Raw genomic sequence first — 55,875 nt, forward strand, 5'->3', positions numbered from 1 at the left:
TGACCCTCTCTGGAGATATCGGAAGTGCGAATGCTGACATGAGTAGCGACAAACAGTGCGAGAAACACTGTCGCCGAAAGTCCAAGGGTTCCTGCGCAAGGTTAATCCGCGCAGGGTGAGCCGGCCCCTAAGGCGAGGGCGAAAGCCGTAGTCGATGGAAACCGGGCAAATATTCCCGGGCCTGCCAGAAGTGACGAATGCAATATGTTGTCGGGTCTTAACGGATTGATCCGGCTTTTGGCGCATTCCAGGAAATAGCTCTGGCATATAGACCGTACCCGAAACCGACACAGGTGGACTGGTAGAGAATACCAAGGCGCTTGAGAGAACGATGCTGAAGGAACTAGGCAAATTACTTGCGTAACTTCGGGATAAGCAAGACCCATCAGTGGGCAACCATTGGTGGGTGGCACAGACCAGGGGGTAGCGACTGTTTAGTAAAAACACAGGGCTGTGCGAAGTCGAGAGACGACGTATACGGCCTGACGCCTGCCCGGTGCCGGAAGGTTAAGAGGAGGTGTGCAAGCACCGAATTGAAGCCCCGGTAAACGGCGGCCGTAACTATAACGGTCCTAAGGTAGCGAAATTCCTTGTCGGGTAAGTTCCGACCTGCACGAATGGCGTAACGACTTCCCCGCTGTCTCCAGCATCGGCTCAGCGAAATTGAATTCCCCGTGAAGATGCGGGGTACCCGCGGTCAGACGGAAAGACCCTATGAACCTTTACTGCAGCTTTGCAGTGGCATCAGAGACATTCTGTGTAGGATAGGTGGGAGGCTTTGAAACCGGGGCGCCAGTTCCGGTGGAGCCATCCTTGAAATACCACCCTGACTGTTTCTGATGTCTAACCGAGGCCTGTTAGCCAGGTCCGGGACCCTGCATGGTGGGCAGTTTGACTGGGGCGGTCGCCTCCCAAAGTGTAACGGAGGCGCGCGATGGTGGGCTCAGGCCGGTCGGAAACCGGCTGTCGAGTGCAATGGCATAAGCCCGCCTGACTGTGAGAGTGACAGCTCGATCAGAGACGAAAGTCGGCCATAGTGATCCGGTGGTCCCGCGTGGAAGGGCCATCGCTCAACGGATAAAAGGTACTCTAGGGATAACAGGCTGATCTCCCCCAAGAGTCCACATCGACGGGGAGGTTTGGCACCTCGATGTCGGCTCATCACATCCTGGGGCTGGAGCAGGTCCCAAGGGTTCGGCTGTTCGCCGATTAAAGTGGTACGTGAGCTGGGTTTAGAACGTCGTGAGACAGTTCGGTCCCTATCTGCCGTGGGTGTTGGAGACTTGAGAGGATTTGTCCCTAGTACGAGAGGACCGGGATGAACATACCTCTGGTGCACCGGTTGTCGCGCCAGCGGCACAGCCGGGTAGCTAAGTGTGGACGGGATAACCGCTGAAAGCATCTAAGCGGGAAACCCACCTCAAAACAAGGTCTCCCCAAGGGCCGTGATAGACCATCACGTCAATAGGCCAGGTGTGGAAGCGCAGTAATGCGTGCAGCTAACTGGTCCTAATCGCCCAATAGGCTCATTCCATCGCCACAATCGTGGCAACATACATGCACAGCAGTCATCCACTCTCAACACTCATACAAAACACACCAACCCATCCACATCCTCTCCCCTCAATCAGGGGGACTGGATGACCTGGTGGCCATGGCGGGGAATGATCCACCCGATCCCATCCCGAACTCGGCCGTGAAATACCCCAGCGCCCATGATACTGTGCCTTAAGGCACGGGAAAGTCGGTCGCCGCCAGGTCTTCCAATCCCCCTCACAATCGCGGGGTGGAGCAGCCCGGTAGCTCGTCAGGCTCATAACCTGAAGGCCGCAGGTTCAAATCCTGCCCCCGCAACCAAAACTTATTCAATATAATCAGCATGTTAAGCCGTCCGTAAGGGCGGCTTTCTGCGTTTCAGATACACCTGCAGGATGCGTATAGGATGCAAATGGGAGTGAAACTCCAGCGTAGTTTGGACTCATAACAAGGCTTTTCACGATGGCGTGAGCTTTATCGGCAGCCTTATTGATTAGTGGAAAGTGCGCGATCTGACGACGATACGCTCACCGGCGGAATCGCTGTCATGGGCGCTCTCAGCAGAGGTGCGATTACCAACGTCTGCGAGCAGGCCGGAGAAATCGATAATCTCCTTTGCCACTAGATGCACGACCTCGCCTTCCTTCTGCAGCATGCCTGTCGCCGCCAGCATCTGGCCGCCAAGCACCACGCGCCGATTTGCGTCGAACATATCGGACCAGATGATGACGTTCATGTTGGCCGTCTCGTCCTCCAGCGTCCATGAACACCATGCCTTCGGCAGAGCCGGGCCGCTGCCGGACCAGCACCAGCCCTGCCACGCTGAGACGCTTCCCATCCTTCGCTGCCAATGCGTGCCGACAGGATATGATGTCCCTGGCCTGAAGATCCTCGCGCAGAAAGATCAAGAGATGATCCCGCAGGGTCAGGCCAAGCCCCGGTTATAGTCCCGCACAACCTCAGCCCCGTCGCGCATGGGCTGCAGCAGCACATGCGGCTCCTCTGCTTCCCGTGTCACCTGCGCTGCAGCGAACAGCGGCAGCGGTTCGTCCCGTAGCGCCTTGATCGCCCACAGCGCCTCCCGGCGTGCCAGCCCGCAGCGACGGAGAACCGCTCGCTTTCTTTCGGGATCTGGTGCCGATGCACCTCAGTGCGGAAACTGGCGGAAGGCGAGACGACGGACGACCTGTTCGGGTTCCTGACCACAGAGGCCAACCGGGAAGTGGGCGCGATCCATCCGAAGGCTATGCCTGTGATCCGGACGCAGCCGGATGAGCTGGACGTATGGATGAACGCCCGGTCGCAGAAGCTCTGCGCCTTCAGCGGCCTATCCCTATGGTCTTCAAGGCGGACATTTTTGGGAGATCCAATTCAAGATCAGAAAAGGTCCGGCCAACCAGTCGGGTGATGCGTAAAAATCCTCTGACACAAACCATCATTGGCATAAAGGCGTTTATCCTTACTAAAACCGCAGGGTAACTCCACATCAAATTCTTAGCTCCCGCTCCCATGCCCGAGCCGATGGCCGGGTCGAAACCCATGGGACCGGGCCTGGCATGCGATCAGGAAGCCGACCGCGACAAGCCCCATCACGGCCCAGGGGAATGAGGCCGCGCCCCATGTGTCGAGCAGCACGCCGCCCAGAAGGCCCCCGCCGGCTATGGCACTGTTCCACGCCACCACATTCATCGACAGCGCGACGTCCGCGCCGTCGCCGGCCGCATCGGCCAGCGCCGTCTGGAGCAACGTCGCGGCCCCGCCGAATGTCAGCCCCCATATCGTCACCCCGATCATGATCACCGCAGGCGACGCTGATCCAAGGGCAAAAGCCACTGCCACGACCGCGAATATGGCCAGACTGAGCAGGACGGACAGGCGCAGGGCGTGATCGACCGTGCGGCTGGTCAGCCAGATACCAACCAGAGCGGCGATCCCGAAGAGCAGCAGGATGCGATCCGCCTGCCCCGCCAGCCCGGCCGGTGTCACGAACGGCACGATGTAGGTGTAGAGCACGTTATGTGCGAGCATCCACGCCATCACGACACCCAGAACGGACCGCACGCCCGGCATGTCCAGAACATGCCGGAACGGCAGACGCTCGTGATGCGCGGCCCCCGGAAAATCAGGAACCTTCGCCAGAACCCATGCGATCAGCAGCACGGTCAGGCCCGACATGATCCAGAAAGCCAGGCGCCAGCCGACGGCAGCGCCCAGCCATGTCCCGGCGGGAACCCCCAGCGAGAGCGCGATCGGCGTGCCGACCATGGCAATCGCCAAAGCCCGCCCCTGCTGGGCGCGCGTCACCATCCGGCGCGCATAACCGGCCAGCAACGCCCAGGCGAGACCCGCCGCCGCACCTGCGCCGTACCGGGCGATGAGGGTCGCGCCGTAATGTGTTGAAAAAGCGGTGATGGAATTGAACACCACGAAGCCAATGATCGCCAGCAGCAGGACCTTTCTGCGCCGCCATCGCTGCGTGGCGAGCGTCAACGGGATCGCGGCACTCAGCGAGCCTATGGCATAGGCCGTCACCATCTGCCCTGCCAGCGCAGCGGAAACATGCAGGCCGGTCCCGATCTCAGGCAACAGACCCGCCGGCAGGGTTTCGGTCATGATGCAGATGAAGCCGGTCATGGCCAGCGCGAGCAGGCCGGCGACCGGCAGGCGCTCGTCGGTTTTGTTCTTGGACACTGTGATGGTCGGGGTCATGGGCTGCTCACATATGGATCGTTCGGTACACATATAAGGAGGCAGCCGCCTTGGCAATCACTTCTGGATCACTTAATATGGAAGTCTTTCGGAAGGAACGAGGCCATGGCGCGGACAGGGCGTCCCCGTGAGTTTGACCGCGACAAGGCGATTGACGCCGCCACGGCGCTCTTCTGGGCGCAGGGCTACGAACCGACCTCCCTGACCCAGCTCAAGGCCAGCATGGGCCATATCTCGCCTGCGAGCTTCTATGCCGCATTCGGCTCGAAGGAAGCCCTGTTCAGGGAAGTCGTGCAGCATTATCTGGCGACCTATGGACAGGTCATGGCGCCCTTATGGGACGAAAGCCTGCCGCCGCGCGAGGCCATCGAGCGGACGTTACGCGGTTCGGCGCGCATGCAGGCGGCCCGGACGCATCCGACCGGCTGTCTGGTCGTGTCCGGCGCCAGCAATTGCTCGCCCGAAAACGAACCCGTCCGCGCCCTTCTCACCGCAGAACGACAGCGCACGCGGGCAGGCCTCAGGGCCTGTGTGGAGCGCGCCATCGCCAGAGGCGACTTGCAGGCGTGCCCGGCGACCGCTGTCCTGCCCGATATTCTCGCGACTTTTTTCCACGGCATGACATGCGAAGCCCGGGACGGGATGACCGCAGACACTCTGGATGCGGCCATCACGTCTCTCCTGACCTTGTGGGATGTCAACGCAGTGAAGCCGGAAACAGAAAAGCGGCCCAAAAAACGCTGACGGGCTGAAGGAGGCGAGGCCAGCCGGTCGCAGCACGATTCTTCCGTATCGTTCGGTCCATAATTTCTTGACCTCGCCCCACGCTCCTTTTATGGATCGGTCGGTATGGAAATGGTGCCTTCGGAACACGACGCCATGCCTCCTCAAGGAATCCGATCATGACCCCATCAAAAATCGCCCTCGTCACGGGTGCCAATCGCGGCATCGGCTACAGCATCGCGAAGCATCTGATGGCCGCCGGCATCAGCGTGATCGGCACCTATCATGCCAATGAAGACGAGGCGAAGGCTGCTGAAACCGCCCTCAGCCAGAAGGACGCAAAGCTGCGCATGCTGCAGCTAGACATCGCAGATCATACGTCGTTCACGAATTTTGCAGAGGAGGTCAAAACCCTTCTCGCAAACGAGTTCGAGCAACAGGCACTGAATTACGTTGTCCAGAACGCTGGCAACATCATTCACACACGCTTCGATGCCGCGACATCCGAACAGGTCGACAATCAGTATAACATTCACTTCAAGGGCCCTTGTCTGCTGACGGTAGCCCTTCTTCCACTGATCCGTGATGGTGGCCGCATTCTCAACATCACCTCTGCCGCGACGCGCTTCTACCTGCCGGATCACGGTCCTTACGCGGCCATGAAAGCCGCGACCGAAGTCATCTCGCTCTATATGGCGAAGGAACTGGGCGCGCGGGGCATTACTGTCAATGCGGTCGCACCTGGCGCGGTCGCATCAGATTTCGGTGGCGGTCTGGTCCGTGATGATGCCACGGTCAACAAAAGTCTCGCGGAGATCACGCCGCTGGGGCGTGTCGGCCAACCCGACGACATCGGGGCCGCGGTGCGTGGCCTTCTGTCTGACGACATGCATTGGGTAAATGGCCAGCGCATCGAAGTGACGGGCGGCCAGTCACTTTGATCCCACACAGAAAAGGGCAGGGGGTATCCGTATGATCCACGTTATGGCCAGCAGCGTCATCAATGCACCCGTTTCGTCCGTATGGAGGCTGATCCGTGATTTCGGCACCCTTGGTCGCTGGTTGCCGGGCGTGAAAAGCTGCGTGATCGAAGGCGATGATCCCGGTGATCGTGTCGGCGCGATCCGCCGTGTTGAAATGGGTGATGTCGGTGTGATCCGTGAACAGCTTCTGGCGCTGTCCGACGTGGAGCATGCAGTGACGTTCTCGATCATTGAATCGGCCCTGCCGATCCGGAACTACCGCTCGACCATCACGCTTCTGCCCATAACAGATGGCGATCGCACGTTTATCCGCTGGCGCGGCCAGTTCGAAGCATCGGCCGAACATGCTGCCAGCATGGAGACCCGGATGCCGACACACATCTACCAGCCAGCGTTCGACAGGCTGACAGAAATTCTGGCGTTGAGGGAAACGCGGTCATGACCAGCTTTCATGGTAAATCCGTTCTCGTGCTGGGGGGCAGTCGCGGGATTGGGGCCGCCATCGTGCGTCGCTTCGCAACGGATGGCGCCAAAGTCATTTTCACGTATCTGTCCTCCCCTGACGATGCCCAGGCCCTGGCGGCCGAGACCGGAAGCAGGGCCATGCGCGCCGACAGTGGCGACCGGGACGCTCTCATCGCGCTGATCGCCTCGCTCGGCCCTCTCGACGTGCTGGTCGTCAATTCCGGAATTCTGGGCGCGGGTGACCCGCTGGACATGCCGCCAGATGCCATCGATCGGCTTTTCCGCATCAATACCCTCGCGCCTTATCACGCGGCGGTTGCCGCCGCACGGAATATACCTGACGGCGGCCGCATCATCCTGATCGGCTCCGCCAATGCCGACCGGATGCCGATGACTGGCCTTGCCGCCTACAGCGCCAGCAAGGCGGCACTGAAAGGCATGGTCAAGGGACTGGCGCGCGATTTCGGGGCGCGCGGCATCACCGTCAATGTTGTCCAGCCCGGCCCCACCGATACCGACATGAACCCTGCCGATGGGCCATTGAAGGACGTCATGCACGACTTCATGGCGATCAAGCGCCATGCCACGGGCGCGGAGATCGCGGGGCTGGTCGCGTATCTTGCCGGGCCAGAGGCCGGCATCATCACGGGGGCTGCATACAATATCGATGGTGGCTTCGCGGCCTGACGGAATTATTGACCTCCATTCACCCGCTGGAAAAAGGAACGAGGGCCATGACCCATTCATCCGCTAATGCCGCCAACGCGGGCACTTTCACGATCGGTGGCGATCTCAGCGTTCATCGGCTTGGCTTCGGCGCGATGCGCATCACAGGCCCGGGCATATGGGGACCGCCCGCCGATCATGATGAGGCCATCCGCACGCTGAGGCGCCTTCCGGAGATCGGCGTCAACTTCATCGACACCGCCGATTCCTACGGTCCCGATGTCTCGGAATGGTTGATCAGGGAAGCGCTGTACCCGTACCGCAAGGGCCTCGTGATCGCGACCAAGGGTGGTTTGACCCGGTCGGGACCGGATATCTGGAAGCCGGTCGGGCGGCCGGAATACCTGCTGCAGCAGGTACACAAGAGCCTGCGCAATCTCGGCGTCGAGCAGATTGATCTGTGGCAGTTGCACCGGATCGATCCCAAGGTCCCGGCCGATGAGCAGTTCGATGCGGTCAGGTCCTTCATCGACCAGAAACTGATCCGTCATGCGGGGCTGAGCGAGGTGTCCGTCGCAGACATCAAGGCTGCGTCAAAGTTCTTTGACGTAGCCACCGTCCAGAACCGCTATAATCTCGTTGATCGCATCAGCGAGGACGTGCTCGATTATTGCACGGCGCAGAACATCGGGTTCATCCCCTGGTTTCCGCTCGCCGCCGGTGATCTCGCGAAGCCGGGCTCAATTCTGGACACCATGGCAGGAAAATACGGCGCGCACCCGAGCCAGATCGCACTGGCATGGGTCCTGAAACGCAGTCCGGTAATGCTGCCAATTCCCGGCACCTCGAAGGTCGCGCATCTGGAGCAGAATGTCGCTGCTGCTGACATCAGCCTCTCTGACGAGGACTTCGTGGCACTGGATTCAGAAGGCCGCAAGGCATTTCAGTCAACGCCGTAGGGAAGGATCCCGGACAGTCACAGTTCCAGTCCCGAGAGGCCGGGGTGATTGTCCGGACGACCCCTGACATTTTCGCTTTCGGTGCCAATAAGGCTGCTCCAATGAAAATTTACGACTGGCCCACAGGACCTTATCCAGCCCGTGTCCGGATTGCCTTGGCAGAAAAGAATCTCCAGTCCGACGTCGAATTCGTGCCGGTTAACCTGTGGAAAGGGGAACACAAGAGCTCTGCTTTCCTCGCCAAGAATTATTCCGGAACGTTGCCAGTTCTTGAACTGGACAACGGAATTTGCCTCGCTGAATGTACGGCGATCACGGTCTATCTTGATGCGCTTGTCGGGGAACCCACGCTGACCGGTCGAACGCTGCTTGAGAAAGGCGTGATCCAGATGATGACAAAACGTGCCGAGATCGAGATGCTGGACGCCATCAGCGTCTATTTTCATCATGCCACACCGGGTCTTGGTCCAGATGTGGAACTCTACCAGAACCGGGAGTGGGGCCTCCGCCAGCGTGACAAGGCTTTGCGCGGAATGCATTACTTCGATGCGGTACTGAGGAAACAGTCCTTCATAGCTGGTGAGGCTTTCTCGATGGCGGATATTGCAGTCATCGGGGGCTTTATATTTGCAGCAGCCGTAAAATTGCCGATCCCGCAGGAATGCGAAGCACTTTTAGACTGGTTCGCGAGGATGCAGGAGCGTCCGAGTGTCCGCGAACAACTGGCAATTGTTCCGCCAAAGCGCTGAAGCGCAAAGCAGTTCCGAGCGGATCGGCAGCGTTCGCCCTCATGTCTGGCATTTGCCCTTTTGAGCTGAATAGCCCTGTCCCGGACAGGATTCTGTCCGGGACAGGGAACGGCATCATGCCTGTCAGGCGACGCGGATCAGTTTACGGTTGATGAACTCCTCAATGCCCAGGAAGGACAGTTCGCGGCCAAAGCCAGAGTTCTTGATCCCGCCAAAGGGCAGTTCCGGGGCTGCGGCCGTCGCCGTGTTGATGAACATCATGCCGGTTTCGACTGCTTCGGCCACCCGTTCCGCCCGGCCAAGGTCACGCGAGAACACGAACCCGCCAAGGCCATAGGGTGAGTCATTGGCCAGTTCGATGGCCTCATGCTCGCCCGCGACCTTGTGCACGACGGCAACGGGGCCGAAAATCTCCTGATAGAAGACCGGGTTGTCCTTTGACACATTGGTCAGGATGGTCGGTTCCATGAAGAAGCCTGTCCGCTCCATCCGCTTGCCCCCGGCCACCAGCGTCGCTCCTGCCCTGACCGCTTCGTCGGTCTGCGCCAGTGCGGTGTCGAGTGCCTTCCTGCTGCTCATCGGGCCATGGGTGGTGCCCTCGGCCAGCGGATCACCAATGCGGAACTGCGTGATCGCCTTTTTCAGGCCCGCGAGGAAGGCGTCATAGACCTTCTCATGCACGATCATGCGCTTGGCCGCCGTGCAGACCTGCCCGTTATTGGCAAACCGGCCCCACGTCGCCCACTTGACCGCCAGTTCAAGGTCCGCGTCATCCAGCACGATGAACGCGTCGCTGCCGCCAAGTTCCATCGTGTCCTTCTTCAGCGCCGCCCCCGCTTCGGCCGCGACCGTCTGGCCCGCGCGTTCGCTGCCGGTCAGGGCGACGCCACGGATGCGGACATCCCTGATCAGTTCGGCCGACTGATCGTTGTCGAGGAAGATATTGGTATAGACGCCAGCAGGCGCGCCCGCGTTATGAAACAGCTTTTCAAAGGCCAGCGCGCATTGCGGCACGTTGGGCGCGTGCTTGGCGATGACCACGTTGCCCGCCATCAGGTTCGGCCCCGCCACGCGGGCAAGCTGGTAATAGGGGAAATTCCATGGCTCGATACAGTAGATCAGGCCCAGAGGCTGGTTGATGATCTTCGCATGGCCTTCCTTAACCTTCAGATGCGTGGGGGCAAGGAATTCTGCCGCACCATCGGCATAGAAGGACAGGATATCAGCGGTGATGTCGATTTCTTCCAGCGCGTCAGGCAGGGCCTTGCCCATTTCGGTCGCGATCAGGCGCGCATGGGCCACCCGGTCGCGGCGCAGCAGGTCGGCGGCCTTCGACATGATGACCTTGCGAGCGGCGATATCGCGCTTCTTCCAGTCGGTCTTCCACACATGGTCCGCGCGATCGACAATCGCCTTCATCTGCGCGGCGGTGTGCAGTTCGAACGTGCGTTCCACGGTTTCCGTGGTCGGGTTGAGGGTCTGGTAAAAACTCATTGGTCCGTTTCCCTGTTTATTGGTTATGGAAAGGGTAGTCGGTGTAGCCATGCGCGCTGCCGCCATACATCGTCGCCGGGTCCAGCGGATTGAGCGGCCAGTTATGTTCCAGCCGCGCGGGCAGGTCCGGATTGGCGATGAACTTCCGGCCAAAGCCGATCATGTCCGCCCATCCATGGCCCAGCACATGCTGCGCCTTGTGCAGGTCGTACCGACCCGCGCACAGGATGCGGCCGCCAAAGATGTCGCGCACGCTGGCGCGGAAGGCGTCCGGCATTTCGGGTGCGTTGTCCCAATCAGCCTCGGCCAGCGAGACATAGGCGATGCCTGCCTCGGCCAGCACGCGTACGGCCTGCGTGTAGGTCTCCGCCGGATTGTCCTCCAGCAGGCCGAGATAGACGCGCTCTTGTGTGGTCGTGCCAAACAGCGGGGAAAACCGCACGCCCATCCTGTCAGGCGTAACCACGGCGGAGACGGCTTCCACCACCTCGCGCAGGAAGCGCAGGCGGTTGGACAGGCTGCCGCCATAAGCATCGGTGCGGAAATTGGCGCGTTCGGATAGGAACTGGTTGATCAGATACCCATTGGCGGCGTGGATCTCCACGCCATCGAAGCCTGCGGACAGCGCATTACGCGCCGCCTGCGCATACATCTCCACCAGTTCATGGATTTCGGGGACGGAAAGTGTGCGCGGCATGTCGGGTGGGACCAGCTTTCCCGTGCCCGGTCCCGTGGGGATGAACACGTTTACGCCTGTTGCCGCGACGGCGGCCGGGGCGATCGGTGCCTCATGACCGGGCTGCAATGCGCGGTGGGAGACGCGGCCGACATGCCACAATTGTGCAAAGATGGGCCGCCGCGTTGCGTGCACCGCGTCGGTGACGAGTTTCCAGCCTGCGATCTGTTCGGGGGAGTAAATGCCCGGCGTCCACGCATAACCCTGTCCGCGGGGTTCGATCTGCGTGCCTTCGGTAATCAGGCAACCCGCCCGAGTGCGCTGCGCGTAATATTCGGCCATCAACGCGTTGGCGATGTCTCCGGGCTGGGTACTGCGGCAGCGTGTCAGTGGCGGCAGGAAGATCCGGTTTTCAAGGGGAAGGTCGCCCAGTCGCACGGGACCGAATAACGAAGATGAAGATATAATCAACCTTGTTCACAAATACAGGCCATCTGTCCGGCCCGCATGTAAACATTGACCCAGCCTGCGGTGTGCGCAAGAACGCGCATAAACCGCCACTAGTGTCAGGAATGATACCATGCCCCGCATCCGTCACACCACGCTGGCCTGCAGCCCCGGCTGCACGGTGGAGGCCACGCTCGAACTGTTCGGGGGCAAGTGGAAGGCGCTGATCCTGTATCACCTGTTCGAGGACAGGGTGCTGCGGTTCGGCGAACTGCGCCGCCGCCTGCCGAATGTCACGCAGCGGATGCTGACCAACCAGTTGCGCGAACTCGAGGCCGACGGACTGGTGTCACGCACCGTTTTCCCCGAAGTGCCGCCGCATGTGGAATACGCCCTGACCGATCTGGGAAAGACGCTGAAGCCGGTCATTCAGGCGCTCAAGACATGGGGCGATCGGTATGCCCATTCTGTCCAGCGGAACACATCTGTTGATTGAGATTGGCCGAGAATATTTACAGAAACCAAAGAGGCGGCTGGCTTCACTTTCCTCGCAATGGAATAATCCGTCATCAGACAGCCCGAGATTCCGGGAAATACGATATTTGGTGATTATCTGTCGCAGAGGATTTGAGTAACTTCAGGACGTGAGCAGGCAGAGGCTGGACATTGCCGGTTCATTATTCCGGAAAAAGCGCTGTTCTACTTCAAGGAATCTGCCCGGATCGTAGCCTCCAACCATGCACTAATGCGGGTAATGACCTCTGCCTCAATGCCAAAATAGCCGTGTGGCGTAAGCGAACCACAGTTCTTTTCAGACCGGGTTGTGCCGCCTGCCACCATTAACACGGTGACTTCACGACTGCCTGTCATGGCCGCGCCAATTCGCTTTGCGTCCTGCGGCGGGGCAACGTTGCATCGGTCATCGTGATTGGCGACAACGAGAACGGGGGCCTGTACCTTCTCTGGATGGGCGCTGAAAACGGTTTCCCCGCTGCCGCCCATAACGGACACCGATTCAGTCAGCACGACACCGGCGATATCCCCTGAAGCGGCATGGGCCGCGCCATTGACGGCTGCAATGGCGCCCTGGCTTGTACCAAGTAGAAAAACAGGCCTTGAGTCCTGTCTGTGCAGGAAAGCGATGATATCCTCGACAAGATGGGCATAATACGCGGAACTACGCTGCCCGCGCAGATTGAGACGACCAACTGTATCGGGAATGAGAACCGCAAACCCCTGCCTGTTCCACGCGCCACGCGTTCGCACGACGAAGTTGTCGCCATGACGGATGCGTCCGTCTTGCCCGAGGCCGATGTCACCAGTTCCGCCCGGAAACATGATGATCGTTGCCAATGGCCGCTCCGGGGAACTGAAAATGGCCCGGACAGACCCGCCTGCATGGAGAGGTATATTCATGACACGTTCATTGATGCCCGGATCTGGAATGTTGCCAGTAATCCCCGGTGCGGTGCGATCACCGGCAAATCCCACGCGTGGCAGGAGAACGCAGGCGGCCAGCACGATGATCGTGCAGCACAGAGAGTTCGGCATGGGCCTACGCTGACTGCTTCTGATCATCTCATCCAATGCCCAGGCCCATTATTGCTCATGGCCCGAAGACCAGACATGGTCTCCGAGCCGCTTCATATATCATTGTGGCGTTCCGTTTGTGGAACGGCCAGCCTTCAGATGGCCTGACCACCAGAAACTTCGATCCGCTGCGCGTTCACCCAGCGATTGTCCTCTGACAGGAGCGAAGCGATCATCGGGCCAATGTCATCCGGAAGGCCGGGACGGCCAAGTGCGGTGATCTCCCCAATATGGCGGGCGATGTCCGGATTGTCCCGTACCATGCCGCCCGAGAAATCCGTCTGGATCGCGCCTGGCGCGACCGTGTTGACGGCAATACGACGGGTCCCAAGTTCCTTGGCCATGTAATGCGTCATGACTTCCACCGCGCCTTTCATGGCAGCGTAGGCAACCCTGCCGGGATAGGCGAAGCGCGTCAGGCCGGATGAGATGTTCACGATCCGGCCTCCATCCGCAATCAGCGGCAGCAGCGTCTGCGTCAGGAAGAACGGACCTTTGACATGAACCCGATAGGCGGCGTCGAAATCCTCCTCGGTCACCTCGCCGAACAGCCCCTCATGGGATGTGCCGGCCATGTTGACCAGATAATTGAAACGCTCCGCGCCCCATTCGCCCAGCACGCGTCGGACTTCGTCGGCAAAGGCAGGAAAGGCATGCGTATCGCCGGTGTCGAGTTGCAGGGCCACCGCGCGGGCGCCGCTGCTCTGGACATTCTCAACCACGTCATCGGCTGCGGATCCGTTGGTGTGATAGGTGAAAATCGACGAGACGCTGCGTCGGGCGAGAGCCTCAACGGTGGCGCGACCCAGTCCACGGCTGCCGCCGGTGACAATGGCGATGGTGTTCGCTTCTGGCATGAGTATCTCCATCTGGTGAGGAACCAATCTTGGTCACACCATCGCCCGTTCGATAAGACCGCTCTTTCCGTCAGCATTGTTTTGCGCCATGGAATAATCCCATGGACAGGCTTGCCACACTCGACCTCTTCGTTCGCATTGTTGTTTAGCGCCGCGGCAACTGATTGCGGCGTCTCCCGCCCGGTTGCGACCGCCGCGATCAAGGCGTTGGAGCAAAGGCTCGGTACCCGACTGCTGCACCGCTCCACCCACCACGTCCGACCAACTGAAGAAGGCGCTGCCTATTATCGCTGGTGCGTGGCGATCCTGGCGGACCTTGAAGATGCCGATCGTGGTGCGAGTGGGGCTGTGGCCGGTCTCTTGCGCGCTGATGTGATCGGGCGTCTGGCGCGCATGACCCTGCTGCCAGCGTTGCCGGACTTCCTTGCGCGCCACCCGGCGCTGACCGTTCATCTTGGCGAGGGCGAGAGGTTTGTCGATCTGGTGCGCGAAGGGGTAGATTGCGTGGTCCGGACCGGAAGCCTGCCGGATAGCGACATGATCGCCCGGCCGCTGGGCGTTATGGAAGAGGTGACGGTCGCCAGCCCGGACTATCTGGCGCGGCACGGAATGCCTGCTTCTCCCGCTGATCTTGCGGGCCATCAGATGATTGGCTTCGTGTCCTCACGCACCGGCCAGATTCTGCCACTGGAGTTTACGCGCGGAGAGGAGGTGATCGAGGTCTCGCTTCCCGCACGCCTGCTGGTTGGGGGTGTTGATACCTATGCCGAAGCGGCCAGGCTCGGCTTTGGCCTCGTGCAGGTTCCGCGCTATGGTTTTGAGGATGACCTTGCAAATGGCACGCTGATCGAAGTCCTCCCTGATTTCCCACCGACGCCAACGCCGGTTTCGGTGCTTTATCCGAGCAACAGGCAGCTTTCTCCACGCGTGCGTGTGTTCGTGGACTGGCTGGTGGAGATTATTGGCCTGCGACTTCATCCACAATGCGCGTGAGCGTCCCTACACGGGCGCAAAGGCGAGATAGAGCGAGATCGTTGCAATCGAGAACACCGTGGAGGCCAGAACGACCCGTCCGGTAAGGGCGGCCTCCCGATCATAGAATTCCGCCAGCATGAACGATCCGGTTCCCGTGGGCAGTGCGGCAAGAAGCACGGCAATATGTGTCATTGCTGGAGGCAGGTGGAGCACGGGCGCTGCGATGACCCACGTAACCAGAGGCTGGGCGATCAGCTTCAGGCCGACAAGAATGGCGGCAGTCGACGGGCGTGCAGACGCGGCACCAGCCGAATTCCCGGCAAGGAACAGACCGAGGGCGATCAGGGCGCAAGGGGATGCTGCCCCGCCGAGAAGCTTCAGGAAGGCATGAATGGGTTCCGGTAGGTGGCCACCCGATACCATGACAAGGCCACCAAGTGCTGGCGCCACCAGCAATGGATTTTTTACCAGCGAAAAGAGCGTTTTCGCGACGATATCGCGCGGCCGTGCTTCGGTCTGCAATCCGGCCTCGATCAAAACGATCGCTATGACAAACAGCACACAGACCGTCACGATCGTGGCGATAAGCGTCGGTGCCATGCCGGTATCGCCGACAAGAGACAGGACGAGCGGGAAGCCGACGAACCCCGTATTGGCATAGCTCGCGTTCAGTCCGTCAATGGCGGCATCGGCAAGATGATGTCCTGTTGATACCCGCCACCACAGCGTCCCGGCAAACACGATAAAACAGCCAAGCGTGAACGCCGCAATGAATCCCGGCTCCCACAGATCAGTCATTTTTGCATTCGCCACGATGTCGAACAGCACCGCGGGCAGCGCAAGATAGACTACGAGCCGATTGACCTCACGCGTGGCATTCGGGCCAAGCGCACCTGATTTGCGTGCGATCCATCCGGTGAGGATGAGGGCAAAGATAGGCAGGACGATCAGCAGATTGTTCAGCATCAGAGATCTCGGGCGGTCAGCAAAAGCGTGACGCTACCGGACGCTATTGATATAATCCAATGCTCATATGGTTCACGATCAATGCTTTCAGGGTATCAGATGGACACGCGGCATATGCGGTATTTCATGGCCTTGGCGGAGACGCTTCATTTCGGTCGGGCCGCCGAGCGGATGAACATGAGCCAGCCGCCGTTCAGTCGTCAGATTGCCATGATCGAGCACACGTTGGGCGTGAAGCTGTTTGAACGAAACTCGCGCAACGTAGCGCTGACCCCGGCCGGGAAACACTTCATGAAAGATTGCCGAAATGTACTGGGGCAGTTTGAGGACGCCTGTCGGGATGTCAGGCTGGTTGCCAGCGGCATGAAAGGCGAGATGCGGTTTGGATTCATGATGCATGCCGCCCACAGCGTCGTACCGCAACTCGTGCAGCTTTATGCGGAGGCGAGGCCGGATGTCCGCCTTGTGCTTGATGAACGCACGCCGACCGAGATCGATGAGATGCTGGTAGCAGGAACACTGGATGCCGCCGTAACATTTGACTGCGGATATGCGCCGCACCTGCAGACCGTGCTGCTGGCCAAGGAGCGATTACGCATCATCATGCAAAAGGACCATTCCCTTGCCGCGGTCGGCCAGATCGGCCCTGAGGAACTCCGCGACGAGAAGATCGTCGCGGCACCCGCCGCGACGGCGCCGGCTCTGCGATCTGCGATCAACAGCTATTTTTCTGCCAGGGGAATTGTCCCACATGTCGTGCTTGAACCGCGGTTACAGCACACGATCATCCAGCTTGTTGCGAAAGGGCTGGGGGTAGCCCTTATCCCCGCATCGCTGTGTGCCGAACTGGGGGCCGGGCTGATATCACGGGCTTTGACAGACGCGCCTCAACTCGACGTTGTCCTTCGAGCGCCGATTACTACGAAAAACCCCGCAGTCTCGACATTCATGGAAATCGGGAAATCGATACAGCGGGCTTCACTCTAATTCATGGAACCTGTGCAGAGAGCCAGTTTCCAATATCTTCGCTCTCCATATTCCATTGTCATGAGTGAAGTAATTTTATGATGTCTTCCGACGCCAGACCCAGACCAAGCATAATCATGATTGCTCCGGATATATAGCCCGTCACGATGGAGGCTCTGGGGCGGCTGCTTAAGATTGTCCGTGCGCCAAATCCGACCATCAGATAGATGGATACGCAGTTTATTGTATGAATGATTCCCAAAACCCCGATCTGCAAAAAGATCGGCCACGAAGAACCCAGATTTGTAAACTGGGGCAGAAGGGCGAGAAAAAACAGAAGAGCCTTGGGGTTCAGGCCACTGATGGCGAACCCTTTGGCAATCCAGCGCCGTACGCTTGTTTCCCGTTTATGTCCTTCTTTCGGCAGGGGAGGATGACGCAACAGGGAAATGCCCAGTTTTATAAGATAGGCCGCGCCTGCAAACGTCAGAATGGTGACCGCAAGTGGCATGCTGGCGACAAGCGCGCCGATACCGCCTGCGACCGTTCCGGTAATGGCGAGATATCCCAGAAACAGGCCGAACACAGCGGGAACGACTGCGGCATGATCACGTATTCCCGCGGAAATGACATATGCCCAGTCAGCACCAGGGGTTGCGGCAAGGAGGATGGAGATCGTCCAGAAGGCAAGAAGTGTATGCAAATTCATCGAAGATGCGTCGCTTTAGAAGAAAATCCACAAGGTCCCACGGCGTTTTCATGCTCTCCGATTATGCTCCGGATCGCCACCCTACGACGCGAGAGAGGGCAGGATAGCGCGGACCAGCGGATATGAGGTTGCGTTTATGCCAATTTCTCCATCAATATTTGGCATATGATTGCGTCAGTACGCTCATCCCTGATATAAGATGTCAATGAAACTGGATGCGATTGATCGGCGTATTCTTCGTGTTCTTCAGGAAGATGGCCGCTGCCCCAACAATGAACTTGCGAGGCGCGTTGGGCTCTCTCCATCACCATGCCTGCGCCGGGTGCGGATGCTGGAAGAAAGCGGCGTTATCGAGGGCTACGTCGCCGTTGTGAATCCTGCAAAAGCCGGGTTCGGCGTGACGGCCTTTGTCAGGATATGGCTGACGGGAGAAGACGAGCGGCAGTCCGAGCATTTCGTCGAGGAAATTGGAAAACTTCCACAGGTGACAGAAGCGCATGTCCTCGCGGGAGATTGTGATTTCCTGTTGCGCGTTGTTGCAGAAGACCTTCCAGGACTGAGACGTTTTCAGAGTGAACAGCTTGCACGGATCAAAGGCGTGCGGAGTATGAAGACCGACATCCCCCTCCTGAAGGTCAAGAACGCAAGCTTTGCATAGGGTGAGGCTTATTCTTGGTGGCGAGATATAACTTTTCGGCAGCTGTCAGGGTGATGTCTGCATTTGATGCAATGTTCTGGGTATGACGGCCCCGGTAATTCACGAACGTCCGGACCGCCCGGCAGTAAAATAAACGACTGGAGCTGGGACGTGGGCCGATCTCTGCAGACTACAAAGGTCGGCCCTCCGGGTGAGGAATCAGAAGAACTCGGCTATGGTGACATCGAAAGGAGTGGTCGTTCGCCCAATCAGCCGGGCAAGATCGCCGCTGTCATCAAATAATGCCCCTTTTTCCACGCCCGCATCGGTGTCGGAAAGGATCATGGCAAGAGGCTCCGGCGTCCCCGCGGCAAGCAGCGCCTGGCGATAATCTTCCGGAGCCATGTTTCGGTAGGGCAGTGGTTTGCCAGAGATCTTCGCGACAGTAGCGACGAAGTCGGGGAGTGTGTAGGAGGCGTCGCCAGCCAGTTCATAGGTCCGGCCGGCGTGGTTCCCGTCCGCCAGCACCACCGCAGCAGCCCTTGCGTAATCTTCACGCGCAGCAGAGGAGATACGTCCATCTCCGGAAGCGCCGAGGAAGACGCCTGCCTGCAGGGCAGGTTGTATTCTCCACGTGTAAACCTCGGTGTACCAGCCATTCCGAAGCAGAACGAAGGGCACGCCGGCCTCCTGCAGCGCAAGTTCGGTTTCGTAATGCTCGCGGGCAAGGAACAGAGGAGAAGTGTCTGCGTGGAGAAGGCTGGTATAGGCGATCTGGTCAACGCCTGCGCCTTTGGCTGCCGCGATGACATTTCGATGCTGAGTTGTCCGCTTCCCCACCTCACTGCTGGAAATGAGGAGGAGCCGATCGATCCCTGCAAACGCGCTATTTAACGTTTCCGGCCGGTCATAATCGGCCACGCGAACGTCCACGCCTTTGTTGCGGATCGCGATTGCAGCTTCGCGGGACGGATTACGCACGCCCGCCACAATGACGCTGGCGGGCAGCGTCTCAAGGAGCGCATCGATGACCAGGTTTCCGAGGTGGCCGGTAGAACCGGTGACAAAAATCTTGGATGTAGCAGGCATCGTCGCTCTTCCTTGCGGTTCACAATTGACACAAGGTAACTAGGTGAGACCAATAGCGGTGTGAAGGAGGCAGAATTTTGGGACAGGGTGAGGCAGAAGTAACCGTCCCGGCAGGCGAGGTCGTACGGGACTTTTCTGCGGAATGGCAATGTGACCGACTGGCTGATGGAGAGTGCGCGGTGCGTGATGTTCTCGATCGCATCGGAGATAAATGGTCGACGCTCATACTCGGGACACTCGCGGCAGGCCCGCATCGGTTCAGCGCCGTTCAGCGTGCGATACCGGACATTTCCAAACGGATGTTAACGCAGACCTTACGCGACCTCGAGCGCGACGGTCTGATTGCACGCGCGGTGTTTCCGACCAAACCGCCTAGCGTCGAGTACCGGTTAACCCCCCTTGGCGTTACGATCCTGGAGCCGCTGACCGCCCTGATCCGATGGGCCAACAGGAGCCATGCTGCCATCCTCACCGCTCGTTTGGCATTCGACCGAACTTGTTGAAACCGTGCATCGCACCTTGACGCGTCCACCAGTTTTCAGGAGTACAATGGTAATAAGCCATCCCGCTACAGGATCGTGGTGGAAGAGGATGCATTCAATATCGGATGGTCTCCATGCGGATTAGGCACGCATGTATGCCTGAAGGCGCGGAATAACGAAGTCGAGAAATACCTTTACGCGCTGGGGCGCCTGTTTGCCGCCCAGATAGAGCGCATGGATCTCTTCTTCGTCCTGCGCGTCCGCATGAGCCAGAACTTCGACGAGGCGGCCGGCCTTGATGTCGTCGCGCACATGGTAGTCGCCAAGCCGTGCCAGCCCTGCGCCCGCTAGAGTCAGGCGCCTTACTGTTTCCCCGTTATTGGCGAGCAGGGGGCCTCGGACGATACGATCCGCGATGCGTCCTTTCTCCTGTAGCGGCCAGACAGGGGCGGCACGTCGGAAATTGAAGCCGAGGCATTTGTGGCGGTCCAGATCATCAATGCTTTGTGGCGTGCCGAACCGACTCAGGTAATCCGGCGATCCAACAATCTTGCGTCGTGCCGTGCCGATATGCCGGGCTGTCAGATTTGAGTCCTGCAATGGTCCGACCCGAAAGGCGACATCCGTACGATCAAGATAAAGATCCGTCAGTTCATCGGAGAGCGACAGATCCACGACGATATCCGGATAGGCGCCCCAGAATTCTGGAAGGAGAGGTTCGAGCGCCAGTGTTCCAAAGGCCACCGAGGCGTTGATGCGCACAGTGCCGCCCGGCCGAACCGATCCTGTTGTGAGCGCATGTTCCATGTCATAAAGTTGGGCGATCAGCGCCTGAGCACGTTCGTAGTAAAGCCGCCCTTCCGGCGTGATGGAAAGGCGGCGTGTCGAACGTTCGAGCAGGCGTACGCCAAGGCGTGTTTCAACGCGGGCAATCAGTTTGCTGATCGTCGAGGGCGTTGTCATCGACAGGCGCGCTGCTTCGGAAAAACTGCCGCTTTCCACGACACGCAGAAACATCTGCATTTCGCCAATCCGGTTGTCCATCAGCGCCCCTTTGATGAAACAGGTTCACAAGTTCTGTGGAGAAGCGACGGATTATCAAACCCTGTCAAGTTCATCATGTTCCGTAGGGAACAGATGCCGCTCGCACTGCTGATGCGTCATCATATTGAAAATTCTTCCGGACATTGGCTCTGAATTCTGGTCAGGCGTATCCGGGATGCTTTTGCAGGACACTATTGCGATGAAAAACATTCTCCTTCTGAACGGCGGAAAGGCTTTTGCCCATTCTCATGGCCGTCTGAACGATACGCTGCACGACGTCGCCCTTGAGATCCTGTCGAACGCGGGTTTCAGCACGCGGCAGACAAAGATCGATGCTGGCTACGATATTCAGATGGAAGTCGAAAATATTCAGTGGGCTGACCTGATCGTCTATCAGATGCCGGGCTGGTGGATGGGCGCGCCCTGGACCGTCAAGAAATATGTCGATGAAGTTTTCACCGCCGGGCATGGCACGCTTTACGCCAATGACGGGCGCAGCCGGTCGCATCCTGAGCGCAAATATGGTTCAGGCGGCCTGCTGCAGGGGAAGCATTACATGCTTTCCCTCACATGGAACGCCCCGGAAGAAGCCTTTGTCGATCCGAGGCAGTTCTTTGCAGGGAAGGGGATCGATGCGGTCTATTTCCCTTTCCACAAGGCCAATGAGTTCCTGGGGATGACACCGCTTCCGACGTATCTGGCGACTAACGTCATCAAGGAACCACACGTTGACCAGACGATCGCGCGCTATCGTGCCCATCTGGCAGACGTTCTTGGCTTTGTTCCGTTTAAGACTGATGTCACATCAGAGTGCAGAGCGCAGGATCGTCCCGGCACCATGGAACCGTGAGAATAATATGAAGACGTGGATAGGATGGGGTGGTGTCGGAGTGATCGGACTGGCGGTGCTCGGTGCAGCGACATGGGAACTTGGGCTGCGTCCGGAAATGGCATCCCTTCCCGTGATGGCAGGAACAGGCCCGCACCCTGATCTGCCGCAGCCCCGCCATACCCTGTTTCCCACCGTCAATGTCGCGACGCCTGTGGGTTGGTCGGACGGTCAGGCGCCCGTACCCGCTCAAGGGCTGACTGTTACGCCCTATGCGAAGGACCTCGATCATCCCCGATGGCTCTACCGGTTACCCAATGGCGATATTCTGGTGGCTGAGAGCAACTCGCCCAAAACGGATGTCCAGACCCTCAAGAATCGCATTGCGGGGTTTGTGATGGGCAAGGTTGGCGCGGGGAAGGCCAGCCCGGACCGGATCATCCTGTTGCGTGACACGACAGGGAACGGGTCGGCGGATACCCGCACGGTTTTTCTTGACCATCTCTATTCGCCTTTCGGGATGGCTCTGGTGGGCAACGATCTGTATGTCGCCAACGCCAATGCCATTCTCCGCTTTCCCTATCATGACGGTGACACGCGGATTGATGCGCCGGGCACCAAGGTCACGGATCTGCCGGCCGGCTACAACCATCACTGGACGAAGAACCTGCTTGCCAGTCCGGACGGCCGTTTTCTGTATGTGACCGTCGGATCCAACAGCAACGTTGCCGATAACGGGATGGAAGTTGAGGAAGGACGGGCACGAATCGATCGGCTCGCTCTGGCCACCGGAAAGTTGACGCCCTATGCGACGGGGCTGCGCAACCCGAACGGCCTGGCCTTTGAGCCGGAGAGCGGTGCCCTGTGGGCGGCGGTCAACGAGCGTGACGAAATCGGTAGCGATCTCGTCCCCGACTACATCACCTCGGTCAGGGAGGGCGCATTCTATGGCTGGCCTTATAGCTACTATGGCCAGCACGTTGATACACGGGTTTCGCCGCAGCGACCGGACCTCGTTGCGCAGGCGATCGCGCCGGATTACGCGCTTGGCCCGCATACGGCCTCCCTCGGCATCACCTTCTCCCAGGATGCCACCCGGCTTCCAGATGCCTGGCGCCACGGGATGTTCGTGGCACAGCATGGATCGTGGAACCGCCGTCCCAAGAGCGGCTACAAGGTTATCTACATACCATTCGCTGACGGGAAGCCGTCCGGGCCGCCAGTTGACGTGCTGACGGGCTTTCTGACACCGGACGAAGTGCATGTGCATGGTCGACCGGTGGGCCTTACGATGGATCATTCGGGAGCATTGCTGGTGGCCGACGATGTGGGCGGTGTTGTGTGGCGCATGACTGGAAAGGAGCAGTAGCGGGTGGGGATAAGAGTGCCCCCTGAAGGTCTTTGACATCCTGCTTGATATCAACCGCCGGGATGGCATGCGTGGCATACGGCTTTGGGCTGCTGCAGCCGATCAGAGTGTTCTGCGACATCTCGCTGCGTGCGTTTGACGAAGTCTGGCCCGCAGCAAGACGACCGGAACAGCTCCGTATGTCTGACGCCGGAGCAACTGGTGGAGTTTGTTGGCGCAAAATGGGTCGATGTCAGCCAGTACTCATGTCCAATTTCGCCTCAAACTGGACGTTCAATCGCAGTCGACGCTGCACCGTTAGCGGACATATTGTCTCGATCGACTGTCCAGTTTGTCGCATCTGTCAACAGACGACAAAACGGTCGCTCCCCGCTGATGGTGGTGAGCGAGAAAATTGCGAAAGCTACTCTAAATAGCTCCTGAATCTATTTATAGACGCGCGTAATTGGAACGTAATTGCGTTATTCCGCAGCCAGTATCTTTTGGAAGAATGGATCGAAGATGTTCTTAACCCGATCAAATTCGTTTTCACGAAGAATTTGGCGCTTGGCTTCGCCATAAGTGGCGATGGCGACCCCTTCGAATTTAAGCCCTGAAGCGTCCTCGGTAGCAACGATGGTCTGCACGTCGTCGGGAACGTGATCGAAAATGAACTTCAACATCTGGGGAAGGTGAACTTTGTCCTGACCTTGCTGGTTCGGGGAATCAATCACGACAGGGAATCTGATGCTCGTCGTGAATTTAATCTTCGTGTAAAGGAACGCATAATAGTAAGCCAATAAAGCCCGCGGTCCCTCGCTTCCTCGCGCAACGTTGATGGAAACGATTGACTGCTTTTCCGGTGCGTCGAGATGGACGTCCAGTTCCTGCGAATACATCGACAGTCGGGAGCGATAAAATCTCATGATCTCCGAGGTGCGCATTTTTTCGGTGAACTTACTCATCGAAGCACGCAGAAGCTCGGTTTTATTTCTGGAACCGTCCGCCGCCACAATCTTTTCGTTTAGCGATACCCGGAGAAGCTTGGCGGCTTCGGTTTTGCCGGCCGCGACGAGCACGTCATTGAGGGACAGCGACTGTTTTTCCGTTTCGAGAATCTTTTGGACGCGCGTCAGGCTTGCACTGATCTCGTCAAGCTTTCCTCGCTGGGCCAGCTCCTTTTCGGTAAGTCTTCCCAGTTTATACTTCGCCTCAGTCAGCGCCTTCGACAAGACGCCCTCATCCTCGATCAAGGCGAACCTTTCGGCAAGGGAGTTCTGGTACTCGTGCCCGCAGGTGGGGCACTCAACCTGATGTGGTAACGAGGACGCGAGGTCGAACTCACCTCGCATTTCGTTCAGAGTATTCCTGAGGAAAGCAGCTTCGGCCCTGACAAGATGAGATTCCTCATGAAGGTCGGACATCGTCCGACGATGCCTCGCCTGCAGCACAAGAAGACGCTCGCTTTCCGCAACAAGATCATCGCACTCGCTGGCAAATTCCTGCAAGTCGTAGATTGGGGTCGTGCCTTCGATCTCTTCAAGCTGGGTCATCGCCTGGCGAAGCGTGTCGACGGCAGTCTCCAAGCTGGAAAGGACGATCTTCTCCTTCGTAAGTTCGGCCTTGGCGGCATAGTAGCCATCCGGCCGTATGCCTGAATGATAATCCGCAAGCGTACGCACACTCTCTGGCAGGTAGAAGTCCTGGCGGAAGGAGACCCAAGTATTGTCCCAGCTTCCATCTTGATCAATGTAGAACGGTGCGAACAGATACGCAGGCGGCGGCGTTAATGTTTCCCCATCCTTGTCCACCATCTCCAGCTTGAAGCCGAAGAACTCGGCAAGCTTTGGCCCCCAATCTTTGACCAGTCGCTGCCCCCAGAACTGTCTGTTGCCCTTGTCATCGAAGAGCGAAAGCATTCCGTGGGCCTTTACCGAAAACCAGATCGCACCCGCGAACTCAAATTCGAGGCAACTCGATACGTTGGCTTTCTTCCAGCGGTCGTCAATCTTGTTCGGCGTCGCGCCTAGAGTCTCGTACAAGCTCTTCATTATAACTGACTTTCCAAAGCCGTTTGCGCCTTGAATCAACAGTTTTTGTGAACGCAATGGTACGTGCAACGCTCTCTTTTCGACTTGCGACAACAGGTAGAGATTTTTGAATTTTACCGTTGGCATTGCTACTCTCACTGAGTTTTCGAAGGACTCGCCGCAGTCTCATAGTGTTGTCGTCTGTCATGTCATGGCTTCCATCAACTCGACGATCATGGCGGACTGGAGATCGTAGGGCTCTGACGTGGGCTCAACCAGGCCGTGGGCTTTCAAGGCTACGGCCGCCTCCTTTACGCTCTCCATCGTGCTCACTGCGGTCTTGTCGATTGCGCCGCGGATCGCTTCGCTCAGATTGGTGGCCGCCCTGATTCCAATGCGACGGGCATCAACATACGCTATGCACATGTTCTTAATACGCTGGATTTGTATCGCTTTCATTCCATCGGCAGCGAATTCGTCTTTCACGCTAGACCACCATTCGACAAGATTTTTCCGCCTGCTCTGAACCCGTACGATCAGACGGTTGATCGCTTCGCGGTCCAAAGCAACACGCTTACGCAATTCTTCGACAGTCGCCGACTTGGTCTTGTTGCCGGTACACTCACCCGCGGCAGCAAGGAGAGTCGTGTAGAAAGGGCTGGAGACGGCTACAAAATCCGGATCGAGTTCTTCTAACATCGTTACGATCCTGCCAAGCACCGTGGCGCGATAGCTTTCCAGATCGAATGGAACACGCTCGAAAGTCAGAAGCGTCACGTGGCTCTTGTCGAAACCGGTAGGGAAATCTTCCTCTAGTGACTTCATTAGTGCTTTCTGATCAGCGGAGCAGAGATCGGCGATCGAAAGCTCGCCATCGTGGAGACCAGATTGGGTGGCTGTAGCCAAGGTTGCGTTCAGCGGTCGGTTCGACAATATTGATGCTCGGCGAATTTCTGGGCCGAACTGTGCAATATTATAGTACGCCTTGCCGATGATGGATTTCGGCAGTTCACCCTTCGGGCTTCGCCTAGCGAGCCTCTTGGCGGTCCAAGTCAGTTCGCTGCTCGATTTCACTTGATAGAATGAAAGCTCTGAGTTCTCACCTTCTCCAACGAAAACGACGAGATCGTCGTGATGATCGAACAGGGCGACGAATTCCTTGCCTTGCTTGAAGATGTCGAGAACCAGCGCTATCGACACGTTCACCTGAAAGTCAAAGGCTCTGAACGCGGATGGGCCGGCGGTTTCGCGCGGCTGTTTCGATGCTACCGTCTTTAACGTGGGCTTTGGCAATGACTCTCGTTCCAGAAGGGTTTGAAAGTTTTACCAACGTAATACAAAAAATAGAAGTGAGGCTATAGCCAGCAGCGTCGGATCACTGGTGGCGTTAGTTGTAAGACACACCAGATCTCGGTGAAATGTGCTCTTTCAAGATAAAGGCAAGTGCCTAGCCATGACCAAATGAGGGCGCTTCGCAATCGAAACATGACGACCTCGGGAACAGCCGTTTTCTCACCCCGGCAGCCCATGAGCAGGCTGTCTGCTCTCCCCCCCCCCTTTTGCCTCATGCCTATGTACGACATGCCGTTTCAGACGATTGAACGCCTTAATCTTCAATCCCGTCCACATTGCCAGGTCATGCTCCGCAGCACCCCATCGTGCCGGATCAGCCCGTGAAACAGGGCCGCGCCTATGTGAAGCAGCACGAGCCCGAACAGCAGCAACGCCAGCACCGTGTGGGCTGACCGCAGCGCTGCCCATAAAGCCGGATCATGCGGCAGGATCGGTGGCAACAGCACGGACTGCCGCCATAACGGAATGGGATAGCCACCGGCCGACAGCATGCCCCAGCCGACAAGCGGCATGGCGATCATCAGCGCATAAAGCAGCAGATGCGATGCCTTGGCCCCGATTTTCATCATGAATGGAAGTTCTTCCGGGAATGCTGGTGGCGGTGAACGAAGGCGGTTTGCCAGACGCACAAGCGCGAGCACAAGGATGGCAATGCCCAGAGGGCGATGCAGGGTCACCAGCCGATCGTAATTCGGCCCCACGGTCGAGGCCATAAACACGCCGATGCACAGCATGGTCAGGATCATGACGGCCATCAGCCAGTGCAGGATACGCGATGGCAGGGAAAACGATTTTGCGCTGGTCATGATTTTTTCCCTTCGGCACCGCCCGGCGCGGCCGTCATGGTCGGAGTGATGGCGGGCACCGGGGGCTTTTCACCGGAACGCGCGGCGAATGATCGCATGTAGGCGGCCGAACGGGCCTGAAGGATTGGATCACCGGACGGCCTGATACCCTGCGGCAGCACCAGCGGATCGAAGGTGATGCCGGCACAGGGACCGTCTTCCTCGCTTTCGACAGTTGTGAGCGTCAGGGTTCCGGCGTCGATTTGCCGGTCGTCTTCCGCCCAGCCCTGGCTCGGGTCGTCGATGACATCGTGATTGCCCGCCACCGTCACCATCAGCCGCCATTGCAGGGGGTGAGCGTGAAGGTCATTGATCAGATGGCGGAAGAGGTAATCGTGGTCGTCGGCGTGAGCATCGACCGATATGACAGGCTGCAAAGGCACCATGGACCAGCGCACGGCTGATTTTGCGCCGTTCACCGCCACGAACAAGAAACTGTCGAGACTGCGATAGGTGTCATCGGCAAAACCTGACGAAAGAGGCCGATGGGTGATCTGTGCGCCTGCTGCCTGCAACCAGGGGTGAGCCGCACGAAAGGCCTTTACCCGCGCGGGGTCTGGTTTTCCGGTTGCCGGATCGGGGCGCGACGCCAGCTGGAGATCCTGAAACTCCTGCGGAGTCCGGACGGGAAAAACCGGGATGTCGTTGATGCCCATGCGCCACTCCTGGCCACCCGGAAGCATCAGGCGCAGCGCTAAGCTGCGGACCTTTGCCGGCGCATCGTCCTGAAAGGGCATGCCCCCGGCGAGGGCGAAACGTCCGACCACGGGAACCCGGCCCGGTCGCAGGACGGAGGCCGTCGAAAGCCCGGCGGCATTGCCGTTACCCTCGAACCAGCCCGTCACGCAGACACCCTTGGCATGATTGCGCCGAAAGCCCGGATGCGTGCCGTCCACTGCACGCAGGGCATCCAGCAGGCTGGTCTGTGTCAGGCGATGGGGCGTCAGCCAGCCGCCGGCCCACAGGAAGCCCAGCGCCAGGGCCGTTGGTGCCGCGACCACACTGAGCCAGCGCAGAGCTGAGGCAGAGGGCACAAGTGGCTTCGTTGCCATGGTTTCGATCCTTTGAAAGCGTCTGATGGCAAGACGCCCGAGAGAACGGATCTATTCCCTTCGTGCTGCGTGCATTGCGAAATATTTTGCGGTCGCCCTTATTGGGGCGGGAATAAACAGACGCCAGGAGCGTCTTCATCAGCAGCAATACCGGAAACCATATGAGGCACGGGCAGGATTGAACGACGGTGATGACAGCAGGTTGCAGAACGCCATACCGGCCCTGAGACGATATGCCCGCGTGCTGACACGCGACCCGCATCAGGCCGATGATCTGGTGCAGGACTGCCTGGAGCGTGCCCTGACCCGGATGCATCAGGTGCGTGGCCGGCCGGACCTGAGGCCCTGGCTGTTTACCATCGCCCATAACCTCAATGTCAGCTACTGGCGGCGTCTGCGGCGTCTGGCTCCCTTCATGGAAACGACCGATCCGGAACCGATGCAGGAGGCGGGGCAGATTCCCCATCTGGAATGGAAGGAAGTGGCCGACGCTTTCGAACACCTTTCCGATGACCATCGGCAGGTGCTGATGCTGGTCGGTGTCGAAGGGCTGGAATACGCAACGGTCGCGGACATATTGGGGGTGCCGGCGGGCACCGTGATGTCTCGGCTGTCACGGGCCAGGACGGCATTGCACCGGCTTGTTGAACATGAGGAGCGGCCCATGCTCAGGAGGATAAAATGACACGGCCCGACCGCCCCGTGACCGAAGACGATCTCCAGGCCTGGGTCGATGATCTTCTCTCTCCCGAACGGCGGAGAACTGTGGAGGTATGGCTGGACACCAACCCCGATTCACGAATGCGGGTCACGGCATGGCGTGCGGAACGCGATCTGTTGCGGGCGACGATGGATGCCGAACTCCGGCAGCCCGTACCAGCACGGTTTGACATCACCCGGCTGAAACAGCGCAGAGTCGGCCGTTTCAGCATGCCGCAGATGGCGGCGTCCGTTGCGCTGGCCCTGTCTGTGGGACTGGGGAGCGGATGGATGCTCCGCGACCGGGAAGTGCCTCTCGGCCTTGCCTCGGTCGAGCAGGAGGCGACGATCGTGCATGACGCTGGCAAGGGCAGCACGATCGCGGCAGGCAATGTCGCGCAACTGGCGGCATGGGGCGGGCGGACGCTCGGGCGACCTGTCCGTCCGCCCGATCTGTCGGCGGCAGGCTATCAGCTGACGGGCGGACAGCTGGTCACAACGGATCATGGTCCGGCCTGCGTCTTTTTCTACAAGGATGGCAATGGCAGCCGGATTTCCCTGTTCGTTCGGCCCATGTACGGCCATGACGTGACGGCTCCCATGCGGCCGATGCGGCGAATACCGGGCTATATCTGGGCGCAGGACGGGCTGGGAATCAGCATGGTCGCGGACACGCCTGATGGCGATCTGCATCGTCTCGCCAATCATGCCCGAGATCTGATGGGGGAAGCGGGGTAACGGTCAAAATGCCCTTTTTGATCGGAAGCGGACTGTTTGCTTTCCCTCTCATTGCCGATATTTTTCTGCCGGGAACGGGGAGAGCGTGCTGGCTTGGGTGCAGCCGTCAGAGTCAGAGGGCTACGCGGATTTTCGTGACGGGTTGAGAGGGTAGGGGAGAGTCTCCTGTCCGCCCGTCATGGAGCTTTTCGCCATGGCGACCGCTATTCCCAAAATCACCCTGAGTTCCTCCCGTGACATCCCGTTCAACCGGCTGGTGCTATCCCAGTCCAACGTCCGGCGTGTGAAGTCCGGTCTGTCGATCGAGGAACTGGCCCGCGACATCGAGCGCCGCGGGCTGCTGCAGAGCCTGAACGTCCGCCCCGTTCTTGACGGCGAAGGGGCCGAGACCGGCAGCTATGAAGTGCCCGCCGGTGGGCGTCGTTTCCGCGCCCTCGAACTGCTGGTGAAGCAGAAGAAACTGGCCAAGACGGCCCCGGTGCCATGCGTGGTCCGCGAGGTTGGATCGGCCATTCTTGCCGAGGATGATTCCCTGGCCGAGAACGTCCAGCGCGTGGCCCTGCATCCGCTGGACCAGTTCCGCGCCTTCCGTGACATGCTGGAGAAGGGCATGTCCGAGGAGGAAATCGCCGCAGCGTTCTTCGTCGCACCGGCCGTGGTCAAACAGCGCCTGCGGCTGATGACCGTGTCCGACAAGCTACTGGATATCTACGAGCAGGACGGCATGAAGCTGGAACAGCTGATGGCCTTTTCCATCAGCGATGACCATGCCCGCCAGGAGCAGGTCTGGGACATCGTGTCCCAGAGCCATAACCGTGAACCCTATGTCATCCGCCGCATGCTGACAGAAAAGACTGTGCGGGCCTCGGACGCCCGTGCCCGCTTCGTCGGGCTGGAGGCCTATATCGCAGCGGGCGGTCATATCATGCGCGACCTGTTCGAGGCCGATGACGGCGGCTGGCTGCAGGATCCGGCTATTCTGGACCGGCTGGTGATGGAAAAGCTGCATGCAGCCGCAGAAGATATCCGCGCCGAGGGCTGGAAATGGGTCGAGACGGCCCTGTCGTTTCCATGGGGGCATACCCGGCAGTTCGCGGAAATTGATGGCACGGAAGTGCCACTGGCCGATGAAGAGACGGTCCGCCTCGAAGCCCTGCGTGTCGAGCAGGAAACCATCGAGGCCGAATACGCCCAGGCCGATGAATACCCTGATGAGGTTGATGCAAGGCTGGGCGAGATCGAACGGGCCATTCTTGCCCTAGAAGAACGGCCTCTGGCGTTCGATCCCGCTGACATGGCGCGGGCAGGTGTGTTCGTCAGCCTCGACAGTGATGGCACATTGCAGGTGGAGCGGGGCTTCGTGCTGCCCGAAGACATGCCAGCCGAGCCGAAAGACGATGATGTTGACGGTTCGGATGAATACGATCACCCCGCGTATGATGGGCAGGAGCACGGTAGCACAGGCCATGGCTATGATGAGGACGGGGAGGGCGACGGCATCGCTCCCGCCGTCGAACCCGAGGAGGAAGACGGGATCAAACCACTGCCTGACCGGCTGCTCACCGAACTGACAGCCTGGCGTACGCTGGCCCTGCGGGACGCGTTTGCCAGCAACCCGCACATCGCGCTGACCGAAATGCTGCATACGCTGGTGCGCGATGTTTACTGGCAGACACCGGGTGCAGATTGCCTGGAAGTCTATGTCCGGGAAATCTCCCTGCCGGTCCATTCACCCGACATGCCGGGCAGTCTGCCGGCCCACGCGCTGCGCCAGCGCAACGAGGGCTGGAAGCACGATCTGCCGGATGACGAGGATGCGCTGTGGCGCTGGATCGACGGGCTGGACGACGCCAGCCGTATGGCCCTGCTGGCCCATTGTCTGTCCTTCGGCATCAATGCGCTTTACGAGCGCATGCCCGCCTATGGCGCGGTGTCCCAGCGCAGCGTGACCGAACGCCTCAAACGGGCAGACCGTCTGGCATCCGCCCTCAGCCTCGATCTGGTTGAGGCAGGCTGGCAGCCCACGGTCGAGAACTATCTCGGCCGGGTGACCAAGGCCCGCATCCTCCAGGCGGTGCGGGAAGCACGCGGTGACGAGGCAGCAGAGCGCATCGCCCACCTGAAGAAGCCCGACATGGCCCGTGAGGCGGAGCGGCTGCTTGATGGTTCGGGTTGGCTGCCCGAGGCGTTGCGGACCGTAGGACTCGCCGATCAGGCACGGGTTGAAACGGTGACGGCAGGCGGGGATATGGAGGCCATCGCTGCCGAATAGCGCAATGGATTTTGGAGCTTTGAGACAGCGGCTTCCGGTGCCCGGAAGCCGCTTTTTTCATGTCCGGCGCCCCGGAAAGAGGGAGAGGGCGGCTTCGCCTCTGGTGCCGAATAACCGGCATCAGAGGAGAGTTTTCCATGACCACAACCACCATCCTGCCCCCTGCGTCCCGTGGCACCGCGTCCGGCGGCTTCCGGATCGATCCTTCGCGTGGGGAGCGTAGCGCCCGCGTTTCGTCCGAGTGGTTCTCGCGCCCCGATGACGAGCGTTACCTGTCGCTGTCCGACCTGCATGCCGCGACCCTGGCGCGGGCGGATCGGGCCACGGCCCGTACTGTCGAGAGCCGCGCCATTCGCGTCGAGGCATCCCGCGATAATGCCGAGCGCCTGACCCTGACCGTACCAGGGCAAAATGGCCCGATCGCCCCCACACACTGGTCGTTCGGCCAGATGTGCAGCCTAGTTGGTGCCCCGTCTTCCTATCTGCGCAATCTCCCGGCTCCGCTGGCGGCGATCAATCTCCAGCACGGGCTGCTGTCGCACCGCACAGAACTGGTGAAAACGCTAGAGACGGAGGATGGGCGTGTGGAACTGCGCGCCGTGACCGGTCCCGATTACGGCCGCATCTGGGACCATGAACTGGTCGGCGCGGTGCGCAAGATTGCCGGTGACGGCACGGGCGATACCAACTGGAAGGTGCCGGGTGTCATCGACTGGGCCACCATGACCCATAATCCGTACGTGGACATCACGAAGGAAACCACGACGCTGTATGCGTCAGACAGGGATGTCTTCCTGTTTTTGGTCGACGATACACACCCGATCGAGGCCGGACGCCTGCCCAATGGTGACCCCGACCTCTACTTCCGGGGCTTCTATGCCTGGAATTCGGAAGTTGGCAGCAAGAGCCTAGGTATTGCGTCGTTTTATCTGCGCGGAGTGTGCCAAAATCGCATGCTCTGGGGCGTGGAGAATTTCGAACAGATCACGATCCGGCATAGCAAGTTCGCCGCCTCGCGTTTTGTGCATCAGGCCACACCGGCCCTGCGAAATTTCGCCACGGCCAGCCCGGCGTCGTTCGTCTCGGGCATTCAGGCCTCGCGCAAAGCGCTGGTGGCCAGAACCGATGATGATCGGGAAAGTTTCCTGCGTCGTCGTGGGTTCTCCAAACCGGAAACCAGCAAGATCATCGAAACCGTGCTGCACGAGGAGGGACGCAAGCCCGAGAGCGTGTTCGATTTCGTGCAGGGGATCACGGCGCTGGCGCGGACGAAGACCAATCAGGACACGCGGCTGGATCTGGAGGGCAGGGCACGCAAGCTGATGGAGAAGGTCGGATGATAGCGTCCATCATCAGAGGCCAGCGTGATGGGGAAGGGGCGGCGGACGAGGTCCGCCGCCTTTTGCCTGTCGGCAGGTCAGTCGTTCAGGCTGTCCTTGAGCGCCTTGGCAGGCGTGAAGGCCAGCTTGCGCGAGGCTGCGATCTGGATGGTCGTACCCGTGGCCGGGTTGCGGCCTTCGCGGGCGGCGACTTCTTTCACCTTGAACTTGCCGAAGTTCGGCAGGGTGATTTCATCACCGGCCTTGGCGGCAGTGGTCATCGCCTCGATCAGGGCGTCCAGCACCTTGCGGGTATCCGTTTTGCTCGTGTCGGTGGTGGTGGCGATATGATCGACCAGATCGGCAATCTTCATGAAACTATCCTTTTGCATTCGGGCCTGTGCCCGTTGCCTCTGCCGTTACGGGGGAATCATGGCGGCATCAAGCCTGCAGGGAGGGTGAGATGACCAACGCGCAGTCATGGGATGCTGGCGATCTGGCCCGCAGGCTGGCCGAGAACGCCGAGGCGGTCTGTCGGCATTACCTCTCGGCCGGGCGACGGCACGGCAATTACTGGCTGGTCGGCGACGTCCACAACACCCCCGGGCGGTCACTTTATGTCCGCCTGCATGGTGGACCGGACGGCCGTGGCCGTGCGGGGAAATGGACGGATGGCGCGACGGGGCAGCATGGCGATCTGCTCGACATCATCCGGGAAAGCCTCGGGCTGCTGGATTTTCGCGCTGTCGCCGATGAGGCCCGGCGTTTTCTCTGCCTGCCGCAGTCCGAGCCACGATTGACCCCTGATCGCGGCCGTTCCCATGCGTTCAGCCACGATATTTCTGGACAGGCATCTGGCACCGCAGACGCAGCAAGTCGGCTCTGGGCCATGTCCCGCCCGATTGCGGGCACATTGGCGGAAACCTGGCTGCGGCATCGTGACCTGACCCGCCTGTCAGACCTGTTATCCCTGCGTTTCCATCCTGACTGCTACTATCGCGCCGATACCGACAGCCCGACCGAGACCTGGCCCGCGCTGATCGCGGTCGTGACCGACCTTGAAGGCCGCGTCACCGGCATGCATCGTACCTGGCTGGTGCGGGATGGAAAGGGCAAGGCCCCCGTTGCCATACCCCGTCGTGCGATGGGCGACCTGCTTGGCAATGCCGTGCGCTTTGGCGCGGTGTCCGACGTGCTGGCGGCAGGCGAGGGGATCGAGACGGTGCTGTCGCTCCACGAAGTCATGCCCGCTCTGCCGCTGGCCGCCTGCCTGTCCTCGGCGCATCTTGCCGCCATGACGTTTCCGCCCGCCCTGCGCCGCCTCTACGTGCTGCGCGATGACGACCCGGCCGGGGACCATGCGGTGACGGCCCTGCAGGCCCGGACGCAGGAAGCCGGGATCGAATGCGTCGTGCTGTCACCGCGTCTGGCAGATTTCAACGATGATCTCCGCTACCTCGGGCGTGGGGCGATGCGGGCGATCCTGCACCCCCAGCTTGCCCCGCAGGACGTGGCGCGGTTTCTGCAATCCGTTGCGCACTGAGGCGGGCCGGGAAGGGGGTATGAGGTCTGCCTTCTTTCCCTGCCGTGCGGGGCTGTCCCGTTTCCGGACGGGGCGCGCCCGCGGGCCTTTCAAGAGGGGGAGCGGGCGTCAGCCAGGCCGGGCCTGCAATGGCGGAGACGGCTATTTTCCGCCGCGCGTGCCGCGCTTTGCATCGCGAAGCAAAATAGCCGTCTCCCTGCCATCCTTCACTGCGTTCCGGCCGCGCGATGCGCGGTTCCGGCCCGGCCTTCGTCTGCCGCTTGCCGCCCCCGGAAAGGCCGCGAGGGGCGCGGCCAGAACCGGAGGACAGACCCGTGACCCGCACACAGGACGATTTCGAACCCGTACACGCCACATCTTCCACCGCCCATGTGCTGGCGGAACTCCAGCTTTACGGCCACCGTCCGTTTGAGGACGAGCCTGACCTGAGGCCGCTGCCTGACGCCAGCCAGATCGAGGGCGCGGTGGCTGATATCTTCGATGCCCTGTCCGCCACGCTGACCGACACGCGGCTGGAACCCGATCTCGAACCGCTGCTCTGGTCCACGGTCAATGTCTTCCACCGCATGGTCGGGCAGGTGGAGCGTGATCTTGATCGCAACGAGGCGGCGCAGAAACGCAGCCAGCAGGAACAGGATGGCAGTGAGATCCGCTCGGTGGAACTGGAGCGCCTCATTGCCGAGGGGCTGACCCTGCTGGAGCGACGTAATGCCTACGAGATATTCCGCGACCTCGCCTGCGACCAGTTCGAACGCCTGACGATGTCGCCCTGGCGACCACGCTCTGGCTCGCTGGTCAGCCGCAGCACCCTGACGGCATCGATGATCGACAGCCGTGATTTCCTCAACGCCCGCAGGAAAGCTGAAACGGAGCTGCTGGTACCGGCCGGCCCCAAGATCGCGGTCACGGGCGGTCCTGATTACGACAACCACCATCTGATCTGGAAGCGTCTGGACAAGGTGCGGGAGAAGCACCCCGACATGGTGCTGCTGCACGGCGGCTCACCCAAGGGGGCGGAATTCATCGCCTCCCGCTGGGCCGATCATCGGCAGGTGGCGCAGATCGCCTTCAAGCCGGACTGGAACCGGCATGGCAAGGCCGCCCCGTTCCGGCGCAACGATGCCCTGCTGAAAGTCCTGCCCATTGGGGTCATGGTGTTCCCGGGATCGGGTATTCAGGACAATCTGGCCGACAAGGCAAAGCAGATGGGTATCCCGGTCTGGAGGTTCATCAAGGAGGCTGGCGCGTAAGCGGCTCCTCCGAATGAGAATACTGTTTCGGTATTCACCAGTGCATTGTCGTCATATACACTGTCACGAAGTGTTACCGAACCACATAGGGAGAGCGATATGGAGACTGCATTGCCAGGGGCGCAAGCGGACATCGACTCGCGTGACAGCGTTCTGACCTGCGTTCAGAAGACTGAAAAAATCACTGCCGTTGTCCCACTCGCAATCATGATTATCTGTGTGGCGCCACCGGTTCTTGGAAATCTGGTTCATTTGAGCCTTGGTAGCGCTCTTGTGAACGGGTTTCTGTGTTTCCTGATTTCAGGTCTGCTGATCAAGGGCGTCAAGGCATTCATTCTCACGCCCTTTCAGAATTTTCGTTACAAAAAAGCCGCCGAGCAGTTGGGGGCTGAAATTCAGGCGGGCAATTCGTCTGTCCTGCAAAAGCGGATATGGTGGCAGGATACGCCGGGCGCACTTGCGATCACCCGACAGGGCGAGGTTATCGTCATGGACCAGAACAGCGATTATCGGAAACGGCATCTCCGTGCTGACCAGATCGTCGGAGTTCAGGTGGAGCGTGAGGCGACGCACATCACGAATACACGTCACGGCGGACGCTTCACTGTTGGAGGCCTGTCGCGCAGTGGTTTGTTCGGCGGCTATACTTTCGGCGGCCGTTCTCGCTCGACCACACGCACCGTTGAGACAGCCTTTCTCGAACTCCAGTATCAGTTGGACCCCAACGGGCTGACTTATAAGACAATCGTACCGTTTGGTACCGCCCGTCGGGAGGCTGATGCACTCTGCACGACGATCCGCCGCATGGCGGGACTGTCCTAGGCTCAACTGTGATCTGCGGGTGAATCCGGGGCAGGGGCTGCTCAGCGGGGAGGCGACGTGACGTTTGCTATCGCGTTGAATGCATCCGGTGTGACTGTCACCTCGAAATGTCGTGTGATGGTTTCGACCAGACGTGAAGCCGTTTCCTGCCAGTGATCGACGTCATGTGGATCAGGGGCGCGGGGAATATTACCGCCGGGTGTCGCATAGCGATAGGTGGTTGCATAACCCGTCAGTACCTCAACCTCACGAAACCCCGATTTCAGCGGATTATCGTCAGGCAGGCCATCGAGAATAGCGCCGAGCTGGTGCTGATGCTGACGTCCGATGTGAATCCCTTCCGCAGTCATGACGGCAATCAGGGCTGCCTCGACCGCGTAGAAAAGCTGGTTGACCGCATTTCGGCTACCGGAAGCATGGAGCAGGCGGGCATCGCTGAGGAAATTATTGGCCAGCCAGATCTGCGCGCCGATCTTCTTTGCAACGGGGGCAGGCGTTTTAGCCAACGCGCACACCCTCACGGTGAAGAATATAAGACAATGTGTTGGGCACGTTGATGGTCGAGCGAATCTCGGCGTCTCGTTCAGCGACGATATCCGCAATCAGGCCGGCCTCTCGACCAACGGCCCAAGTTTTGCTGGGACTGAGGTCACTGTCACTGGCCCGGTTCGGAAGAACCAGAAAAATATCCCAGTCGCTGTCAGGGCGATTTGTACCGGTCGCCCGGCTGCCGAAAATCCAGACCTGCTTGGCCCCTAGCTTCTGCTTCGCCAGGCGAACCACGGTTTTGAGCTTTGGTTCGCTTGCCAGTAGGGCACGCGTCCGATTGTTATGCCGCCAGTCTCGTGATCCTGCGGCTTTGCGAACAGCATCGACGGCGATGCGGTCCCCATCATTCTTGCTCGTCACCGTTGGCATCCTGATAGCCCATATACGTGTTCCGCTTCCAGACCATGCTTTCTAGCACAATTCCACCATGTCGTCGTCACATATCATGGGACTGCGGACATGATCGGTCAGCCGGAGTGCGACCGTTTGGGCCGCCGCCTCGGGCGCGGCGCACCCGGAAGGCCCCGCCCGGGGAGACCGGGAGGGACGGCGACGTCTCTCCCATTTCCGGCTGGCCGAGTGACTGACAAGAAATGTGACGGTCCCCGTCATCGACGGTAAAACGGTCGGCAATGAATGCGGCGAAGGACGGATCGTCCAGCGGGCAACCGGCTGGCCAGCCTTCGTTGAAACGACGGGTCCATAGGATACGGCCCGAACCGTTCGCAGGAGGGACGCGGCAGTCGGGGGCGGGTGTCAGGCCGTAGTCCATGTCACCAGCATGGAGGACGGTCGCACCGGGCGAGCGCGATATCCTCTTGTGTCGCACGTTTTCCACCTGTCGGACCGGTCATGCCCGGCATCGTATCTCCTGGGGGGCTGTCGGGTCCGCACACCATGGCCTCTGTCGGATGGCTGATCTAGCCGAAGACCGGCTGCGCCTCGATCGGCTGGCCGCAACGGCGTTCCTGAACTTTCTTCCCCTGCCGGCTGCGCCGCCATTCCTCGCGAGACAAGAAAGTTCCGGCCCTGCCGTCCTCCGCTGCGCTTCGGCCCTGAAGGGTGCTCTGCCGCTCGCCTCCGGCTGGTCGATCGCCATCGAGGCCACGGTGGTCGCGGCCCGATAACAGCATGGAGATACGACAATGGCTAACATCGGTTCCTTCAAGAAGGTGGGCGAAGGCTTCGAAGGCGAAATCGTCACCCTGGCCCTGCAGGCCCGCAACGTCCGGCTGGTGGCCGAAACCAACCGTCCCAACGATAACGCCCCCAACTACCGCGTCTAGCTGGGCAGGATTGAACTCGGTGCGGCCTGGACCCGCCGTTCCAATGAAGGGCGCACCTATCTGAGCCTGAAGCTGGATGATCCCTCCTTCGCCGCCCCGATCTTCGCCAACCTGTTCACCGACGAGGAAGGCGAGGGCTACTCCCTCATCTGGACCCGGCCCCGCAGCCGGAACGGGGAGTAAACTCCCCACTACCAACCCCGCCCGGTCTCCCCGGGCGGGGTCTTCCAGGTCTTTTTTCCACGTGATCTTCCGGGGCGCGGGTAATCGTGCTGGTCGCCCGACGTGAGACGCAGGCAGAATACGAGGCTTTCCCTCAGCCTTCCCATTGTGCCATGCGCGAGGGCGCACCGCGTCAAGGACGCGTGGTCCCCCCAATTTTGCCCGACGCACCCGTGCCGGGCACGCCGAACAAAATCGGCTCCCCCACGCGCCGGCAGGCCGGTCGCCTGCGGCGATCCCTGACCCGGTCCGCCCCGGCATGAGCCGTGCGTCCTGTCTTCGAGAAACGAAAGGAGCAGGACGATGACCACGTTACACGACCACATCCAGATGCTGTGCGCCGAACTGACCAGCTTTCACCTCAGCCGGCGCGAGCGCCTGCAGATCGAGCGCGAACTCAAAGAAGCGCTTGCCCGACGCGATGCCGAGCCCCCCGCCTGACGGGGGGCTTTTTTCTGGTCAGCCCGACGGTCTTGTCCGACAGGACTGGAGCCGCCTGAATGGTGCGTGGACGCCGATTCCTTTTTCCCATCGTCCGGAAAGAACGACGTTGAATATTCACAATGCGACTATTATAGTCGTATTTCTGGTGTGCAGGCCTTGCGTGTCGGATGTGATCGCGGATGATCACTGGCCGACAGGTAAGGGCGGCACGGGCACTTCTGAACTGGACACAGGAAAGGCTCGCTGAAAAGGCCCTCGTAGCATTGACCGCGCTCAAGCGCCTTGAATCCGAACGCGGTCTGGGTGTTCATGAGGGCACGATCGATCAGGTCCGTCGTGCGCTGGAAGCGGCGGGCATTCTGTTCATCGAGTCCGGACAGGGACGCGGCGTCATGTTTCTTAACGAGACTTCCGATATCCTGGTGCGGCAGGGTAGAGGGCGTGGCCGGGTGGAATCCTCCTGATCCGCTCCGGTCATGTCATTCCTTGCCCTTTGAGCGCGCTGATTTCTGGCGGGGCATGCGAACCGGGCCGGTCAGCAATCCCGATCTTTGTTATCGAAGCGATCTGGTTGCGGTATCATGAGGAACCGTCATGACGGAGCCGTCTTTCCTCGATCATCCGCCTCTCACCCAACGGGTGAACGCCTACGACGAAGCGCATCTCGGGCTCTATCTGCGCCTTCTGGTCGCGGACGAGGAAGGGGCGGACTGGCGCGAAGTCGTTGCCGTGCTGTTCGAAATTGATCCGGTTCGTGAACCGGTGCGCGCGAAGGCTGTTCATGACAGGCATCTGGCACGGGCGCGCTGGATGACCGCAGCCGGTTTCCAGCATCTGCTGCAACCGCGCCTGCAATAGCCGGGCTTCGCCCCGGCTCGCGCATCCGCCCTGCGCTTCTCTCCCTGATAAGAAATCAGGGTCTATGCACTCCCGTTCCCGATCTGGCTGATGGAAGCTCCCCCTTTTGCCGCGTGGGGGACAGACAGGGAGGCCCGTATGCCCACATCCTTCTGGCGTTCACCGGAACTGCGCGACCATATCAGCCGTCTGGACCGCTCCGGTTTCGCCGTCGAATTTCTCCGCCGTAACACCACCTATCGCCGCGATTATGCCCGTCTGCAACGGCGGATCGGCCGTCGGGGCGTGGATGCCGCCGCCGAGTGCGCGGCGTTCGCCCGGCGCTGGGGGCTCTGCTTTTGTCCATGCGCCCGATGAACCCGCCCGTCAGGGGCGCATGGTCTGGCGGCCCGAGGTTTCACCGGCCACGCTGATCCTCACACCCGCACCATCGGATTTCGCCATCGTGACCCCGATCAATCCGGCGGTGCTCGGAACCATCCTGGCCCGTCATGATGCGGAAGACGACATGTGGCTGGTGATCGGCGATGTGGCGGGCGATCTTTACCTTCGGCTTCTGAGCCCGCTGGCCATCGGTAGACCCGCCGTGCTCTTGCCGATGGATGACGCCGCCGAACTGCGTCTCGACGTGGCGCTGCGTTTCTTTCGCAGGCAGCGCGGTCAGCGCGTTGGCCTGCTTCCACGCGCCCTCCAACTCACCCCGCTGCAACGCGCGCGACAGATGCTGCTCCTGCTCGCCTTCGATATTCACGAAGCGGGCGGTACCACCCGCGATATCGCCATTGCGGTCAATCGTTCATGGCAGGCGGCTTTGCCAGCGGTGGAATGGCGCAACACGGCGGCGCGTCGCCATGCGGAGCGCCTGCTTCTTGACGCCCGGAACCGGGTCAGTGGCGGCTATCTGGATTTTTTACGCGGGCGATAACACAACCGGTTTTCGCTCCTTCGCGCAGAGTTTTCTCATGTGTTCAACGCTGCCCTATGCCCGGCTGCGCCCGGCATCTCTGGAATACGCTCCGACGCGTGGGGGGGGACACTGACCTCGAAAAATCTTCGTCCACCCCCAACGCCCGCTTTCTCCGCCACCGTCATCCCGATCCGCCGCACCGTCCCCGCGGCGCTTCGAGACCAGATGGAGGCGTACCATGTTCGACAGACACGCGCCGTCACCGGCGCGCTACCTGCGCACACATCAAGCCGCGCAGATCCTTGGCCTTTCTCCCCGCACGCTGGAAAAATACCGCTGCCATGGCAGTGGCCCGACCTTCCGCAAGCTTGGTGGTCGTGTCGTCTATCTGATCGACGACCTCGACGCCTGGGCCACCGCCAGCGCCTGCCGGTCCACCTCTGATCCGAATTATGACGAGGCCCGTTCTGCCGGCCTTGATCGCCGGTGAGAGGAGGATGGACATGCAGGCCCGCCATACCCTCACGGCCAGCGAGCGCAGCAGGCTCCTGCCGTTCGTTGTCGCCAGCGGCGAGATCAGCCCGCGCGACCAGCGCGATCTGATGGAGCGACCGTTTTTCTCGCTGTCCAAAACGAAACGTACGACACCAATCCTCTATGCGGCAGGGGACACGCGCGTCGAGGTGTTCGGGATGCCCGAGCACGGCATGGCGACGATCTGGGACGCTGACGTGCTGATCTGGGCTGCCAGCCAGATTGTCGAGGCGGAAAATCTCGGCCTGACAACGTCACGCTTCCTGCGTTTCACCCCCTACCAGTTGCTCACCGGCATTGGCCGACAGACCGGGGCGCGGGATTATGGGCTGCTCAGGGCGGCACTTGCCCGGCTCCAGTCCACCGTGGTCGCTACCACGATCCGCAACGGCCAGAACTGGCGACGGCAGCAGTTTTCCTGGATTACCGAGTGGGAAATCTGCGCCAGCCGGAACGGTCGCGCCGCTGGTGTCGAGATCGTCATTCCTGAATGGCTCTATCGTGGCGTGATCGACCGTTCGCTGGTGCTGGCCATCGACCCGGCCTATTTCCGGCTGACCGGTGGCATTGAGCGCTGCCTCTACCGTGTCGCCCGCAAACATGCTGGTCGCCAACGTACCGGCTGGACTTTCGAGATCGGGCATCTGCACCAGAAATCCGGCAGCCTGATGCGTCCCTCGGACTTTGCCATCCAGATCCGGCGTGCCGCCGTCAGCCAGCCCTTGCCAGGCTATCGCCTGAGCATTGAACGTGCTGGCGTGCGCGAGTTGCTGCGCATCCTGCCAACTGACTTATCCACACATCCTGTGGACAACTATGTGGATGGTATCGGGACTTCACACGCATCCACTATCGGGACATCACACGCAGGACTATCGGGACTTCACACGCACAAACCCCAGCTAAGTCTTTGGCCTGAAACGGCGATTCCGGCCCTTAACTTATCTAACTTAGACTCTAACTCTTATGTTGATGCGAAGCGCCGTTCTGCGGATAACGCCTCTTGCCCGTCCATTGCCCCCTTCAAGGGACCGGGAGACAGGCCATGACCCGGCACTCTCCCATCTCCCACCGGCATCCGGCGGCACTGACGCATGTTGAACTGACTTGGATCGACAGGCGCATCGAACACTGGCTGCGCTTCGGGCATTGCAGCGACGAGCAGACCCTTGATGATCGCCGCCGCATTTCCAGCTTTGCGCCAGGAAGTATTTTCGCCTTCGTGCGCTGGGCGTCCAATGATCTCGGTATCACCGTCTCCCGGCTGGATATCGTCCGCGCAGTCAGGGCTGGCGAGGTGTTCCAGACTTTGCCGTTCGTGCGTCCCGGCGGCGAAATTCTCCTGCGTGTCGATAGCTGGCCGAGGGTCGAACATGTGCTCCGGGCGGTCGATGCCATTGAGGCGCTGGGTCTCGATCCGGCGGATGCAGCGCCCGAATACTGGCGGCATCTCCACCATCGTGTCACCGCAGGACATGAGCCGCGTGCCTATACGCGCGAGCAGCATTCAGCATGGCTCAAGCGGCGGCAGGTGATGTCATGACCCGGCGTGGCTGGTTCTTTGCGACCTATTTCGCTGTGCTCGGTGTGGGCGCGTCGATGGTCCTTCATCCTACGCCACGCCTGATCTGGAACGAGACGGCGAGCGTGCCCGTCGGGTTGTACCGATTGCACCCGGTTCCCGCGCCGCATGTCGGTGATCTGGTCGCTGTTCGCCTGCCCAGGCACGAGGCGATGCTGCTGACGACACGCAGCTACCTCCCTCTCGGTGTGCCCCTGCTCAAGCCTGTAGCCGCCCTTGCAGGGCAGACCGTCTGCCGTGCCAGCCAACGCATAACCATCGACGGAAAATTCGCTGGCGACGCGCAATCCGTCGATCACCGGGGGCGTCCGCTGCCCGTCTGGCAGGGCTGCCACCGCCTTGAGACAGGGGAAGTCTTCGTCATGAATCCCGCTGAACCACGCAGTCTCGACGGTCGGTATTTCGGCGCGCTGCCGCTCTCCACCGTCATCGGACGCGCAACGCCAGTCTGGCTTCCGTCCGGGAGCCAGCAATCTGTCGACGTGATCTTCACTCCATCCACGAAAGGGCAATGAGATGACTCAGATCGGTCTTTTCACGCGCACGAAAACCGGCTTTGCCGGGCGCATCCGCACCCTCACCGTGGCGCAGGATATCCTTCTCGTTCCGGTCGAGTTTTCCGACGCCGAACATGCCCCGGATTACCGCATCCATCTCACCGATGCCGATGGCCCGGAGGTTGGTGCGGGCTGGAAACGCACCGGCGAGAGGGCCGGTGAATACATCGCCGTAGCCCTCGACGACCCCGCCTTTGCACAGCCGATCCGGGCCAATCTCTTCCGTGCCGGTGGGGAGCGTGCGGTCTGGGTGTTGAACTGGACGCGTCCGTCACGGCGTGTCGAACGCGGGGAGTAAGGCAATGCGATGCACGGTTCTCCTCGCTGTCGCCGTCTCGTCGATGGGTGTCCCTGTGGCCGCTCTTCATGCGCAGAATGTGCCGGGTTCGGTGTCTGGCGGCGCTGATCCCTATGCTGCTTCCATTGCGGAGGCCGTGCAGCGTTTCGATATTCCCGCGACGTGGATACGGGCTGTGATGGGCGCTGAAAGCGGTGGTGATACCGGCGCGATTTCTGCAAAGGGCGCGCGTGGTCTCATGCAGATCATGCCCGCGACATGGAGCGACCTTCGTACCCGTTACGGGCTGGGAAGCGATCCGTTCGATGTGCATGACAACATCCTCGCGGGCGCTGCGTTCCTGCGCGAGATGCACGATCGTTACGGCTCGCCGGGTTTCCTGGCAGCCTATAACGCCGGGCCGGGGCGCTATAAGGACTACCGTGATCGGCAACGTCCGCTGCCACCCGAAACGCGCGCCTATGTCGCCGGATTGCTGCCCCTGATCGGTCAGGGCGGTGCTGAATCGTTGCTGCCGGTTTCGCATCCCGATCCGCTGTTCTGGACTCATGCGCCGATTTTTGCCGCGCAGTCGGACGACGCGAGGAAAGGCGTTCCGGTTGCAATGAAGCTGCCGCCGAATGGTGTTCGAAGTGACATCATTGCGCATGGTCTTGCGCCTGTCAGGCCGCTTTCGGATGGATTGTTCGTTGTCTCTTCCGCATCGGGAGCATTGCCATGAATGCGCGCCTTGCGGCGCTCGCTTCTATCGGCTTTTCACGGTTCATGGATAGTGCCCAGGCCAGAGGACATCATCGCGGGGTGTGTGCTGGCGGGGAAGAATGGGCGCTCTGGGGCTTGGAGAATGAGAGGCGAGATAAAAGGGCGCACATTGCGCCTCGGTTGGAGTGTTGGTTTTCCTGCGTTTTTTCGTTCTCCCAACAATGTTCTGCTCCTTCCGGCAATGTTTGCCGCCCCTGTTTTCCCTTGTTGCTCCGGGCTTTTTCGCACATTGGAGGGTCCGATGGCGCGCGAGAATGACTTCCAGCCCCGTCTGGGTCGTATCCGCTCGCCGCGTGCCCAGCGGCTCAAGCCCTTCGTCGCCCAGGCCCTCGCTTCGGCCCAGCGTGCCGGTGGCTTCCGATCAGGCCGCAGTGGCGGTTCCCGCTCGTCTTTCGGGCGTGGCCGTGTCGCGGCAGCCAAGGCCAATCGCCTGCTGACCAGCCGTGCCCGGCGCGTGACCGTCAAGGCCCGTGTCGTCCGCCACAGCGGGCGCAAGGCGCCACTAGCTGCCCATCTGCGCTACCTGCGCCGGGAAGGGGTGACGAAGGACGGTGAGAAGGCGCGGCTCTTCGGTCCCGGCATCGACGATGCCGACCCGAAGGCCTTCGCCGAGCGCTGCGAGGACGACCGTCACCATTTCCGTTTCATCGTCTCGCCGGAGGACGCGCCGGACATGGCTGACCTCAAGGGCTATACCCGCGAACTGGTCGGGCAGATGGAAAAAGACCTCGGCACGACGCTGGACTGGGTGGGGGTGGACCACTGGAACACCCGGCACCCTCATGTCCACATCCTCGTGCGCGGCGTGGCCGAGGATGGCAGCGATCTCGTGATCTCCCGCGATTACATCCGCGAGGGCTTGCGCTCCCGCGCCAGGATCTGGCGACGCAGGAGCTCGGGCTGCGTAATGACGTCGAAATCCATCGCGCCCTCGAACGCCAGGTCGATCCCGAGCACTGGACCCAGCTTGACCGGCAACTGGCCCGCGATGCGGGCCGCAACGGCGTCATCGACATGGCGCCGGCGCCAGATCGGCAGCCTGATCCGTTCGAGGCCCTGAAGGTCGGGCGCTTGCGCTGTCTGGAGGGGCTTGGTCTCGCCCATCAGGTCGGACAGGGACAATGGATGCTGGATGAGTCCGCCGAGGCGACGTTGCGCGAACTCGGGGAGCGTGGCGACATCATCAAGCGCATCCACCGATCGCTGACCGAGCGTGGGATCGAGCGGAGCACGTCGAGCTATGTACTGGCCGGCGAAAGCCTCGACGTCCCCGTCATTGGCAGGCTGGTTGATCGTGGTCTGGACGATGAACTGAAAGGCACGGCCTATGCGGTCATCGACGGCGTGGATGGCCGTACGCATCATATCCGTTTTCCGGATCTCGACGCGACCGGTGATGGTAGTACGGGGGCGATCGTGGAACTTCGTGCCTTCGATGACAGGAAGGGGCAGCGTCGTGTTGCGCTGGCTGTTCGTTCCGACCTGGCGATCGAGGATCAGGTGACCGCGCGCGGGGCGACCTGGCTCGACCGGCAGGCGGTGGCGCGCGATCCTGTTGCATTGGGCCAGGCAGGCTTTGGCGCCGAGGTGCGTGCGGCGATGGAGCAGCGGGCGGAGCAGCTGTTGCCGAACGTCAGACGCAGCGGGTGGTTCTGGCGCGCAACCTGATCGGGACGCTCAGGGACTGCGAGGTCCAGGAAGTCGGAGAGCGGCTGGCCGTCGAGACGGGACGGACGTTCAGCCAGTCGGCTTCAGGTGAGTATGTGACGGGTACCTATCGCCAGCGCATGGTGCTGGCGTCGGGTCGCTATGCGATGATTGATGACGGGCTTCAGTTCCAGCTCGTGCCTTGGACGCCATCGCTGGAAAAGCAGCGTGAACGGCATGTGTCCGGGGTTGCGCGCGGTGATGGCGGGATCGACTGGAGTTTCACCCGCAATCGGGGGCTGGGTTTGTGAACCGATTTTCCGTCAAGTCGGCTGGCATTTCCGTAATTCGAGCGGTCGGGCCCCGACAGGGCAAGTTCATGCCAACGATGAGGTTCGATTAGGGGATGCCTAAGGACCGGTATGATGGAAAGTTGGTGCGGCCGGATCAACGAACAGTCCGGTTTGTAGGAGTGTTTCAGTAACTGGCGACTGGTTGTTATGGATCAGTAAGAGACGGCGTGGCTAGACTGGAATCTTGCAGCTGTTCCTCGCCTCCAGCGCTCAGTTGCTTGCCTATTGGCGCGATGCGTTACGAACCTACGGAGTGTTTCTTGCGAGCAGTTCGCCGGGGGATCAGGAGGAACCACCCTTGACAATCCCGTACCGCGATACCCGGGATACCGCGACACCCTGATACCCCGATACCTTGTGATACCCACAATTATATACCAAAACATTGAAAAACCGTCATAATATACCATACACGCGGCATAAAAAATCCGACTCAACATACGAGTTGGCATATAAAACCCATCTACATATTCCACAACGCCATATTAATGGGCCACTCGATCGCAAATTCCGGAACTACGCACTCGACTCCGAGACCAGGCTATGAGATAAGTTAGCCATCGTGAGGATCGGGCGACTAGCTGGCATTCACCCCCAGCCATATCGCCATGGTGCCGACTTTCTCGGGGTATCGGCGCCGGGTCGAGTAGCGAAGGAGCAGGCTTTCAAACCCGGTTCCTGGGCTCGGGGTCCAAACTCGAGCCCCTTTTCATATTTGGAAACGATTATGGCCAAGAAGAAAAACGCCGTTCTGGAACGACAACTGCAGGTCCGCTCCAAATTGTGGCCCGATGTGACCGACGCGATGCTCTGGGGCGGCGAGAACGCTCAGGGCTTTTCTATGGTTCCGCGCCTGATGCCGCTGATGATGAGCATTATGGACGACCTAGCTGGCAAGGGATTTCCCGTTGGACAAACTTACCTAGAATTGTGGTGCCGACTTCGGGAAGAACGCTTCTTAACGCTCAACCGGCCGGAAGAAATGGCTTTTCATGCGGGCTTCTCCGGGCAACGCGCACTTCGAACCTGGAAGGACCGAGTTAGGCGGTTAGCTGACCTAGGGTTCATTGACGTTCAGGATGGTCCGCTCGGCGACCTATCCTACGCTATTTTTGTTAATCCATATCATGTGTTAAAACGTCATTTCCTTTCCGGAAAAATCAACTCAGCCAAATGGCAGGCTCTTGTAATTCGCGCACTCGAAATTGGCGCCTATGATCTGGATGAGATCGACGAATACGGAAAATTAGTGGTGGACGATCACAAAGAAACCGATACCGAAGACCAGGAACAAAAAGTTGACGCTACTGAGCAGACCGAAACTGCCAAGGTAGGCGCTGAGAAGCACTCCGGCCGGTATCGTTTGCGTAAGAAGCACAGAGCACGCGCAGCCAAGCAGACTGAGAAAACTACGGAGTAGGCCCGTTCACCGGGATTACGGCAGGGGCAACGTAAGCTGTGTATCCATTCCTTCTTTCTCCGCCAAAGAGGGACGTGGGCTTTCTAAATGATAAAAGCCAGTCTTAACGTGATATAATTGAATGTCGGCATTTGCAAAACAGAACCGCCAATAAGGTCGGGGACCGAATGATCAAGCTAAAAAAGATTTTGAACTATCCGGAGGAAGCGACATATCGTGAGCTCCAAAAGCTATCGACGGAATACGGCTATAATGTACACGTGAAAATTAGACTTGCAGATGTTCTGCCCATTGAAGGAAGTGGCATCGATCACGCGCACTACAGTTTCGCCCTCAAGTCACATTTCGACTTTCTCATTTGCAATACAGAGCAAGACCCGATTTTTGCTGTGGAGTTTGATGGCCCGAGCCATAAAGGGCCAGTTCAAATATCACGCGATAAAAAAAAGGATGCACTCACCAAACACTTCGAATTGCCGTTACTACGCATTAAAACTAGTCATTTACTCAAGAAATACAATAAGGCAAGTCTTCTGCGATGGATTATCTCGTCCTGGGAGCTTCAAAGGGAGTTTAACGCGGCACAGGAACGAGGTGAAATTCCAATTGATGAGGATTTCGACCCCATCATGGTCTGGCATTCAGGTAAGACTCTTGAAGAGGTCCACCCACATTGGCTCGCGCTACAGCCACGCCTTCATATCGACAGGCTCTACAAGGAAGGGCGTTTGCCTGTCCGGAATACCTGCGCCGTCACATTTACCGATGAGCAAGGACACAGCCGGGGCATAGAATGGATCGATGTCTCGCCTGGCCAAGTCATTTGCGTCGAAAGCGCAATGCGAGAACAGCAGTTCCCACTATATCTAGGCGACTTGTTCCGCGAAATTCTGACGGTACTTTTGCACGAGAAACTTATGATTTTCCTAAGCACTGGTGTTGGTACGGTTGCTCCAGAAGCTGTGTCCGCTCGACTTCAGGAAATGAGAAGTCGATACAGTTTTTCGGGAAGCTTCGGAGGGAATACATCTGTAAATTTCTCTTTTACGCTTGGTGGGGAGCACCCAAAATGAACTATCAACTCAAAGCGCGATTCGGACGCACTAGAGCATTCTTTCTCAATCTGCTTCATATCCAGCGGCGGTGAAGGTCGGCGTTGAGGGATAGATTGACCGGCCGTTGCGGGGCTGTCCCGTCGTAGGGCGTGGTGCTGATGGCAGTGCCAGCCATTTTTCGACTCCTCATACGCATGCCATGCGCATGACCAGATCATGTGGAGGGGCACCGCATGGTGCAAGTATTTTTTCGCTCCTAACCGACTGGGTGCGATCGGGGCAACAATGCGCTTGCGTCCTTTGAAATGACGGCTGTCCGCTGTTTCTCCGATGGATCGGAGAGTGCAGATGGACCAGCCCGGAACACGTATTCAATGGGGACAGGTTGCGCTGGTTCTGTCCATGATCGTCCTGTCCTGGTGGGCGGCGACTGAATGGACGGCATGGGAACTGGCCTTTCAGCCTGAACTCGGTCGGCCCTGGTTCGTGCTCTTCCGCCGCTGGCCGGTCTATGCGCCGCCGCTGTTTTTCTGGTGGTGGTACGTCTTCGATGCCTATGCCCCGGCTGTGTTCGCGCGCGGCGCCTGGATCGCAGGCTCAGGCGGCGTGCTGGCCTTCGCCGCTGCCGTGGCCATGTCCGTTCATCGTGCCCGCGAGGTCAAGAAGATCGAGACCTATGGTTCGGCGCGCTGGGCAGGACCGGCTGAAATCGCCCAGGCCGGGCTGCTTGACCCGGACGGGGTGGTGCTGGGCCGGTATGGCAAAGCCTACCTGCGGCATGATGGACCGGAGCATGTCCTGACGTTCGCACCGACCCGCAGCGGCAAGGGTGTCGGCATGGTCATTCCCACACTCCTGACCTGGCCCGGTTCGGCGATCGTCCATGACATCAAGGGTGAGAACTGGGAGCTGACGGCGGGATTTCGCTCTCGTTTCGGGCGCGTCGTGCTGTTCGATCCAACCAATGCGACCTCGGCTGCCTATAACCCGCTGCTGGAGATCCGACGAGGAGAATGGGAGGTTCGGGACGCCCAGAACGTCGCCGACATCCTCGTGGACCCGGAAGGTAGTCTGGAGAAGCGCAACCACTGGGAGAAGACCTCGCACTCCCTGCTGGTCGGTGCCATCCTGCACGTCCTCTATGCCGAGCCCGACAAGACCTTGGCCGGTGTCGCCAATTTCCTGTCGGACCCGAAGCGTCCGATCGCCACAACGCTGTCGGCGATGATGCGAACGAAGCATCTTGGCGATGCCGGCGCGCATCCCGTCGTGGCTTCGGCCGCGCGCGAATTGCTGAACAAGTCTCCCAACGAGCGGTCGGGTGTGCTGTCCACCGCCATGTCCTTCCTCGGCCTCTATCGCGATCCCGTGGTTGCGGAGGTGACGCGGCGCTGCGAATGGCGGATATCTGACATCGTCGATGGTGATCGCCCGGTGACGCTCTATCTGACCGTGCCGCCATCGGATATCAGCCGGACCAAGCCGCTGATCCGGCTGGTGCTGAACCAGATTGGCCGTCGATTGACGGAAGACCTGGAGGCTGCGGCACAGCGACGCCGGCTCCTGCTGATGCTCGACGAATTCCCGGCCCTCGGGCGGCTGGATTTCTTTGAATCGGCGCTGGCCTTCATGGCGGGCTACCGGATCAAAAGCTTCCTGATCGCCCAGTCTCTCAACCAGATCGAACGGGCTTATGGGCCGAACAATTCGATCCTCGACAACTGCCATGTCCGGGTGAGCTTCGCCACCAACGATGAGCGGACCGCGAAACGTGTCTCGGACGCGCTCGGCACCGCCACGGAGATGAAGGCGATGAAGAACTATGCCGGGCACCGGCTTTCGCCCTGGCTGGGCCATCTGATGGTTTCGCGCTCGGAGACGGCACGCCCGCTGCTGACGGCGGGAGAAGTCATGCAGCTCCCGCCAGCGGACGAGATCGTCATGGTCTCCGGGCTGTATCCGATCCGCGCGAAGAAGGCCCGCTATTTCGAGGATGCCCGCTTTCAGGAGCGCATTCTGCCGCCGCCGAAGCCCATGCGTCCGACGGAGGGATGCCCGGACGACTGGAGCAGTCGTCCACTCCCACCCAGACCGCCAGCGCCAGATGCGGCGACTCAAACGCAGATGATGGACGATGAGGAAGAAGATCCGAACCAGTCCGCCCGACGCCGTCAGCCGGAACTGGGTGAAGGCACTGTCGAAAAGAAGGAGCCGATGGAGAACGAGTTCACGCCTGATCCGGTCGATGAATTCGACGACATCGCGCCCCGCAACAACCGGATGAACGATCTCATGCGCGGCGTCGCCCGGCAGGCATCGCTCGACCGTGGCGATGAACTTGGACTGTGAGGCAGATATGGTAATGCCGAAAAAGAAAGCTCAGATCTCCGTCTATCTCGACCCCGAGGTGATGAAGACTTTGTCCGCCTATGCGGCGCGACGCGCACAGTCGATGTCGCTGATCGTCGAGGCCGCTGTCGCCTCCTTCCTTTCGCCCGATGGGGAGGAGCGCCGCGAGGCTGCCACATCGAAGCGCCTCGACCGGCAGGACCGGCGCCTCGCGCGGCTGGAGCGTGATATTGGCATCACGGTGGAGACCCTGGCGCTGTTCATCCGCTTCTGGCTGACCACGACCCCGCCGCTACCCGAACCGGCGGCGAAGGCAGCGCGCGCGCAGGCCGGGGCACGTTACGATAATTTTGTCGCCGCCCTCGGTCGCAGGCTGGCCCAGGGACCGAGACTCCTGCAGGAAATCCCGGAGGATGTTTTGGACCCCGGCGCACCGGATGAACCGGAGGCATAAAATCCGCACCTCGCAAGTATTTTTGCCCTGCGTTTTGCTGCCGTCCTACGACGCCTGAATTCCTGTTGAAACGCGCTGTTTCCAGCCTTTCTTAATGGTCCCCGTCGCTGTTCGTCCGTCGCGTTGGGCCCATACGGGGGAAGGTCATGTCGGTTTCCGTCATCCATGAAGGGGTCAGGGTGCGCGGCACGTCCATGCTGCGCACGGCGATGGGACCGGCGATTGCCCGGCATCTCGCTGATCCTACCGTGGTCGAGGTCATGCTCAATCCCGATGGGCGGTTGTGGATCGACCGTCTGTCCGAGGGGCTGGGCGATACCGGCGACAGGGTTGCGCCGGCCGATGCCGAGCGCATCGTGCGTCTCGTGGCCCACCATGTCGGGGCGGAGGTACATGAGGGTGCACCCCGTGTCTCGGCCGAGTTGCCAACCGGCGAACGGTTCGAGGGGTTGCTGCCGCCCGTGGTGACGGCTCCGAGTTTTGCCATCCGCAAGCCCGCCGTGGCCGTGTTCACCCTCGATGACTATGTCAAAGCCGGGATCATGACCGATGCCCAGGCAGATTTCCTGCGTCATGCGGTCTCGGACAGGAAGAATATCCTAGTCGTAGGCGGGACCAGCACCGGCAAGACCACGCTGGTCAACGCCCTGCTGGCCGAGGTGGCTAAAACCGGTGACCGCATCGTGCTGATTGAGGACACGCGCGAACTGCAATGCATGGCACCCAATCTCATTGCCCTGCGCACCCGCGAAGGTGTCATCACACTGTCGGACCTTGTCCGCTCCGGTCTCCGTCTGCGTCCTGACCGTATTCCCATCGGTGAGGTGCGTGGAGCCGAAGCGCTCGATCTGGTCAAGGCATGGGGCACCGGCCATCCCGGCGGCATCGGTACACTACATGCCGGGTCGGTGCTGGCGGCCCTATATCGTCTGGAACAGCTGATCCAGGAGGCGGTGGTGACAGTGCCACGCGCCATGATCGCCGAAACCATCGACGTCATCGCCGTGCTTTCGGGGCGCGGCAATTCCCGCCGCCTGTCCGACCTGGCCGAAATTGACGGCCTCGATCCCGTGACGGGCGCCTATCGCATCCGTCCGGTCAGCCTCTCTTCTCCCGAAATATCCATCTCTGCCAATGGAGAGTCATCATGATGCCGCCTTCACGTCTGCGCGCCATCGTGTGCGCTGTCGCACGTCCTGACCGGCATATGCCGGATATGCGTGTATTCGGAACCTCCATGCTGCTGTCGCTTGTTTTCGCATCATCGGCATGGGCGTCAGGATCCAGCATGCCATGGGAAACACCCCTGAACGAGATCCTGGAATCCGTGCAGGGACCGGTGGCCAAGATCATCTCGGTCATCATCATCACGGTCACGGGGCTGACCCTGGCCTTTGGGGAAACATCCGGCGGGTTCCGCCGCCTGATCCAGATTGTCTTTGGACTCAGCATCGCTTTTGCGGCGTCCAGCTTCTTCCTGTCGTTCTTCTCCTTCTCTGGCGGAGCGCTGATCTGATGGCCGTCGGATATGAGGATGACGCGGTGCCGGGCTTTCATGTCCCGGTGCATAGCTCGCTGACCGACCCGATCCTGCTGGGGGGCGCGCCGCGTGCTGTAGCCATCGCTAACGGCACGCTGGCGGCGGCGATCGCGCTCGGCCTGCGGCTGTGGCTGATCGGCGCCGTCTTCTGGATCGCCGGTCATGGGCTCGCGGTGTGGGGGGCGAAGCGCGATCCGCTGTTCATTGAGGTCGGACGGCGGCATCTCCGCTATCCCGCCTGGCTCCGGGCTTAAGGAGGATCGGCCATGATGTCCCTTGGGGAATATCGCAACCGTGCTGCCCTCCTGTCGGATTTCCTGCCCTGGGCCGCGCTGGTCGAAACAGGTGTCGTCCTCAATAAGGACGGCAGTTTCCAGCGCACGGCGCGCATCTGTGGCCCCGATCTGGACAGCGCCACGCCCGCTGAACTGGTTGGGGTCACCGCGCGCCTGAACAATGCCCTGCGGCGTCTGGGCTCAGGCTGGGCCGTGTTCGTCGAGGCACAGCGCGTCCCGGCAACAGTGTACCCCGAGAGCGATTTCCCCGATGCCGCCAGTCAGATGGTCGATCTGGAACGACGCGAGGCGTTCGAGGACGAGGGGGCACATTTCGAGAGCCGGTATTTTCTCACCCTGGTCTGGCTGCCACCGGCTGAATCGTCCGATCGGGCGGCGCGGTTCCTCTTTGAGGGGCCGGACCCGCACGGCATGCTGCATGCATTCGTCGATCGCACGGACCGGATGCTGGCCCTGCTCGACGGGTTCATGCCCGAAGTCACCTGGCTGAATGACGGCGAGACGCTCACCTACCTGCATTCCACGATTTCGAACCGCAGCCAGCGCGTGCGGATGCCGGAAATCCCGATGCACCTCGATGCCCTGCTGGTGGATCAGTCGCTGGCGGGTGCTCTGGAACCCAAACTCGGTGATGCGTATCTGAAAACCCTGACGATCACCGGTTTCCCGTCGCGGACCTTCCCCGGAATCCTCGACGACCTGAACCGGCTGGCCATGCCCTATCGCTGGTCCACCCGTGCGATCCTGCTGGACAAGACGGATGCGACGAAGGTGCTGACGAAAATCCGTCGGCAGTCGTTCGCCAAGCGGAAATCGATCGCGGTGATCGTCCGGGAAGTGATGACCAACGAGGCGTCGGTGCTCGTGGACAATGACGCTGCCAACAAGGCCGCGGATGCCGATCTGGCCTTGCAGTCTCTCGGAGCTGACGATGTCGGGCAGGCGTATCTCACCGCGACCATCACAGTCTGGGATGGTTCCGCCTCCATCGCGGCCGAGAAGCTCCGGCTAGTCGAAAAGATCATCCAGGGCCGCGACTTCACTTGCATGGCGGAGAGCCTCAACGCGGTGGAGGCGTGGCTCGGCTCCTTGCCCGGTCATGTCTACGCCAATGTCCGCCAGCCGCCTGTTTCAACCCTGAATCTGGCGCATATGATTCCTCTGTCCGCCGTGTGGGCTGGGCCGGAACAGGATGGCCATTTCCGTGCTTCCCCCCTTTTCTACGGCAAGACGGCGGGCGCCACGCCATTCCGGTTCAGCCTTCACGTCGGGGATGTCGGTCACACGCTGATCGCAGGACCGACCGGGGCAGGTAAATCCGTGCTGCTGGCACTGATGGCACTCCAGTTCCGCCGCTATCCGGGATCTCAGGTCTTCGCCTTCGATTTCGGCGGCTCGATGCGGGCGGCGACGCTCGGCATGGGCGGAGACTGGCACGATCTCGGGGGCGGACTGACCGACGAGGATGATGGGCAGCCCGCCATGTCACTCCAGCCGCTGGCAAAGATCGACGATGCCGACGAGCGCAAATGGGCCTCAGAATGGCTGGGGCAGATTCTCGTGGGTGAGGGCGTGGCACTGACGCCGGACGTGAAATCCCATCTCTGGTCTTCTCTCAACTCCCTCGCGTCATCGCCCGCCCATGAGCGGACCCTGTCCGGACTGGTAGCGCTTCTCCAGTCCAACGCCCTGAAGCAGGCGCTGGTGACCTATTGTCTGGGCGGTCCCTATGGCCGCCTGCTCGATGCGGACGCCGAACGTCTTGGCGACGCGGACGTCGTCATGTTCGAGACTGAGGGGCTGATCGGCTCCGGCGCGGCGTCTTCCGTGCTGTCCTATCTCTTCCACCGCATCGAGGGCCGTCTGGACGGCCGCCCGACCCTGCTGGTGATTGATGAGGGCTGGTTGGTCCTGGACGATGGCGATTTCGCCGGCCAGCT

Annotated in this window: 55 protein-coding genes, 1 tRNA gene, 2 rRNA genes and 6 pseudogenes (2 of these 64 running past the window's edge); 47 read left to right on the plus strand and 17 right to left on the minus strand. The window is 60.2% G+C overall.

From position 1 onward, the window contains the following. The 3 genes from LDL28_RS00305 to LDL28_RS00315 all read left to right on the plus strand — a co-directional run. Positions 1 to 1,534 (plus strand): 23S ribosomal RNA (locus LDL28_RS00305); it begins 1,209 nt to the left of the window's first position. Positions 1,535 to 1,644: 110 nt separating this feature from the next. Beyond that, positions 1,645 to 1,760 (plus strand): 5S ribosomal RNA (gene rrf / locus LDL28_RS00310). 20 nt (positions 1,761 to 1,780) lie between these two features. After that, positions 1,781 to 1,857 (plus strand) — tRNA-Met (locus LDL28_RS00315). Between the two features lie 172 nt (positions 1,858 to 2,029). On the opposite strand, the pseudogene LDL28_RS00320 reads toward LDL28_RS00315, so the two are convergent. After that, positions 2,030 to 2,632, minus strand: a pseudogene (locus LDL28_RS00320) (OB-fold nucleic acid binding domain-containing protein); the annotation flags it as partial. Here LDL28_RS00320 and LDL28_RS00325 point away from each other — a divergent pair. Then, positions 2,629 to 2,871, plus strand: a pseudogene (locus LDL28_RS00325) (SOS response-associated peptidase); the annotation flags it as partial. The pseudogenes LDL28_RS00320 and LDL28_RS00325 sit on opposite strands and share 4 nt — an antisense overlap. A gap of 159 nt (positions 2,872 to 3,030) precedes the next feature. Here the strand turns inward: LDL28_RS00325 and LDL28_RS00330 are convergent. Further along, a complete protein-coding gene (locus tag LDL28_RS00330; RefSeq protein ID WP_233056681.1) occupies positions 3,031 to 4,245 on the minus strand; it encodes an MFS transporter in 1,215 nt (404 codons plus the stop codon). Between the two features lie 105 nt (positions 4,246 to 4,350). Between LDL28_RS00330 and LDL28_RS00335 the strand changes: the two genes are divergently transcribed. The 6 genes from LDL28_RS00335 to LDL28_RS00360 all read left to right on the plus strand — a co-directional run bounded on the left by LDL28_RS00335 (position 4,351) and on the right by LDL28_RS00360 (position 8,790). After that, a complete protein-coding gene (locus LDL28_RS00335; RefSeq protein ID WP_233056682.1) occupies positions 4,351 to 4,989 on the plus strand; it encodes a TetR/AcrR family transcriptional regulator in 639 nt (212 codons plus the stop codon). 158 nt (positions 4,990 to 5,147) lie between these two features. Next, a complete protein-coding gene (locus tag LDL28_RS00340) occupies positions 5,148 to 5,909 on the plus strand; it encodes an SDR family NAD(P)-dependent oxidoreductase (protein WP_233056683.1) in 762 nt (253 codons plus the stop codon). A 31-nt stretch (positions 5,910 to 5,940) separates the two neighbouring features. Continuing rightward, entirely contained in the window at positions 5,941 to 6,393 is a 453-nt protein-coding gene (locus tag LDL28_RS00345) for an SRPBCC family protein (protein ID WP_233056684.1), read from the plus strand. After that, entirely contained in the window at positions 6,390 to 7,103 is a 714-nt protein-coding gene (bdcA, locus tag LDL28_RS00350) for an SDR family oxidoreductase (RefSeq protein WP_233056685.1), read from the plus strand. The genes LDL28_RS00345 and bdcA overlap by 4 nt, the downstream gene beginning before the upstream one ends. A 47-nt stretch (positions 7,104 to 7,150) precedes the next feature. After that, positions 7,151 to 8,041 (plus strand): aldo/keto reductase, encoded by an 891-nt coding sequence (locus LDL28_RS00355; protein ID WP_233056686.1) that lies wholly within the window; start codon positions 7,151 to 7,153, stop codon positions 8,039 to 8,041. A gap of 101 nt (positions 8,042 to 8,142) precedes the next feature. Continuing rightward, positions 8,143 to 8,790, plus strand: coding sequence for a glutathione S-transferase (locus LDL28_RS00360; protein ID WP_233056687.1), 648 nt, complete (start codon positions 8,143 to 8,145; stop codon positions 8,788 to 8,790). Between the two features lie 123 nt (positions 8,791 to 8,913). Here LDL28_RS00360 and LDL28_RS00365 read toward each other — a convergent pair whose 3' ends face one another. Both LDL28_RS00365 and LDL28_RS00370 read right to left on the minus strand, forming a co-directional pair. Further along, positions 8,914 to 10,284, minus strand: a complete 1,371-nt coding sequence (locus tag LDL28_RS00365) for an NAD-dependent succinate-semialdehyde dehydrogenase (RefSeq protein ID WP_233056688.1) — start codon at positions 10,282 to 10,284, stop codon at positions 8,914 to 8,916. Positions 10,285 to 10,300: 16 nt separating this feature from the next. Continuing rightward, the gene (locus LDL28_RS00370; protein ID WP_233059139.1) at positions 10,301 to 11,425 is read right to left on the minus strand and encodes an alkene reductase; all 1,125 of its coding nucleotides are present in this window, start codon (positions 11,423 to 11,425) and stop codon (positions 10,301 to 10,303) included. 115 nt (positions 11,426 to 11,540) lie between these two features. Between LDL28_RS00370 and LDL28_RS00375 the strand changes: the two genes are divergently transcribed. Next, a complete protein-coding gene (locus tag LDL28_RS00375; protein WP_233056689.1) occupies positions 11,541 to 11,903 on the plus strand; it encodes a helix-turn-helix domain-containing protein in 363 nt (120 codons plus the stop codon). Between the two features lie 203 nt (positions 11,904 to 12,106). Here the strand turns inward: LDL28_RS00375 and LDL28_RS00380 are convergent, their stop codons facing one another. Next, positions 12,107 to 12,958, minus strand: coding sequence for an alpha/beta hydrolase (locus LDL28_RS00380; RefSeq protein ID WP_233056690.1), 852 nt, complete (start codon positions 12,956 to 12,958; stop codon positions 12,107 to 12,109). Between the two features lie 134 nt (positions 12,959 to 13,092). Next, on the minus strand, positions 13,093 to 13,854 hold the full coding sequence (locus tag LDL28_RS00385; RefSeq protein WP_233056691.1) for an SDR family NAD(P)-dependent oxidoreductase: 762 nt from the start codon (positions 13,852 to 13,854) through the stop codon (positions 13,093 to 13,095). 101 nt (positions 13,855 to 13,955) lie between these two features. Between LDL28_RS00385 and LDL28_RS00390 the strand changes: the two are divergent. Beyond that, positions 13,956 to 14,847 (plus strand): annotated as a pseudogene (locus LDL28_RS00390) (LysR family transcriptional regulator). A 6-nt stretch (positions 14,848 to 14,853) separates the two neighbouring features. On the opposite strand, the gene LDL28_RS00395 reads toward LDL28_RS00390, so the two are convergent. Continuing rightward, entirely contained in the window at positions 14,854 to 15,795 is a 942-nt protein-coding gene (locus tag LDL28_RS00395) for an AEC family transporter (RefSeq protein ID WP_233056692.1), read from the minus strand. Between the two features lie 99 nt (positions 15,796 to 15,894). Here LDL28_RS00395 and LDL28_RS00400 point away from each other — a divergent pair, with 99 nt between their 5' ends. Next, the gene (locus tag LDL28_RS00400; protein WP_233056693.1) at positions 15,895 to 16,782 is read left to right on the plus strand and encodes a LysR family transcriptional regulator; all 888 of its coding nucleotides are present in this window, start codon (positions 15,895 to 15,897) and stop codon (positions 16,780 to 16,782) included. Positions 16,783 to 16,840: 58 nt separating this feature from the next. Here the strand turns inward: LDL28_RS00400 and LDL28_RS00405 are convergent, their stop codons facing one another. Next, a complete protein-coding gene (locus LDL28_RS00405) occupies positions 16,841 to 17,470 on the minus strand; it encodes a LysE family translocator (RefSeq protein WP_233056694.1) in 630 nt (209 codons plus the stop codon). Between the two features lie 205 nt (positions 17,471 to 17,675). On the opposite strand from LDL28_RS00405, the gene LDL28_RS00410 reads away from it, so the two are divergent. After that, on the plus strand, positions 17,676 to 18,128 hold the full coding sequence (locus tag LDL28_RS00410; protein ID WP_233056695.1) for an Lrp/AsnC family transcriptional regulator: 453 nt from the start codon (positions 17,676 to 17,678) through the stop codon (positions 18,126 to 18,128). A 198-nt stretch (positions 18,129 to 18,326) separates the two neighbouring features. Here the strand turns inward: LDL28_RS00410 and LDL28_RS00415 are convergent, their stop codons facing one another. After that, complete coding sequence (locus LDL28_RS00415; protein ID WP_233056696.1) at positions 18,327 to 19,196, minus strand: SDR family oxidoreductase; 870 nt, start codon at positions 19,194 to 19,196, stop codon at positions 18,327 to 18,329. 179 nt (positions 19,197 to 19,375) lie between these two features. On the opposite strand from LDL28_RS00415, the gene LDL28_RS00420 reads away from it, so the two are divergent. Beyond that, positions 19,376 to 19,699 (plus strand): helix-turn-helix domain-containing protein, encoded by a 324-nt coding sequence (locus tag LDL28_RS00420; protein WP_233056697.1) that lies wholly within the window; start codon positions 19,376 to 19,378, stop codon positions 19,697 to 19,699. Between the two features lie 120 nt (positions 19,700 to 19,819). On the opposite strand, the gene LDL28_RS00425 is transcribed toward LDL28_RS00420, so the two are convergent. Continuing rightward, positions 19,820 to 20,722, minus strand: coding sequence for a LysR family transcriptional regulator (locus LDL28_RS00425; RefSeq protein ID WP_233056698.1), 903 nt, complete (start codon positions 20,720 to 20,722; stop codon positions 19,820 to 19,822). 199 nt (positions 20,723 to 20,921) lie between these two features. On the opposite strand from LDL28_RS00425, the gene LDL28_RS00430 reads away from it, so the two are divergent. The 3 genes and pseudogenes from LDL28_RS00430 to LDL28_RS00440 form a co-directional block, all read left to right on the plus strand. After that, positions 20,922 to 21,572, plus strand: coding sequence for an NAD(P)H-dependent oxidoreductase (locus LDL28_RS00430; protein ID WP_233056699.1), 651 nt, complete (start codon positions 20,922 to 20,924; stop codon positions 21,570 to 21,572). 7 nt (positions 21,573 to 21,579) lie between these two features. Continuing rightward, on the plus strand, positions 21,580 to 22,920 hold the full coding sequence (locus tag LDL28_RS00435; RefSeq protein ID WP_233056700.1) for a sorbosone dehydrogenase family protein: 1,341 nt from the start codon (positions 21,580 to 21,582) through the stop codon (positions 22,918 to 22,920). Positions 22,921 to 23,003: 83 nt separating this feature from the next. Then, positions 23,004 to 23,160, plus strand: a pseudogene (locus LDL28_RS00440) (YbaK/EbsC family protein); the annotation flags it as partial. 221 nt (positions 23,161 to 23,381) lie between these two features. On the opposite strand, the gene LDL28_RS00445 reads toward LDL28_RS00440, so the two are convergent. From LDL28_RS00445 to LDL28_RS00460, 4 genes are all read right to left on the minus strand, one after another. After that, on the minus strand, positions 23,382 to 24,950 hold the full coding sequence (locus LDL28_RS00445; protein WP_233056701.1) for a hypothetical protein: 1,569 nt from the start codon (positions 24,948 to 24,950) through the stop codon (positions 23,382 to 23,384). Positions 24,951 to 25,133: 183 nt separating this feature from the next. Next, positions 25,134 to 26,222, minus strand: a complete 1,089-nt coding sequence (locus tag LDL28_RS00450; protein ID WP_217422605.1) for a dsDNA nuclease domain-containing protein — start codon at positions 26,220 to 26,222, stop codon at positions 25,134 to 25,136. Between the two features lie 320 nt (positions 26,223 to 26,542). Then, positions 26,543 to 27,088 carry a cytochrome b gene (locus LDL28_RS00455; protein ID WP_233056702.1) on the minus strand — a complete coding sequence of 182 codons (546 nt, stop codon included), beginning with the start codon at positions 27,086 to 27,088 and terminating at the stop codon, positions 26,543 to 26,545. Then, positions 27,085 to 28,179 carry a catalase family peroxidase gene (locus LDL28_RS00460; protein WP_233056703.1) on the minus strand — a complete coding sequence of 365 codons (1,095 nt, stop codon included), beginning with the start codon at positions 28,177 to 28,179 and terminating at the stop codon, positions 27,085 to 27,087. Before LDL28_RS00460 ends, LDL28_RS00455 begins: the two co-directional genes overlap by 4 nt. 178 nt (positions 28,180 to 28,357) lie before the next feature. On the opposite strand from LDL28_RS00460, the gene LDL28_RS00465 reads away from it, so the two are divergent. From LDL28_RS00465 to LDL28_RS00480, 4 genes are all read left to right on the plus strand, one after another. Beyond that, positions 28,358 to 28,864, plus strand: a complete 507-nt coding sequence (locus LDL28_RS00465) for a sigma-70 family RNA polymerase sigma factor (protein ID WP_233056704.1) — start codon at positions 28,358 to 28,360, stop codon at positions 28,862 to 28,864. Beyond that, positions 28,861 to 29,616, plus strand: coding sequence for an anti-sigma factor (locus LDL28_RS00470; RefSeq protein ID WP_233056705.1), 756 nt, complete (start codon positions 28,861 to 28,863; stop codon positions 29,614 to 29,616). The genes LDL28_RS00465 and LDL28_RS00470 overlap by 4 nt, the downstream gene beginning before the upstream one ends. A gap of 193 nt (positions 29,617 to 29,809) precedes the next feature. Continuing rightward, complete coding sequence (locus LDL28_RS00475) at positions 29,810 to 31,888, plus strand: ParB/RepB/Spo0J family partition protein (protein WP_233056706.1); 2,079 nt, start codon at positions 29,810 to 29,812, stop codon at positions 31,886 to 31,888. A 137-nt stretch (positions 31,889 to 32,025) separates the two neighbouring features. Next, a complete protein-coding gene (locus LDL28_RS00480; protein ID WP_233056707.1) occupies positions 32,026 to 33,228 on the plus strand; it encodes a DUF932 domain-containing protein in 1,203 nt (400 codons plus the stop codon). Between the two features lie 77 nt (positions 33,229 to 33,305). Here LDL28_RS00480 and LDL28_RS00485 read toward each other — a convergent pair whose 3' ends face one another. Next, a complete protein-coding gene (locus tag LDL28_RS00485) occupies positions 33,306 to 33,581 on the minus strand; it encodes an HU family DNA-binding protein (RefSeq protein WP_233056708.1) in 276 nt (91 codons plus the stop codon). Between the two features lie 89 nt (positions 33,582 to 33,670). Here LDL28_RS00485 and LDL28_RS00490 point away from each other — a divergent pair, with 89 nt between their 5' ends. The 3 genes from LDL28_RS00490 to LDL28_RS00500 all read left to right on the plus strand — a co-directional run bounded on the left by LDL28_RS00490 (position 33,671) and on the right by LDL28_RS00500 (position 36,822). Further along, entirely contained in the window at positions 33,671 to 34,750 is a 1,080-nt protein-coding gene (locus LDL28_RS00490; RefSeq protein WP_233056709.1) for a toprim domain-containing protein, read from the plus strand. A 314-nt stretch (positions 34,751 to 35,064) separates the two neighbouring features. Continuing rightward, positions 35,065 to 36,000, plus strand: a complete 936-nt coding sequence (locus tag LDL28_RS00495) for a DUF2493 domain-containing protein (protein ID WP_233056710.1) — start codon at positions 35,065 to 35,067, stop codon at positions 35,998 to 36,000. A gap of 99 nt (positions 36,001 to 36,099) precedes the next feature. Further along, positions 36,100 to 36,822, plus strand: coding sequence for a hypothetical protein (locus LDL28_RS00500; RefSeq protein WP_233056711.1), 723 nt, complete (start codon positions 36,100 to 36,102; stop codon positions 36,820 to 36,822). 41 nt (positions 36,823 to 36,863) lie between these two features. Here the strand turns inward: LDL28_RS00500 and LDL28_RS00505 are convergent, their stop codons facing one another. Further along, a complete protein-coding gene (locus LDL28_RS00505) occupies positions 36,864 to 37,328 on the minus strand; it encodes a HEPN domain-containing protein (RefSeq protein ID WP_233056712.1) in 465 nt (154 codons plus the stop codon). Further along, positions 37,321 to 37,731: a nucleotidyltransferase domain-containing protein gene (locus LDL28_RS00510; protein WP_233056713.1), complete on the minus strand. Its 411-nt coding sequence runs from the start codon at positions 37,729 to 37,731 to the stop codon at positions 37,321 to 37,323. Before LDL28_RS00510 ends, LDL28_RS00505 begins: the two co-directional genes overlap by 8 nt. Positions 37,732 to 38,282: 551 nt before the next feature. Between LDL28_RS00510 and LDL28_RS00515 the strand changes: the two genes are divergently transcribed. From LDL28_RS00515 to trbE, 22 genes and pseudogenes are all read left to right on the plus strand, one after another. Continuing rightward, entirely contained in the window at positions 38,283 to 38,498 is a 216-nt protein-coding gene (locus LDL28_RS00515) for a hypothetical protein (protein ID WP_233056714.1), read from the plus strand. Positions 38,499 to 38,516: 18 nt separating this feature from the next. Then, positions 38,517 to 38,840: pseudogene (locus LDL28_RS00520) on the plus strand (DUF736 domain-containing protein). Positions 38,841 to 39,182: 342 nt separating this feature from the next. Then, positions 39,183 to 39,320: a hypothetical protein gene (locus LDL28_RS00525; RefSeq protein ID WP_233056715.1), complete on the plus strand. Its 138-nt coding sequence runs from the start codon at positions 39,183 to 39,185 to the stop codon at positions 39,318 to 39,320. Positions 39,321 to 39,502: 182 nt separating this feature from the next. Continuing rightward, positions 39,503 to 39,787 (plus strand): XRE family transcriptional regulator, encoded by a 285-nt coding sequence (locus tag LDL28_RS00530; RefSeq protein WP_233056716.1) that lies wholly within the window; start codon positions 39,503 to 39,505, stop codon positions 39,785 to 39,787. A 130-nt stretch (positions 39,788 to 39,917) separates the two neighbouring features. Then, the gene (locus LDL28_RS00535) at positions 39,918 to 40,181 is read left to right on the plus strand and encodes a DUF2285 domain-containing protein (RefSeq protein ID WP_095350275.1); all 264 of its coding nucleotides are present in this window, start codon (positions 39,918 to 39,920) and stop codon (positions 40,179 to 40,181) included. 138 nt (positions 40,182 to 40,319) lie between these two features. Then, positions 40,320 to 40,538, plus strand: a complete 219-nt coding sequence (locus tag LDL28_RS00540; protein ID WP_233056717.1) for a transcriptional regulator domain-containing protein — start codon at positions 40,320 to 40,322, stop codon at positions 40,536 to 40,538. A 19-nt stretch (positions 40,539 to 40,557) separates the two neighbouring features. After that, a complete protein-coding gene (locus tag LDL28_RS00545; protein ID WP_233056718.1) occupies positions 40,558 to 41,106 on the plus strand; it encodes a DUF2285 domain-containing protein in 549 nt (182 codons plus the stop codon). 220 nt (positions 41,107 to 41,326) lie between these two features. After that, positions 41,327 to 41,578, plus strand: a complete 252-nt coding sequence (locus tag LDL28_RS00550; RefSeq protein WP_007397904.1) for an AlpA family transcriptional regulator — start codon at positions 41,327 to 41,329, stop codon at positions 41,576 to 41,578. 13 nt (positions 41,579 to 41,591) lie between these two features. Then, complete coding sequence (locus LDL28_RS00555) at positions 41,592 to 42,671, plus strand: replication initiator protein A (protein ID WP_408887020.1); 1,080 nt, start codon at positions 41,592 to 41,594, stop codon at positions 42,669 to 42,671. Continuing rightward, the gene (locus LDL28_RS00560; RefSeq protein ID WP_233056720.1) at positions 42,668 to 43,165 is read left to right on the plus strand and encodes a DUF2840 domain-containing protein; all 498 of its coding nucleotides are present in this window, start codon (positions 42,668 to 42,670) and stop codon (positions 43,163 to 43,165) included. The genes LDL28_RS00555 and LDL28_RS00560 overlap by 4 nt, the downstream gene beginning before the upstream one ends. Continuing rightward, complete coding sequence (locus tag LDL28_RS00565) at positions 43,162 to 43,719, plus strand: S26 family signal peptidase (protein ID WP_233056721.1); 558 nt, start codon at positions 43,162 to 43,164, stop codon at positions 43,717 to 43,719. Before LDL28_RS00560 ends, LDL28_RS00565 begins: the two co-directional genes overlap by 4 nt. Before the next feature lies 1 nt (position 43,720). Then, entirely contained in the window at positions 43,721 to 44,059 is a 339-nt protein-coding gene (locus LDL28_RS00570; protein ID WP_233056722.1) for a DUF736 domain-containing protein, read from the plus strand. Positions 44,060 to 44,063: 4 nt separating this feature from the next. Continuing rightward, the gene (locus tag LDL28_RS00575; RefSeq protein ID WP_233056723.1) at positions 44,064 to 44,780 is read left to right on the plus strand and encodes a lytic transglycosylase domain-containing protein; all 717 of its coding nucleotides are present in this window, start codon (positions 44,064 to 44,066) and stop codon (positions 44,778 to 44,780) included. A gap of 282 nt (positions 44,781 to 45,062) precedes the next feature. Further along, positions 45,063 to 46,779 (plus strand): annotated as a pseudogene (locus tag LDL28_RS00580) (relaxase/mobilization nuclease domain-containing protein). A gap of 769 nt (positions 46,780 to 47,548) precedes the next feature. Continuing rightward, complete coding sequence (locus LDL28_RS00585; protein WP_233056724.1) at positions 47,549 to 48,241, plus strand: hypothetical protein; 693 nt, start codon at positions 47,549 to 47,551, stop codon at positions 48,239 to 48,241. A 167-nt stretch (positions 48,242 to 48,408) separates the two neighbouring features. Continuing rightward, positions 48,409 to 49,314 (plus strand): DUF2726 domain-containing protein, encoded by a 906-nt coding sequence (locus LDL28_RS00590; protein WP_233056725.1) that lies wholly within the window; start codon positions 48,409 to 48,411, stop codon positions 49,312 to 49,314. Between the two features lie 330 nt (positions 49,315 to 49,644). After that, positions 49,645 to 51,645 carry a conjugal transfer protein TraG gene (locus tag LDL28_RS00595; RefSeq protein WP_233056726.1) on the plus strand — a complete coding sequence of 667 codons (2,001 nt, stop codon included), beginning with the start codon at positions 49,645 to 49,647 and terminating at the stop codon, positions 51,643 to 51,645. A 7-nt stretch (positions 51,646 to 51,652) separates the two neighbouring features. Then, a complete protein-coding gene (locus LDL28_RS00600) occupies positions 51,653 to 52,099 on the plus strand; it encodes a ribbon-helix-helix protein, CopG family (RefSeq protein ID WP_233056727.1) in 447 nt (148 codons plus the stop codon). A gap of 194 nt (positions 52,100 to 52,293) precedes the next feature. Next, the gene (gene trbB, locus LDL28_RS00605; RefSeq protein WP_370636353.1) at positions 52,294 to 53,250 is read left to right on the plus strand and encodes a P-type conjugative transfer ATPase TrbB; all 957 of its coding nucleotides are present in this window, start codon (positions 52,294 to 52,296) and stop codon (positions 53,248 to 53,250) included. After that, on the plus strand, positions 53,247 to 53,615 hold the full coding sequence (locus tag LDL28_RS00610; RefSeq protein WP_233056729.1) for a TrbC/VirB2 family protein: 369 nt from the start codon (positions 53,247 to 53,249) through the stop codon (positions 53,613 to 53,615). Before trbB ends, LDL28_RS00610 begins: the two co-directional genes overlap by 4 nt. Next, a complete protein-coding gene (locus LDL28_RS00615) occupies positions 53,615 to 53,893 on the plus strand; it encodes a VirB3 family type IV secretion system protein (protein WP_233056730.1) in 279 nt (92 codons plus the stop codon). Before LDL28_RS00610 ends, LDL28_RS00615 begins: the two co-directional genes overlap by 1 nt. A 12-nt stretch (positions 53,894 to 53,905) precedes the next feature. Then, on the plus strand, positions 53,906 to 55,875 hold the 5' portion of the coding sequence (gene trbE, locus LDL28_RS00620; RefSeq protein WP_233056731.1) for a conjugal transfer protein TrbE. It continues 448 nt past the right edge of the window; only the first 1,970 of its 2,418 coding nucleotides appear in the window; it begins with the start codon at positions 53,906 to 53,908; its stop codon lies beyond the right edge, outside the window.

Origin of the sequence: Komagataeibacter sp. FNDCR2 (genome assembly GCF_021295395.1) — a bacterium.
Classification (GTDB): Bacteria; Pseudomonadota; Alphaproteobacteria; order Acetobacterales; family Acetobacteraceae; genus Komagataeibacter.

Bases quoted from the DNA above. Each gene is read 5' to 3' on its own strand.
- LDL28_RS00330 (WP_233056681.1), bottom strand. From the start codon at position 4,245: ATGACCCCGACCATCACAGTGTCCAAGAACAAAACCGACGAGCGCCTG.
- LDL28_RS00335 (WP_233056682.1), top strand. From the start codon at position 4,351: ATGGCGCGGACAGGGCGTCCCCGTGAGTTTGACCGCGACAAGGCGATT.
- LDL28_RS00340 (WP_233056683.1), top strand. From the start codon at position 5,148: ATGACCCCATCAAAAATCGCCCTCGTCACGGGTGCCAATCGCGGCATC.
- LDL28_RS00345 (WP_233056684.1), top strand. From the start codon at position 5,941: ATGATCCACGTTATGGCCAGCAGCGTCATCAATGCACCCGTTTCGTCC.
- bdcA (WP_233056685.1), top strand. From the start codon at position 6,390: ATGACCAGCTTTCATGGTAAATCCGTTCTCGTGCTGGGGGGCAGTCGC.
- LDL28_RS00355 (WP_233056686.1), top strand. From the start codon at position 7,151: ATGACCCATTCATCCGCTAATGCCGCCAACGCGGGCACTTTCACGATC.
- LDL28_RS00360 (WP_233056687.1), top strand. From the start codon at position 8,143: ATGAAAATTTACGACTGGCCCACAGGACCTTATCCAGCCCGTGTCCGG.
- LDL28_RS00365 (WP_233056688.1), bottom strand. From the start codon at position 10,284: ATGAGTTTTTACCAGACCCTCAACCCGACCACGGAAACCGTGGAACGC.
- LDL28_RS00375 (WP_233056689.1), top strand. From the start codon at position 11,541: ATGCCCCGCATCCGTCACACCACGCTGGCCTGCAGCCCCGGCTGCACG.
- LDL28_RS00380 (WP_233056690.1), bottom strand. From the start codon at position 12,958: ATGCCGAACTCTCTGTGCTGCACGATCATCGTGCTGGCCGCCTGCGTT.
- LDL28_RS00385 (WP_233056691.1), bottom strand. From the start codon at position 13,854: ATGCCAGAAGCGAACACCATCGCCATTGTCACCGGCGGCAGCCGTGGA.
- LDL28_RS00395 (WP_233056692.1), bottom strand. From the start codon at position 15,795: ATGCTGAACAATCTGCTGATCGTCCTGCCTATCTTTGCCCTCATCCTC.
- LDL28_RS00400 (WP_233056693.1), top strand. From the start codon at position 15,895: ATGGACACGCGGCATATGCGGTATTTCATGGCCTTGGCGGAGACGCTT.
- LDL28_RS00405 (WP_233056694.1), bottom strand. From the start codon at position 17,470: ATGAATTTGCATACACTTCTTGCCTTCTGGACGATCTCCATCCTCCTT.
- LDL28_RS00410 (WP_233056695.1), top strand. From the start codon at position 17,676: ATGAAACTGGATGCGATTGATCGGCGTATTCTTCGTGTTCTTCAGGAA.
- LDL28_RS00415 (WP_233056696.1), bottom strand. From the start codon at position 19,196: ATGCCTGCTACATCCAAGATTTTTGTCACCGGTTCTACCGGCCACCTC.
- LDL28_RS00425 (WP_233056698.1), bottom strand. From the start codon at position 20,722: ATGGACAACCGGATTGGCGAAATGCAGATGTTTCTGCGTGTCGTGGAA.
- LDL28_RS00430 (WP_233056699.1), top strand. From the start codon at position 20,922: ATGAAAAACATTCTCCTTCTGAACGGCGGAAAGGCTTTTGCCCATTCT.
- LDL28_RS00435 (WP_233056700.1), top strand. From the start codon at position 21,580: ATGAAGACGTGGATAGGATGGGGTGGTGTCGGAGTGATCGGACTGGCG.
- LDL28_RS00445 (WP_233056701.1), bottom strand. From the start codon at position 24,950: ATGAAGAGCTTGTACGAGACTCTAGGCGCGACGCCGAACAAGATTGAC.
- LDL28_RS00455 (WP_233056702.1), bottom strand. From the start codon at position 27,088: ATGACCAGCGCAAAATCGTTTTCCCTGCCATCGCGTATCCTGCACTGG.
- LDL28_RS00460 (WP_233056703.1), bottom strand. From the start codon at position 28,179: ATGGCAACGAAGCCACTTGTGCCCTCTGCCTCAGCTCTGCGCTGGCTC.
- LDL28_RS00470 (WP_233056705.1), top strand. From the start codon at position 28,861: ATGACACGGCCCGACCGCCCCGTGACCGAAGACGATCTCCAGGCCTGG.
- LDL28_RS00475 (WP_233056706.1), top strand. From the start codon at position 29,810: ATGGCGACCGCTATTCCCAAAATCACCCTGAGTTCCTCCCGTGACATC.
- LDL28_RS00480 (WP_233056707.1), top strand. From the start codon at position 32,026: ATGACCACAACCACCATCCTGCCCCCTGCGTCCCGTGGCACCGCGTCC.
- LDL28_RS00485 (WP_233056708.1), bottom strand. From the start codon at position 33,581: ATGAAGATTGCCGATCTGGTCGATCATATCGCCACCACCACCGACACG.
- LDL28_RS00490 (WP_233056709.1), top strand. From the start codon at position 33,671: ATGACCAACGCGCAGTCATGGGATGCTGGCGATCTGGCCCGCAGGCTG.
- LDL28_RS00500 (WP_233056711.1), top strand. From the start codon at position 36,100: ATGGAGACTGCATTGCCAGGGGCGCAAGCGGACATCGACTCGCGTGAC.
- LDL28_RS00515 (WP_233056714.1), top strand. From the start codon at position 38,283: ATGGCTGATCTAGCCGAAGACCGGCTGCGCCTCGATCGGCTGGCCGCA.
- LDL28_RS00525 (WP_233056715.1), top strand. From the start codon at position 39,183: ATGACCACGTTACACGACCACATCCAGATGCTGTGCGCCGAACTGACC.
- LDL28_RS00530 (WP_233056716.1), top strand. From the start codon at position 39,503: ATGATCACTGGCCGACAGGTAAGGGCGGCACGGGCACTTCTGAACTGG.
- LDL28_RS00535 (WP_095350275.1), top strand. From the start codon at position 39,918: ATGACGGAGCCGTCTTTCCTCGATCATCCGCCTCTCACCCAACGGGTG.
- LDL28_RS00540 (WP_233056717.1), top strand. From the start codon at position 40,320: ATGCCCACATCCTTCTGGCGTTCACCGGAACTGCGCGACCATATCAGC.
- LDL28_RS00545 (WP_233056718.1), top strand. From the start codon at position 40,558: ATGGTCTGGCGGCCCGAGGTTTCACCGGCCACGCTGATCCTCACACCC.
- LDL28_RS00550 (WP_007397904.1), top strand. From the start codon at position 41,327: ATGTTCGACAGACACGCGCCGTCACCGGCGCGCTACCTGCGCACACAT.
- LDL28_RS00555 (WP_408887020.1), top strand. From the start codon at position 41,592: ATGCAGGCCCGCCATACCCTCACGGCCAGCGAGCGCAGCAGGCTCCTG.
- LDL28_RS00560 (WP_233056720.1), top strand. From the start codon at position 42,668: ATGACCCGGCACTCTCCCATCTCCCACCGGCATCCGGCGGCACTGACG.
- LDL28_RS00565 (WP_233056721.1), top strand. From the start codon at position 43,162: ATGACCCGGCGTGGCTGGTTCTTTGCGACCTATTTCGCTGTGCTCGGT.
- LDL28_RS00570 (WP_233056722.1), top strand. From the start codon at position 43,721: ATGACTCAGATCGGTCTTTTCACGCGCACGAAAACCGGCTTTGCCGGG.
- LDL28_RS00575 (WP_233056723.1), top strand. From the start codon at position 44,064: ATGCGATGCACGGTTCTCCTCGCTGTCGCCGTCTCGTCGATGGGTGTC.
- LDL28_RS00585 (WP_233056724.1), top strand. From the start codon at position 47,549: ATGGCCAAGAAGAAAAACGCCGTTCTGGAACGACAACTGCAGGTCCGC.
- LDL28_RS00590 (WP_233056725.1), top strand. From the start codon at position 48,409: ATGATCAAGCTAAAAAAGATTTTGAACTATCCGGAGGAAGCGACATAT.
- LDL28_RS00595 (WP_233056726.1), top strand. From the start codon at position 49,645: ATGGACCAGCCCGGAACACGTATTCAATGGGGACAGGTTGCGCTGGTT.
- LDL28_RS00600 (WP_233056727.1), top strand. From the start codon at position 51,653: ATGGTAATGCCGAAAAAGAAAGCTCAGATCTCCGTCTATCTCGACCCC.
- trbB (WP_370636353.1), top strand. From the start codon at position 52,294: ATGCTGCGCACGGCGATGGGACCGGCGATTGCCCGGCATCTCGCTGAT.
- LDL28_RS00610 (WP_233056729.1), top strand. From the start codon at position 53,247: ATGATGCCGCCTTCACGTCTGCGCGCCATCGTGTGCGCTGTCGCACGT.
- LDL28_RS00615 (WP_233056730.1), top strand. From the start codon at position 53,615: ATGGCCGTCGGATATGAGGATGACGCGGTGCCGGGCTTTCATGTCCCG.